The 46381-nt window shown below is 61.5% G+C and carries 43 protein-coding genes and 3 tRNA genes (1 of these 46 running past the window's edge); 8 read left to right on the top strand and 38 right to left on the bottom strand.

The features are described 5' to 3' along the window. The 4 genes from U9R61_RS00460 to U9R61_RS00445 form a co-directional block, all read right to left on the bottom strand. On the bottom strand, window positions 1-91 hold a 91-nt coding region (locus U9R61_RS00460; protein ID WP_322486859.1), incomplete at its 3' end, for a GTP-binding protein. 107 nt (window positions 92-198) lie between these two features. Then, a tRNA-Thr gene (locus U9R61_RS00455) sits at window positions 199-274 on the bottom strand. Between the two features lie 41 nt (window positions 275-315). Next, window positions 316-401: transfer RNA gene (locus U9R61_RS00450), tRNA-Tyr, on the bottom strand. 12 nt (window positions 402-413) lie between these two features. After that, window positions 414-489: transfer RNA gene (locus U9R61_RS00445), tRNA-Thr, on the bottom strand. Between the two features lie 196 nt (window positions 490-685). Between U9R61_RS00445 and U9R61_RS00440 the strand changes: the two genes are divergently transcribed. Next, window positions 686-1003: a hypothetical protein gene (locus tag U9R61_RS00440; RefSeq protein WP_322486857.1), complete on the top strand. Its 318-nt coding sequence runs from the start codon at window positions 686-688 to the stop codon at window positions 1001-1003. On the opposite strand, the gene U9R61_RS00435 is transcribed toward U9R61_RS00440, so the two are convergent. Continuing rightward, window positions 957-1394, bottom strand: coding sequence for a cupin domain-containing protein (locus U9R61_RS00435; RefSeq protein ID WP_322486856.1), 438 nt, complete (start codon window positions 1392-1394; stop codon window positions 957-959). The genes U9R61_RS00440 and U9R61_RS00435 overlap by 47 nt on opposite strands. Window positions 1395-1575: 181 nt before the next feature. On the opposite strand from U9R61_RS00435, the gene U9R61_RS00430 reads away from it, so the two are divergent. The 3 genes from U9R61_RS00430 to U9R61_RS00420 all read left to right on the top strand — a co-directional run bounded on the left by U9R61_RS00430 (window position 1576) and on the right by U9R61_RS00420 (window position 4496). Beyond that, complete coding sequence (locus tag U9R61_RS00430) at window positions 1576-2982, top strand: glucose-6-phosphate isomerase (protein ID WP_322486855.1); 1407 nt, start codon at window positions 1576-1578, stop codon at window positions 2980-2982. 180 nt (window positions 2983-3162) lie between these two features. Beyond that, a complete protein-coding gene (locus U9R61_RS00425) occupies window positions 3163-3549 on the top strand; it encodes a hypothetical protein (RefSeq protein ID WP_322486854.1) in 387 nt (128 codons plus the stop codon). Window positions 3550-3977: 428 nt separating this feature from the next. Continuing rightward, complete coding sequence (locus U9R61_RS00420) at window positions 3978-4496, top strand: adenylyltransferase/cytidyltransferase family protein (RefSeq protein WP_322486853.1); 519 nt, start codon at window positions 3978-3980, stop codon at window positions 4494-4496. Window positions 4497-4568: 72 nt separating this feature from the next. On the opposite strand, the gene U9R61_RS00415 is transcribed toward U9R61_RS00420, so the two are convergent. From U9R61_RS00415 to U9R61_RS00320, 20 genes are all read right to left on the bottom strand, one after another. Then, window positions 4569-7784 carry a DUF6519 domain-containing protein gene (locus U9R61_RS00415; RefSeq protein WP_322486852.1) on the bottom strand — a complete coding sequence of 1072 codons (3216 nt, stop codon included), beginning with the start codon at window positions 7782-7784 and terminating at the stop codon, window positions 4569-4571. Between the two features lie 161 nt (window positions 7785-7945). Continuing rightward, window positions 7946-10114, bottom strand: a complete 2169-nt coding sequence (locus tag U9R61_RS00410; protein WP_322486851.1) for a hypothetical protein — start codon at window positions 10112-10114, stop codon at window positions 7946-7948. Window positions 10115-10208: 94 nt separating this feature from the next. Further along, window positions 10209-12716 (bottom strand): putative baseplate assembly protein, encoded by a 2508-nt coding sequence (locus U9R61_RS00405; protein ID WP_322486850.1) that lies wholly within the window; start codon window positions 12714-12716, stop codon window positions 10209-10211. Next, window positions 12713-15214, bottom strand: a complete 2502-nt coding sequence (locus tag U9R61_RS00400; RefSeq protein WP_322486849.1) for a putative baseplate assembly protein — start codon at window positions 15212-15214, stop codon at window positions 12713-12715. The genes U9R61_RS00405 and U9R61_RS00400 overlap by 4 nt, the downstream gene beginning before the upstream one ends. A 102-nt stretch (window positions 15215-15316) precedes the next feature. After that, window positions 15317-15667, bottom strand: coding sequence for a GPW/gp25 family protein (locus U9R61_RS00395; RefSeq protein ID WP_015940254.1), 351 nt, complete (start codon window positions 15665-15667; stop codon window positions 15317-15319). Beyond that, complete coding sequence (locus U9R61_RS00390) at window positions 15667-15987, bottom strand: hypothetical protein (protein WP_322486848.1); 321 nt, start codon at window positions 15985-15987, stop codon at window positions 15667-15669. Before U9R61_RS00390 ends, U9R61_RS00395 begins: the two co-directional genes overlap by 1 nt. Window positions 15988-16085: 98 nt before the next feature. After that, entirely contained in the window at window positions 16086-16571 is a 486-nt protein-coding gene (locus tag U9R61_RS00385; protein ID WP_322486847.1) for a phage baseplate assembly protein V, read from the bottom strand. Continuing rightward, window positions 16568-17695 (bottom strand): hypothetical protein, encoded by a 1128-nt coding sequence (locus tag U9R61_RS00380; RefSeq protein ID WP_322486846.1) that lies wholly within the window; start codon window positions 17693-17695, stop codon window positions 16568-16570. The genes U9R61_RS00385 and U9R61_RS00380 overlap by 4 nt, the downstream gene beginning before the upstream one ends. A gap of 6 nt (window positions 17696-17701) precedes the next feature. After that, the gene (locus U9R61_RS00375) at window positions 17702-17998 is read right to left on the bottom strand and encodes a hypothetical protein (RefSeq protein WP_322486845.1); all 297 of its coding nucleotides are present in this window, start codon (window positions 17996-17998) and stop codon (window positions 17702-17704) included. 31 nt (window positions 17999-18029) lie between these two features. Next, the gene (locus U9R61_RS00370) at window positions 18030-18662 is read right to left on the bottom strand and encodes a hypothetical protein (RefSeq protein WP_322486844.1); all 633 of its coding nucleotides are present in this window, start codon (window positions 18660-18662) and stop codon (window positions 18030-18032) included. Further along, a complete protein-coding gene (locus tag U9R61_RS00365) occupies window positions 18659-19621 on the bottom strand; it encodes an eCIS core domain-containing protein (RefSeq protein ID WP_322486843.1) in 963 nt (320 codons plus the stop codon). The genes U9R61_RS00370 and U9R61_RS00365 overlap by 4 nt, the downstream gene beginning before the upstream one ends. A 4-nt stretch (window positions 19622-19625) precedes the next feature. Further along, window positions 19626-23930, bottom strand: coding sequence for a DNA/RNA non-specific endonuclease (locus tag U9R61_RS00360; RefSeq protein WP_322486842.1), 4305 nt, complete (start codon window positions 23928-23930; stop codon window positions 19626-19628). Window positions 23931-23992: 62 nt separating this feature from the next. Beyond that, window positions 23993-24247, bottom strand: coding sequence for a hypothetical protein (locus tag U9R61_RS00355; RefSeq protein WP_322486841.1), 255 nt, complete (start codon window positions 24245-24247; stop codon window positions 23993-23995). A 24-nt stretch (window positions 24248-24271) separates the two neighbouring features. After that, window positions 24272-26191 carry an ATP-binding protein gene (locus U9R61_RS00350; RefSeq protein WP_322486840.1) on the bottom strand — a complete coding sequence of 640 codons (1920 nt, stop codon included), beginning with the start codon at window positions 26189-26191 and terminating at the stop codon, window positions 24272-24274. Continuing rightward, the gene (locus U9R61_RS00345) at window positions 26188-27501 is read right to left on the bottom strand and encodes a DUF4255 domain-containing protein (RefSeq protein WP_322486839.1); all 1314 of its coding nucleotides are present in this window, start codon (window positions 27499-27501) and stop codon (window positions 26188-26190) included. The genes U9R61_RS00350 and U9R61_RS00345 overlap by 4 nt, the downstream gene beginning before the upstream one ends. Beyond that, window positions 27498-28283 (bottom strand): hypothetical protein, encoded by a 786-nt coding sequence (locus tag U9R61_RS00340; RefSeq protein WP_322486838.1) that lies wholly within the window; start codon window positions 28281-28283, stop codon window positions 27498-27500. The genes U9R61_RS00345 and U9R61_RS00340 overlap by 4 nt, the downstream gene beginning before the upstream one ends. Then, window positions 28264-28962, bottom strand: a complete 699-nt coding sequence (locus U9R61_RS00335) for a hypothetical protein (RefSeq protein ID WP_322486837.1) — start codon at window positions 28960-28962, stop codon at window positions 28264-28266. The genes U9R61_RS00340 and U9R61_RS00335 overlap by 20 nt, the downstream gene beginning before the upstream one ends. A 68-nt stretch (window positions 28963-29030) precedes the next feature. Next, on the bottom strand, window positions 29031-29555 hold the full coding sequence (locus U9R61_RS00330; RefSeq protein ID WP_066791253.1) for a phage tail protein: 525 nt from the start codon (window positions 29553-29555) through the stop codon (window positions 29031-29033). Between the two features lie 47 nt (window positions 29556-29602). After that, entirely contained in the window at window positions 29603-31150 is a 1548-nt protein-coding gene (locus U9R61_RS00325) for a phage tail sheath family protein (protein WP_322486836.1), read from the bottom strand. 109 nt (window positions 31151-31259) lie between these two features. Beyond that, a complete protein-coding gene (locus U9R61_RS00320; protein WP_322486835.1) occupies window positions 31260-31478 on the bottom strand; it encodes a hypothetical protein in 219 nt (72 codons plus the stop codon). A gap of 1140 nt (window positions 31479-32618) precedes the next feature. On the opposite strand from U9R61_RS00320, the gene U9R61_RS00315 reads away from it, so the two are divergent. The 3 genes from U9R61_RS00315 (at window position 32619) to U9R61_RS00305 (ending at window position 34481) form a co-directional block, all read left to right on the top strand. After that, window positions 32619-33269, top strand: a complete 651-nt coding sequence (locus tag U9R61_RS00315) for an AP2/ERF family transcription factor (RefSeq protein ID WP_322486834.1) — start codon at window positions 32619-32621, stop codon at window positions 33267-33269. Between the two features lie 169 nt (window positions 33270-33438). After that, window positions 33439-34071 (top strand): cupin domain-containing protein, encoded by a 633-nt coding sequence (locus tag U9R61_RS00310; RefSeq protein WP_322486833.1) that lies wholly within the window; start codon window positions 33439-33441, stop codon window positions 34069-34071. A gap of 17 nt (window positions 34072-34088) precedes the next feature. After that, a complete protein-coding gene (locus U9R61_RS00305) occupies window positions 34089-34481 on the top strand; it encodes a hypothetical protein (protein WP_322486832.1) in 393 nt (130 codons plus the stop codon). Between the two features lie 152 nt (window positions 34482-34633). Here U9R61_RS00305 and U9R61_RS00300 read toward each other — a convergent pair whose 3' ends face one another. The 6 genes from U9R61_RS00300 to U9R61_RS00275 form a co-directional block, all read right to left on the bottom strand. Next, window positions 34634-35464, bottom strand: coding sequence for a DUF2085 domain-containing protein (locus U9R61_RS00300; protein WP_322486831.1), 831 nt, complete (start codon window positions 35462-35464; stop codon window positions 34634-34636). Window positions 35465-35479: 15 nt separating this feature from the next. Further along, window positions 35480-35959: a metallophosphoesterase family protein gene (locus U9R61_RS00295; protein WP_322486830.1), complete on the bottom strand. Its 480-nt coding sequence runs from the start codon at window positions 35957-35959 to the stop codon at window positions 35480-35482. A gap of 113 nt (window positions 35960-36072) precedes the next feature. After that, window positions 36073-36507 carry a low molecular weight phosphatase family protein gene (locus U9R61_RS00290; RefSeq protein ID WP_322486829.1) on the bottom strand — a complete coding sequence of 145 codons (435 nt, stop codon included), beginning with the start codon at window positions 36505-36507 and terminating at the stop codon, window positions 36073-36075. Window positions 36508-36606: 99 nt separating this feature from the next. After that, the gene (locus tag U9R61_RS00285) at window positions 36607-37716 is read right to left on the bottom strand and encodes a C45 family peptidase (RefSeq protein WP_322486828.1); all 1110 of its coding nucleotides are present in this window, start codon (window positions 37714-37716) and stop codon (window positions 36607-36609) included. Continuing rightward, entirely contained in the window at window positions 37713-38684 is a 972-nt protein-coding gene (locus U9R61_RS00280) for a GNAT family N-acetyltransferase (protein WP_322486827.1), read from the bottom strand. Before U9R61_RS00280 ends, U9R61_RS00285 begins: the two co-directional genes overlap by 4 nt. A 57-nt stretch (window positions 38685-38741) precedes the next feature. Next, a complete protein-coding gene (locus U9R61_RS00275) occupies window positions 38742-39722 on the bottom strand; it encodes a GNAT family N-acetyltransferase (RefSeq protein ID WP_322486826.1) in 981 nt (326 codons plus the stop codon). Window positions 39723-39890: 168 nt separating this feature from the next. On the opposite strand from U9R61_RS00275, the gene U9R61_RS00270 reads away from it, so the two are divergent. Further along, a complete protein-coding gene (locus U9R61_RS00270) occupies window positions 39891-40574 on the top strand; it encodes an HAD family hydrolase (protein ID WP_322486825.1) in 684 nt (227 codons plus the stop codon). A gap of 120 nt (window positions 40575-40694) precedes the next feature. On the opposite strand, the gene U9R61_RS00265 is transcribed toward U9R61_RS00270, so the two are convergent. The 7 genes from U9R61_RS00265 to U9R61_RS00235 all read right to left on the bottom strand — a co-directional run. Beyond that, window positions 40695-41060, bottom strand: coding sequence for a cytochrome C oxidase subunit IV family protein (locus tag U9R61_RS00265; RefSeq protein WP_322486824.1), 366 nt, complete (start codon window positions 41058-41060; stop codon window positions 40695-40697). 9 nt (window positions 41061-41069) lie between these two features. Beyond that, window positions 41070-41840, bottom strand: a complete 771-nt coding sequence (locus tag U9R61_RS00260; RefSeq protein ID WP_322486823.1) for a cytochrome c oxidase subunit 3 family protein — start codon at window positions 41838-41840, stop codon at window positions 41070-41072. 114 nt (window positions 41841-41954) lie between these two features. Beyond that, window positions 41955-43613 carry a cytochrome c oxidase subunit I gene (ctaD, locus tag U9R61_RS00255; RefSeq protein WP_322486822.1) on the bottom strand — a complete coding sequence of 553 codons (1659 nt, stop codon included), beginning with the start codon at window positions 43611-43613 and terminating at the stop codon, window positions 41955-41957. Between the two features lie 4 nt (window positions 43614-43617). After that, a complete protein-coding gene (gene coxB, locus U9R61_RS00250; protein WP_322486821.1) occupies window positions 43618-44610 on the bottom strand; it encodes a cytochrome c oxidase subunit II in 993 nt (330 codons plus the stop codon). A gap of 45 nt (window positions 44611-44655) precedes the next feature. Beyond that, the gene (locus U9R61_RS00245; protein ID WP_322486820.1) at window positions 44656-45495 is read right to left on the bottom strand and encodes an SCO family protein; all 840 of its coding nucleotides are present in this window, start codon (window positions 45493-45495) and stop codon (window positions 44656-44658) included. A gap of 28 nt (window positions 45496-45523) precedes the next feature. Continuing rightward, a complete protein-coding gene (locus tag U9R61_RS00240; protein ID WP_322486819.1) occupies window positions 45524-45928 on the bottom strand; it encodes a hypothetical protein in 405 nt (134 codons plus the stop codon). A gap of 13 nt (window positions 45929-45941) precedes the next feature. Further along, window positions 45942-46381: the 3' portion of a cytochrome c3 family protein gene (locus U9R61_RS00235; RefSeq protein WP_322486818.1), read on the bottom strand. 223 nt of this gene lie beyond the right edge of the window; only the last 440 of its 663 coding nucleotides appear in the window; the start codon falls outside the window, past its right edge — the gene reads right to left on this strand; it ends in the stop codon at window positions 45942-45944.

Raw genomic sequence — 46381 nt, 5'->3', positions numbered from 1 at the left:
CCGCCGTTAGCGTCGTCTTGCCGTGGTCGACGTGACCGATGGTGCCGACGTTAAGATGCGGTTTCGTCCGCTCGAATTTCTGCTTGGCCATGGATATTTTGCTCCTTAAGACAAGGCGCGAAAAGATGCCGCTCGTGCCAACAAGTCTGGCACGAGCAGCCGGGCGAGCTTCACGCTCAGCTCGCCGCTATAGTCGGCTGGAGCCTACGACGGGACTTGAACCCGTGACCTCGTCTTTACCAAAGACGTGCTCTACCGACTGAGCTACGTAGGCATAAACGAATAGAGTTGTGCTGGAGCTTCTCTATTCGATTTTGGTGGGCCGGGCAGGATTCGAACCTGCGAAGGCGTAAGCCAGCGATTTTACAGACCGCCCCGTTTGGCCACTTCGGTACCGACCCGTCTCGTTGCGATGGAGCCGACGCAGGGACTTGAACCCTGAACCGGCGGTTTACAAAACCGCTGCTCTGCCAATTGAGCTACGCCGGCGCGTACCGACGGCGTCGAGCCATCGCTCAGCGTAGTGCATTCTAGCACAATCTGCGGTTTTATGCAAATCGGATGCAATGTGCGGTTCCGATGCGCTCCTCCAAAGGCAAGACGCCGTGAGCGGGCCATTTGCCGGCCAGCGGCTTGTGCGCTATGATGAGGAGCGCCGATACGCAACGGGCACGGGAGCGAAGCGATGCAATGGCTGCGACGATTGTTTGGGCGGGGGGAAGAGGCCCCTTTTCTGTTGCTGCACGTGCGCTGCGCGCGGTGCGGCGCTGTGGTGCAGACGCGCATTAACCTCTATAACGATGTGTCGGTCGAGTACGATGATCGGGAAGAGCTAGCCGGCTATTGGATCCGCAAGGAGCTGATGGACGACCGCTGTTTCCGGCTGATGACCGCTGAGCTACGGTTTGACCGCCAGCGCCGCTTGATCAGCCAAGAGATCACTGGCGGCCAGATCATTACTGCCGAAGAGTATGCGCAGGCACGGCAAACCCAGCAACGGTGAGGCCGGCCATTACCGCCTCGTCGAGTGCCCACCATGTTGCGGAAGACGATTGCCACTCAGCTTCGGCCTGTCGCTGCAACAGATCGGCGCGCACCGGATGGAAGATGTCGAAGAAGGTTGAGTCCTCTTCCATCACTGCCTCGTGCTCAACCCCACCGGGAATATGGACGATATCGAGCGGGCCGAGTTCGCGCCACTCTTCGCCAACCCGGAAGCGCAAGCGACCGGCCACCACCAACGTCATCTGCTCGTGCGGATGGCTGTGGGCCGGCGCAACCGCCCCCTTGGGCGCATCGATCCGTACCGCCATCAATTCATTGCCGGCAAACGGGCGCACCGTCATCGCGCCGATCATGAAACTCTTGATATCGGCGGTCTGGGCGGTATCCATAGCACCTCTCCTTTCAGGCTGATATGCCCCATCTTACCGTTGCTGCCGGATGAACGCAAGCCGGAGCGGGCCGGCAAGAGATGTTATACTGAGGAGGCGAGGCGGCGTATCCCCTTCGCCAGAGGACACGGCGACGCGGTGTCTGCGAGGGTACGCTTTGACGACAACTAAGGAGAACCGTATGCGCCACGAGGATGCAGGTTGGCGGGAAACGCAACGGATCCGGCTGGACGTGAATAATGTATTCGGGCCGAACGGGCTTACTCCGGCGGAGTTGGAGGCTGAAACAGCGCGGGCAGGCGAGGCGATTGCGGCAGTGCAGAGCCGGCGTGAGGCGTTGGGGTGGCCGCTGTTGCCAGAGCAAGATGTGACGCCGTTTGAGCAATTTGCGGCCGCGCACCGCGACCGGATCGACACGTTTGTGGTGCTGGGCATTGGCGGCTCGGCGTTGGGCAATATCGCGGTGCAGACAGCCATCAACGGGCCGTTTTATAACCTCTTGCCACGCGAACAGCGCGGTTGGCCGCGGTTGCTAGTACTGGATAATTCTGACCCGGAACTCAACGCCGGTGCGCTGCGCATGCTCGATCTGCGGCGGACAATGTTCAACGTGATTAGCAAGAGCGGCACTACCGCCGAGACGATGGCTTCGTTCCTTTACTTCCAGCAGGCACTGGTTGAGGCAGTAGGGGAAGAGAAGCTCGGCGATCATATTGTGCTGACCACCGACCCTAGCAGCGGCTTCTTGCGCCAGATCGGCCAGCGCGAGGGGTGGACGATGTTTGACCTGCCGCCAAAGGTTGGCGGACGCTTTTCGGTGCTGACCTCGGTTGGCTTGCTCTCAGCGGCGATGACCGGGGTCAATCTCCGCGAGCTGCTAGCCGGCGCGGCCTACGGCGGCGAACTGGCAGCCAATCTCGATCCGCTGCGCAACCCAGCGGCGCTCGGCGCGCTGGTCAACTACCTCTGCTTCCGCAAAGGCAAGCCGATTGTGGTCATGATGCCTTACGCCAACCGGCTGCGCGACGTGGCCGACTGGTTTGCCCAATTGTGGGCCGAAAGCTTGGGCAAGGCGATTGACCGGCAAGGTAAGCCGGCACGGGTAGGCCAGACGCCGGTCAAGGCGCTAGGAGCCACCGACCAGCACTCGCAGGTGCAGCTCTATATGGAAGGGCCGTACGACAAGCTGATCAACTTCATCGCGGTCGAAAAGTATGCCGAGGAGGCGCCGATCCCAACCGCTTACGAGGATCTGGAGGGGGTGAGTTACCTTGGTGGGCATACGATGGCCGAGTTGATTCAAGCCGAGCAGCAGGCCACGGCGATTGCGTTGAGCGAGGCCGGCCAGCCGAATATGACCCACATCTTCCCAGAAATCAACGCCTTCACGCTCGGTCAATTCTTGATGTTGATGGAGATGCAGACGGCAATTGCCGGCGAGCTGTACGACATCAATGCCTTTGACCAACCCGGCGTCGAGGCAGGCAAGATCAATACGTATGCGTTGTTAGGCCGGCGCGGGTTTGAAGACCGGCGGGCCGCAATCGCAGCGCGGGCGCAAGCGTTGGATGCGCGGTGGGTGGTGTAACCCTGTACAGCCGCACGGCGTGCGGCTCCATCATGAACGATGGAGCGCTGAACGCCCGTGCGGTTGTGGTGGTTGGCACAGAGCCGCACCGCCGTGCGGCTCTACCGTTGTCCCAAACCACCCACTGTTGTACAGCCGCACGGCGGTGCGGCTCCGCCATCCAATCACAAGGATGTGATTATGTCTACATGGTTCCCGCCCCCCTTATGGGTATCATCGGTGGTCTGCGCCGTGATCGGCCTGATCGGCGGCAGCGCCTTTTGGTGGGCATCACGGTCATGGAGCATCTTCATTGCCGCATTTTTGTGGGCGCTGATCGGGACGGTAGGCACCGTGATCGGGCGCAGCGCCGGCGAGCGGTTGCGCCACGGTGATTGGAAGCATGCCACCCGGCTGGCGCCGGTGCAGACTATCGTGCCTATGATCGGATTTCTGGGTGTCGCCTTACTGGTTGGCGCGCCATTGAATACCGATCAGATTTTGGTCGTGTGTGGGATTGTGCTGGTGCTAGCGGTACTGTTTTGGATCGGGTTGCCGCTCACTTCGCCATTTCGGGAGCGGAAATAAGCTGAACGCAAAGGCGCAATGACCGCAGGGTTGGAAGGATCCTCAGACAGGAGTCCGGCTGAAGCAGGAGCTTGCTGCGGGCGCTGCGCGCCCGCGCACTGACAGGCGTGACCTGTTGTCATTGCGAGCCGCGCTTACGCGCGGCGAAGCAATCCCCTGTGAGCACGGGCGCAACCCGCTGAGGCATGACCTGCGCTCAAGCGGGAGCTTGCTGCGGGCGAGCGATCCCAGCCCGGCTGGAGGCCGCCACTCCCTCGCAATGACAACGGGGGAGGGGAGCTTGCTGCGGGCGCTACGCGCCCGCGCATTGACAGTAGGGGTGCGCCCTGCGTAAGGACAGCAGGGGAGCGCGGGCGGCCCGCCATGATACGATATCATAGCAACGCTATGCCCTATCGCCACCACACATGCACGGAGCGCGGATCATTATGGATCACCAATCACCACCATTACCAATCTACCCGCTTGCCGAATTGGTCGTCTTGCGAGCCGGATGGCGCGCTGCCGGCTTGAGGGTGGTGCTGACGAATGGGGTGTTTGATCTGTTGCATATCGGCCATGTGAACTACCTGACGGCAGCGCGCGAGCTGGGGGATCGGTTGATCGTGGCGATTAACAGCGACGAGTCAACCCAACAGCTTAAGGGGCCGTTGCGCCCGATCGTGCCGGCGGTGGAACGCGCCGCGATCATCGCTACGCTGCGCTGCGTTGACGCAGTAACGATCTTTGCCGAATGCACCGCTGAAACGGTGGTGGCGGCACTCGCGCCTGATGTGTACGTCAAAGGCGGCGATTACGGCCACGGCGCTGCCATCGATGAAGCCCGCTTGCCAGAAGCGCGGATTGCGCGCGCACACGGCGGCGAGGTGCGGTTGCTGCCGTTTCACGATGGCCACGCCACAACCCGATTGATCGAACGAATTGTGGCGCGGTATGGCAGGGGGTAGGGGCGCATGGTCGCGTTGGGAGACGCACGGCCGCCGGTATGTGGTTTGGAGACGCACGGCCGTGCGTCGCTACTAGGTGATTTGGATGAATAGGTTGGCGACCCGTTCGGCAAACCGCGAAATGTCGAACAGACGCCCATGTTGGGCTTGACCCGACCCCTGATTACCAATGAAGGTCGCGGCGTCGGCGAGGCACCAACCCAATGGCGCATTCGCAACGCTAGCAACGTGGGTTATTGACAGCTTCCCACGCGGTGCGGCCATGGCGGTGAATGAATTGGCCTGCGCGATGAGACTCCGGCTGAGGGTGAGATTGGCAACACCCTCGATCACGTTGCCGTCGAGCAACAAGCGCGCACAGACATCGTCGTCGAGGGCAAAGGTTGCTTCGCCGTCTGACCGGCGCACGATCGCTTCCAGCAACGCAAAGCCAATACTCAGACTGACGAGATGATTGCCGCGCAGTTGCACTGTTCCCATATACGCGGCATGGATCGCCATCCGCGATCCGCCCGGTTCGTTGGGTTGTTGATCGAGCCGGAGCAGATTGGCAGCACGTGACGCAACCAGTTCAACCGGGGCAGGCATGCCGTACAGACTGACGATGCCGTCAATGCGATTGTGTTCGAGCACCACAAGATCGTCTTCATCAAGCAAATCGACGATCGCGCCAAGGCTATTTTCATCGACGGCGCGGCGCCGGTGCAGTATGAGTGCGGCGCCGGGGCGCGATTTGACCGCGGCGGCGCGCAGATCGAACAGAATGTCGAGCAGCGCAACGGCACTGGCTTCGGCTTGATTGAGAGCAAATTCCAGCTTGCGGAGTTGGAGCAACTCGGCAAGAGGAGACGACTCGATCATTTCTCCGAGCGGCTCTTGCAACTCGCGGAGCAGGAGCGCGCGTTGATCGAGCGTCAGTTGGGCTAGTTCTCCCGCGGCCTTGACCGCCAGCTCGTACCATTCGGGTGCAAGTACCAACCGCTCATCAGCGAAGAGATCAGCGAGCAGCGGGATTTGGGCTTTGGCGAAGAGATTGCGCAATGGCGGGAAGGTGCGGTCGGACACCGCCGCCGTGAAGGTGTTGCCGCTCAGTCGCACATCATCGCCGCCGGTGATGGCAACGAGGGCACTGCTATCAATGAATTGCTCTTGGTTGAGCCAGCCAGGCAGGGTGAGGCCACTGATTGCGCAATCGGCCATGATCACCCGCAGGCAACGATCAAACGAGAGGGCCACTGTCCCCGCTTCGGGGATGAAGGCAATATCAAGAGCGAGATTGCGCAGCGCTACCGAATCAAACCCGCTTAACTGCAGCGGGCCACCAAAGCGCACACTGGTGGCCGGGCCACAGCCCTTGATTTCAAGCACGAACGGTTCGTTGGCGGGCGCGAGATCGAGTCGGATACTCCCGGCAGCGTGACGGCCGGCGCGCAAGCAGAGGCAGATGCGACGCTCGCCGCGAGCGAGCAACTCTTTGAGAGCCGTTTCAAGATCGGGAAACTCGCCGCCGTCGCCGACGCTTACACAACAGCCGCCGCCACGGGGCCGCTGGCAGAGGATGTCGAGCGCCTCTTGCACAGTGCGGGCATCGGCCAGATCAGAGCACGTACCGGGTTGGTAAGCCACATTGCTGGCGCGGCTGAGGTTGGCGTTGAAGAAGACGCGCGGCAAGACCGGTTCTCCGGCACTATCGAGAAATGGCTTGCCGTCGATCTCGACCAAGAAGGCTTCAACGCGCTGGCTCTGGACGGCGGGGCCGAGTTGCCACTGGCAGGAGTAGATACCGTTTGGACCGGCAGTCACATCAACGCTCTTGCCGGTGGCGCCGCCGGCAGTGAGTTGGCCGGCAGCAGTTTGGGGCACGATCCGAAAGCACACGCGGGCATTGGTGACCGGTTGCTGGCCGTTGGTGACGGCCACTTGCAGCGGTTGGGCGAGCGTCGCGCCGGGCAGCGCCTCTTGACCATCGCCGCCAACGGCATAGAACCGGATCAGCTCAGTCAGGGGCAGAAAGAGCCGGCGGCAATCGCTGCGTTTAGTCCACACGCTGCCATTAAAGTCAAGCAGGGCTAATTTGCAATAGGCATGGTGGATGCCGTGCGGGCGTTGCGACATCGGTACACCGCCGGTACGCGGCCACTCGATATCACCGGTAACAGTGCGGGCCGGAATGAGCCAGTAGTCGCCGGGACGGAACGTACCGTTCTTGAGCCGGATCTGCACCCCTTGTTCGAGTTCGGTCCACGTCGCTGCACCGGTAGTGACAACTAGCTCACCGGTATCAGCAGGCATATCCCAGCGGCGCAGTTTGGGGTTGGGACCGAATGCGCTGTAGGCGATCGTTTGCCCGCCCGGATCGATGGTGACAATATTGTCTTCGACTTGCAGCAACTTGACCAGCAGACCCGGTTCGCCCCGCTTGTCACGCGCATCATCGGTCAGCTCGACCCACTGGTTGGGTGCGAGACCCAATACCTCATCGCGGCCAGTACTGGCGACAATCAAGCGATTGGGATTCAGCGGATCTTGCCCGCTCCAGCCAACTGCCACCGAACCGTTTTCCCGCGACCACTTGAGCGCAATACGGGTGTTCGAGACGATCCGATGCACTTCAACCCGATAGAGCTGGTTTTCTAGCCCGCGATAGCCGGCTTGGGCCGGCACGACGCAGGGATCATTGACGGTTAGGTCGGGTTCGGCGCGAGCTTCGAGCATACCGCTACTGCCGGCCAGCAACGTATCCCACGCCGCGTTTGGCGCGGCGCAGTCGAAGGTTGCGCCGGGATCGCCGGCACGCAACAGCTTGACTTGCGCCATTACCTGCAAACGGGTCGTGGTGTCAGGGCCGCCGAGCGCGACTTCGCGGATAGCAGCATCTTCAAGCGCGGTTACATGCCGTTCCCAGACATCGAGATAGGCGAGATAGACCCCGGCGGGCAGCGTTGCATCGGCAGCCAAGCCGGCCACCTGCGCTAGGGTGGCGACGGGCAGATCAGGTTGAGCGGTGATGGCAACTGTCTGCTCGTTCTCGAGACGGATGCCGGCGACGTAGTAGCGACCGGCAGTGATGTTGAGCGTGCTGCCAGCAACGACGATATCAAAGCCAGCTTGGCCCTGCGGGCCGCCGCAACGCCCGATCAGATCGGTGCGAGCCGCGCGCTCATCGGCGAGATCGATCGCGAGTTGCTCGTTCCAATCGGCATCGAGGGCGACGCGCCCCTGTTGGTTGAGCACGCCGCTGTAGTGCTTCGTGCGGTCGAATGTCCATCGGGTGAAATCACCGCGCATACAAGGCTCCTTTAGAGTAGAGGCGCAAAGCGGGCAAAGGCGCAGAGTATGTGACGCAAAGGCGCAAAGGACGTAGAGTGGTTTGTTGGGTTATGAAGGAAGCCATACTCATACCTTTACGGTTGCATATCGTTGGTGCGAACGAGCTGCGCAGACTGGCGTCACGATGCGAAAAAAACCCCGGCTTCAAGACCCAGCCGCAGATACTCGGCGAGGGCAAGGCGCAAGTTAGCGAGGCGTTGGGTCTGTTGCACGAGATGGAAGACGCCGAGCGCACCGCCGTCTTCAGCACCTTGGGTGATGGCGGCGGGGCACGAGCGAGCCAGTTGCATGTAGGCAGGATGGCCGAACTGGGTGCTGGTGAAGGATGGTGTGACCGAGAGCGTTACGGTGCTGCGTTGGGCGGTGGTGAGAGCAGCGATGGGCCGGTTGCGGGCAACGGCGAAGGCGGCGAGGGCGAGATCGGGTTGGCAGCGGAAGCGGCGCGGCGCTCGCGAGTCGGCGGCAAGAAAGCTGAAGCGGGTGCAACCGATCTGGCGGCGTGCAACCAGTACCCGGCCAAGCATAATGCTTTCAGAGATGAGATCGATTTGGCGCACGCGGACTTCACCGCGCACCGTGCAGTGAATAAAACTGGCCGGCGGTCCGATCCTCTCGCCATTGGAGGCCGCACAGGCGGGCACGGCCGGCGCGAAGGCGTCGAGGATTACATCGCTGGCAATCAGACCATCCGAATCTTCTGCCACATGCACCGCGCCGCTGATGCTCCGGGCCAGTTCGAGGCGCAAATCAGGGTTGGGCGTGGCGGCGTGGATGCTGGGCCGGTTGGGAAACTGGGGGTTGCCGGCAACGTCGAGGCGCCAACCGGGCAGGAGGGTACAGTGGTGGATGGCTAACCGTTCGAGGCTGCCGGCGGCCAGATCGATCCCGCCCTCGATCCAGAAACCATTGAGGGTAAGGGAGGCGCGATCGCCGTTACCGGCAACGCGCAGGCGATCGGTGAGGCGGATGAGCGGGCGCTGGCCATCGGCGGCTTGAATTGCTAGCACCCGGCCGGGAGCCATGGTGATCGCCAGATCTTCGGCGTAGGTGGCGCTGTCGAGCACAGTGATGACGCCGGTGGTCGCAGATGACGCTTGCCACGCCGCAATGGCCGCAGCAAGCGCCGGATGGTCGCCGCCGCCACGTTGGGCAACGGTGAGGGCCAGATCGCCGGGAGCCGCGATGGCGAGCGTGGCGAGGCGGGGATAGGGTCCGCCGCCGATGTCAGCAGCGAAGCCGTAGGTGTAGCTAACCATCAGGTCAGACGGCACAACCCCCGCGGGGAAGGCAAGCCGTCCACGCTGCGGATCAACCGCGACCCGGATCGGCAACGGCTGGTCAGCGTAGGTCTTGCTGGTTGGCGGACGCCGCCAATCACTGAGATCGCAGATCAGGATCTCGGCGGCGGGGATCGGGACAAACTGACCGGTACCGTCGGGGACAGCGATCTGGAAGACGGGACGGGCCGGATCGAGATAGCTGCTCTTGACCGGGCGACCGGCGGCAATGCCGGCACGCACCGCTTCGAGATCGTCGTAGAGAGCGCGGCGGCGCAACGGCAACGGGAGATCGGGTTCGGTCGCAAGCTGGGTAATCACGATCTCGGTGCGGGGGCGATTAAAGAGCGGGATGTCGTTGCCGAGCGGGCTGAAGAAGTAGCGGCCATCGGGCGGGTTACTTACCGGCTGCGGCGAGACGCCTTGCACGGTGTAGGGCTGCAAACGGGATAAAAACAGGCCAAGGTTAGGGATGTTGTAGCGGCCACGGCCAGTTGCGATCCGGCGCACTTCGGCGGTGTGGTTGACGGTTTCGAGCGGGCCGCCGGTCAATTCGAGCGCATTGGCGTTGCGCAACGAGGCGGTAGCCGGGCTATGCAGGCGAACGTGGTTGAGATGCTGGGTAGTTGCCAGCCGCTCGAAATACTCGACGGCGCGGCAAGGCCAGCCGGTGACATCGCGGGCCAACTGTTCGAGCACGGGGGCAGTGCCTTTGCGGCGGCGGTAGCGCAGCGTATTGGCGACATAAGCACGCTGACTGAAATCGGCTACTTCGTGCAACTGACGCAGATGGCGTACCCCAAGCAAATCACCAATATAGGGAACAACCCACTCGGCACAGGTCTCAATGAACCAGTCGTCGTACAAATCACCAATATCGGCTTCGATGCGGGCCAACTCCTCACCGATGATGGTAAGAAGCGCACGTAGTGGCTCGCCGCGCTCGGCATCGCGGGCGCGGTAGAGGGCCGGCAGGAGTTCATACAAACGGTCGCGGGGTGATGGGTTCATAACATTCCTTTGGGGGATATCACCCCCAGCCCTTCTCTCCCACGAGATGAGAGAAGGGACGCTACTGGACCAGTAGCGAAGACCACACTGGCAATCACGGCAGCACCACCTCAACAGCTTGCATCACTAACTCGATCCCGGCGGGATCGATCAGCAGCAATTCGGCTGGGATGATGGCGTGGCCCGTCTGCCGCGCTGGTGAGGCGGCCAACAAGGTGGGATGCGCACCGGTGCGCCCGCTGGTATACGCCAGTTGGTCGAGATCGATGGCGATCACCCCGGCTTGCGACTGCATCACGGCAATCACTTCAGCGGCAGTCACCGGTTGGGCAAAATCGCGCTGAGAGAAGGAGAACGCCGTGAACAGCGCTTGCGCGATGGCGGTTTCTACAGCGGGAGCGAGATAGCGCGCGTCGTAACGGACGGTCGCCTTGAGCCGAAACGTCAGCGGGATGAAACTGGCCAGTTCGACGACCACGGTTGGGTCGCGCACGGCATCGATTGCGTTGCGCAGGCTGGCGAAGAGCGGATCGGATGGCGCGATCGGTTTGCCGCTGGCGCTGGCGAAGGTGAGATGGACAACAAGCTGCTCGCCGCGGCGAAACGCTGATGCCTGCGCCTTGCCGATACCGGCGAAGGCGGCGGCAAAATCGGTAAAATCCTGCAACGAGACAATCCGGTCGAGGGTCAGCACCGTCTGCGGCGCATTGGCGCGTGCGCTCTCCAGTGTTTCCGGATCGGCGGCCCCACTGGCGGGAAGCGGGTTGATCACGCTGCGCACACCGGGCGGGCGGGTCTTGAGCAGGGCAATCGCGCCGGCGCCAACCTCACCCGCTTGACCAATTCCAAACCGGTAGGTCGCGGTCACATTTTCGGCGCCGGTGGGCAAACGCGCGCCGTGGATGCCATCGCCGAACTGCACCGTCGCCGAATGATCATCGTCGAGGCGCACCATATACTGCTCGTGGTGCGGGCCGGCGAGATAGAGCGACAGCGCTTCGCGCCACGCCACGCCATTGACGCGCACGGTCAGTGTCGAGGCAACACCGGAAGGTGTACTGGCCGAAACGTAGGTAAGCGGCGCTTTTTTGAGTTTGAAGCGTTGGTGGGTCTGGCTGCCATCGCCGCTGCCGATCGGGGTTAGGGGTACCGTTTCGCCGTGGGTTGCAGCCACGACATTAGCGTAGATCACCGTCGTAGAACGGATGAGGCGGATCGCGCCCAACCCCTGATCGCGTAGCACGATGGTGGTAAAGCCGGGATTGGGGTAAACCGCCTCGACAAAGACCACCACCGCGGTAGGCTGTTCGTCGCGCTCGTTCACCTTACCGTTGACGATCAACGGCTGGCCCTTGACCAAATCTCGCACCACACCGGCGACCTCGATCCGATTACCAGTGACCGGATCGGGAATTGGCTCTTCGGCCAGCGGCAACGGCTCGCTCTCGGCTAACACCACCGTCTCGCGGCGCTGAAAGCGGGCGATGTTCTCATTCGTGTCAACAGTCAGGCGCGTGACCTGCCCCGAGAGACCAAAATTGGCGACACCCACGGGTTCGTTACCGGTCACGCGGTAGAGTTCGGCGTAGCCGGGAGTAAGCAGCGCCACCCAACTCCCCGGCACGATCGTGGGGTAAGCGGTATCGAGATCGATATGGCGCTGGCTGCCATCGATCGCAAAACCGGGCCATTCGTTGGCCGTGCCGCCATACGCTCGTTTCACCTCTGCCGGCATCAACCGCCAATCAGGCGCGTTGAAGCCGAAACGGCGTGCGCTGCGGCGAAAGGCAAAGGCTTGCGGCTGGGCCGCCGGCAGCATTTGCGGGCGGTCTGAGCCGAGGCCGGGTGCCCATGTGACGACGGTATAACCACCGGCAGCATCAGGAAAGGTCTGTACCGACAACACCCGGCGCAGATCCCAGCGTTCATTGCCGGGATCGCGCTCGCGTTCGGCGCCAACCAGCAGCAGATAATCACCCGCTTGCAAGCGCGTCGCGACGCCAGCCAAATAGAGCGTCGTCACGCCCTTGCTCAGGTCTTGGGGACGAGTGGGGCGCGGACGCAGCGCATTCCACGCCTTGCGGGCAACAAACTCGACGCTAGTCTCGAAAGTCTGCGGCAGTTCACCCTGTTTGGCCGGGATGCTCTGCACTTGGGTCCCGGCAGGGATCACCGTCTGGGCCGGCGAGACGGGCGTGTCGTCGAGGGTAAAAGCAAGGTAGACCGCGGCAGCGACGCCGGGCTTGAGTTCGTAGCCGATCGCGCGGGCCAACTGCAAGACCGAGAAGCGTTCGGTCGCGGTGCGGAGAAAACCCTCGTTGGCGATCCGTTCTTGGTAGAAAGTCAACACATCGGCCAGTGTCGCGGCTGCATCGAGCAAAGCGAGCGACGGATCGGCGGCGTCGCGGGTGGCCAGCGCGGCGAGCGGGCGCTGGCCGGTCGAGCTGGCCTGCTGCGACAAGCGTGCTATCATCCGACGCAAGAACGAGCGGTGTGTACCGAAGCGGTAGCGCACCATAGGTTGGCCAGGAGAGTTCGCATGGGGCGAGGGTAACGACTCGCGCTCGTCGCAACCGCACGGGGATTGTTCGACATTGCTCATGACCCGCCCTCCATGATGAACTCGATCCGGCCATGTTCAGGCCGGTTGGGGTCGTTATCACAGCGGATAATCTCGCGCCGGCCAACATCAAGTTGGCCGTTGGTCAACTCGCCGCGCGGCGGTTTGCCCCAGCGTTGGAAACGCACCCGCGTTCCCGCCGTCTCGATCCAGCGCACACCGGGAATGGCCATCGCGGCGGCAATGATATGGCTGAGGTAGAGCGGTTGGCCAAAGGTGAAGTTGTCGGGGTGAAAAAACTGGCGAGCGCTGAAACGTTCGAGCAGCGCAACCTTGACATTGGCAGCGAAATAGCCAGCCTTGACACAGATCACAAACGCCAGATCGAGCGGCACATAGACCGGCCCGTCAATCTCGATATCTTGCCCAGCCATCCGGTAGCGTTCGAGAAAGGCATGCAGGTCGGCTTCAAACGCCGTATCAACCGGCAAGCCACCACGCCGATCAACGGTAATAAAGATCGTGTACCAGCTTCCCGTCCAGCGCCGAGTAGCCACTGCGCGTTGCACAGCCGGATGACGTTCAGCCATAGCTGCATAGTCGGCAGGAGTCACAGCCCGCTCTTGGCGGCGAAAGGCTTGCGGCGCAGACTGGCGAATCGCCTCAAGCGCCTCCGGCTCGCTGCCGCCGAGGGCCGGCAAGGGGTTACGCACCGCGCGAATACCGCTCTCGTTGGTGACGATGTGGGCTAGCGCATCGGCGCCGATATTGCCGGCAGAGCCACCACCTACCCGATAGTGTGCCACCAACCCTTCGCCGATCACCGGCGCGCGCCCCGTGCGACCATCGCCAAAGCGCAGGAACAGGCGACCGTCGTTCTCCAGTTCGCCGACAAATTCGGTTTGAAAGCGATTGCTACCGAGCAGATCAGGTACTGGCCACCACACCCCAGAGGGACTCGCCAGTTCGACGGCGGGCAGAGTCAGCGCAGGTGCGGCGGCGCTCACCAACCGCGAGGCCGGGGTGGTGCGATCGGCTGGCTCGAATGGCGCGGCAAAGGTCACGTTGGCCCGCGCCAACGCAGGCCGGTAGCGAAGCGGATCGCCAACCGGCGGCAACAACTCGGCGGGGAGGGTCTCGCCGTGATCGGCCAGCACAATATTGCCCAACGCCACACTGGCCGGCTGGCGCGCTGCTCCGCTCTCGTCGCGATCATCGGGCGGCACGAATACCACGGTCAGATCAAGGATGAATGGCAAGACATCTTCTTCCATCCACTCAATCTCGGTCACAGCCACCGGCTGGTTGGATGGCGGATCGGCCAACTGGCCGCCGAGCGGATCGGTCGTCGCGGTGACGCGGGTCAGGCGGACAGCGTGGCGGCGGGTGGGATCGGCATCGGCGCGGTAGCCGGTGATCGGACTGCGCTGCTCGATAAAGGCTAGTACATCGCCGGGATACAAATGCGAGCTAAGATCACCGCGCAGCGTGGCGCGCGTAGTACCGATAGGCAGGCAACAGCCTTCATCACCCCACGTATAGAAGTCGATCAGGTTCAACGCCGGAACAAGGCGTATATCGTGCATTGTCTCGAAGACTAGTGGCTGCTGTTGGCGAGCGAGGGCCAGTTCGGCGGAAGTGGGCAGCAAGCGCGGCGGCGCGCCGCCGACTTTGGTCAGCACGGGGGTACGGGCCGGCAGGGTACATGGCGCATCAACCTGAACCTGCACCCACACCCGCGCATTCGTGCCGTCGTGGGGCGCGTAATCAAGCAAACGCGCGTGGCGGCACAACGACACTCGGCGGCGCGCCGTGCCGAGATAGGCCTCAGTGGCGACCGCGTCTTGATAGTAGCTGAGATAATCGCCGATGTAGGCCAACCCCTCGACAATCGCCACGCCAAGATCGGCTGGATTACGCTCGTGCCAAGCGGGTGAGACGGCAGCTAGCCGGTCAAAGAGCAATTGGCGCAAACTGGCGTAATCGCGAGCCAGATAATTGATCGGCGGTGACTCATCGCGTTCTGGCGGGCAATCGGTAGCCGGAGCGCAATCGAATTCACTGGGACACTCAACTTTGAACGCGAACTCAATATAGCTGAGGATAGGATCAAAGCCGGCAGGCGGACTCGGATCGGTAGGCGAACGGACAAGGCGCAGCGCGTAGGTCGAAAAGTCGCCGGCCTGATCGACTCGCACTACCAAGATGCGATCGGCGGCGGATAACCCATTGTAAAACGTTCGCTCGGCGCTGGTGATGCGCCCGGCGGCAACATCGGCGGGGCTAGCATCAGCGGCGCGCAAAACCCAGCGTACCTTCACGTCGGTGACACGCACACCGCCGGTTAGCTGCACATTGGCCGCGCCGAGACCCCACGGCGCCGGCTTGATCATCTGCACTAGCAGCGTCTGTTGCGGCGGCGCACCGGCAGGCGCGTCGCGATCCAGCACTTCGAGCAGATCGATCCCGTTGAGCGGGATGGCAGACGTGCTCAGCACTTGCGCCCGGCGCGGATTTGCACAGCGGAATTGGATACTCATACTGTTAACCCGTTATTTGATGTTGTTAGCGCCACAGGCGCAGAGAAGACTTGGATAGCAATCGCCAGCGATCCGCTGCCTTCCCTGCGTGAGAAACGCCATTCAGCCGGCCACCTCAACCACCCGGCGCTGCTGAGTACGCTGCACCACATACTGCACCGTCACCCGCAACGTTGCCTCCTCGGACTCGATCGCCACCGCCTCAACCCGGATCACCTCGCCGAGATACTCTTGCAACGCGCCCTGCACCAAGAACTCTAGTGCGGCGGCCAATTCGGGGCTATTCGGCGCAAAGAGCAACTGGCGCACGCCAGCGCCGAAACGAGGCCGGTTCACCCGCTCGCCGGGGGCGGTGAAGAGCAGTTGCTCGATCATCTGGCGAATGTGGGCATCGTCATCGGCGCGCGCCGTGCGACCGCCGCCGTCAATGGCATAAGGAAACGCGATATGCATCATTGCCCCCTGACCCGCATTTGGGTCATCACGATATTGACCGGCGTGCCATTCGGCACACAGGTGGCTTGGCTATCTTGCAACAACACGGGTTGACCGCCGGCGCGCACACGAGTTGCGCCGGTTGTCCATTGAGCGGTCACGCAGGGCATCGGATTCGTGCCGGTCGTGAAGGGACACCCGGCAACCGTATGCGGCACACTGAGCGTCACCACCGCTTGGCCGCCCACTCGCACCCGTGGATTGGGTGCGGTGGCTTGGGCTTGACCACCGTGCGCGCACAGGATGGTCGCGCCAACGTGTAAGAGAAAACCAGGCATGCTGCCACCTCGCCGGTGCTGAAATATCTTCATCCATCCGCCCTCCACTGCGCAAGAGCAGCGAGGGTATGGCTGCCAATCGGTGCGACCACCGATTGTTACGTCACCTCTAACGCGCCGTCGTTGAGCGAAATCTGCGGCCCGGTGAGCTTGATCGAACCGCCTTGGCCGTTCGTGATCTCGATCCCGGTCGCGGTCAGCGCAATCTTGGCCCCGGTCGCCGTCTCAATCGTAATCCCGCCAACCCCCGGCAGTTCGTTGATCGTGATTGTGCCGGCAGCGGTCTTGAGCACCTTCATTTCGGCGACTGCCGGCGAAGCCGGTGCTTCACCAGTTCCCCAGAAACAGCCGCTCCAGATCGGATAGTCGGGATCGCCACCCTCGAACTCAACCCAGACGTTGGCACCGGTGGGTGGGATGAGGAAGAGACCGACACCATTGCCGGCGAAGGGCACGCACGGTATCGCCCAACTAGCCCGGCCCTCACCGAGCACGGCGGGCACGCTCACCTGCACCCGGCCCTGTTGCAGCGGGTCGAGGTTGTTCTCGACCTTACCGCGATATTTCCCGAAAAATTGGCTCATGGCAACACCACCGGCACTGTCGAACCCAACCCTTCACGGGTAAGGGTAAAGCTCTGCTTAAAGCCGTCACGACTGATCTGGTGCTTCACCTGCTTGACGTAGTAAAGACCGTCGTAACTGAAGCCGGCGCCGCGCAAGCCAACCAACCCGCGTGCCTGCAACAGACCGCCGTAACGCGCGGTATCGAGTTCGCCTTCAACGGTCAGCACATCGCTGGAGGCATCGGTCGCGGCTTGGGCTTGGGCTAGCGCCTGCATGGCATTGAGACCCGTGCCGCGGAAGATTGTGCTGCGGGCAAACGAAGCTAGCGCCGGCAGGCTGGCGAGCGGCGGACGGAGACTGGCGAACGAGCGCACCGGGATATTCTGGCCGGTCGTGCGATCCTGCACCTGCCCGGCCAAGGTGGTCGCGGTAAGCGGATCGTGCTGGAAGTTGATCGAGGTCACGTTGGTAGCCTGTCCCATATTGGCCGTCAAGGCACGTTGCGGCACTCCAATGCGCACCGGCGGCCCCCAGTAGGCGGTATTCGTGAGGGGGGCGGGGCCGGGAGCGACGTAGAAGACATACGCAAAGCGTTCGGCCATCTGGCGCAGATAGGCGAGATCGGTCGCTTGTTGCACCGGTGTGCGCTCGATTGGCAGCGGCATATCAACGGTTGGCGGCGGGATAACCAGCGGAATGAGACCATACTGGGCATAGCTGGCAATGATCTTGAGCGCAATAACCGCTTCGGATTGGGCCGTATGCTCAACCGACTTCTCTTCGCGATCCATCGCCACGCTCACATCCTCGCCGGTGATGGTCAACGTCGCCGAACCGGGTTGGTCGCCGGGTTGCAATTGCTGGTTGGTGATCAAACCATCCATCACCACCTGCGGCAACGCGCCAAACCAGACAATCAGGACGATCCGGTTGCCGGTGCGCAGCAGCGGCCCGGCGAGCAAGGCATAATCGAGCAGATCACCACGTTCGCGCCCAAGCTGAAAGACCACTTGAAATCCAGAGCGCCCCTCATCGCGGTGCGTCACCTCGGCGCTGGTAAAAGCAGCGAGCAGCACCGGCGGCGCCGGCGCCGGAATAGTCGGGCCTATCAAGATGGTTAAGCGGGTACTGAGCAGAGTCATCGTATGTTACCCTTCAAAGGTTGGCACCGCCACCCGCAACAACCGGCCAATCTCAGCGGTGAGATCAAACGGATTCAGCGCGTCGTTGGCGTCGCAGATCCGCCAAAACTGTTCGGGATCGCCGAACGCGCGATCTGCGATCAGATCAAGCCGGTCGCCGCCGGTGACTTCGACTTCGGCTAGCAACGGCATCGCCGCGCCGGCGGGCAACAGTCGGCGGCGCAGATAGCCGATCTGGCGGCCATCGGCAGTCGTAAAGGTAGCGGTTGCGATCCGGTAGTAGCGGCTATTGGGATGAAGCATGGCAAGATTCCTTTCTGCGTTGATCCAGCCGTCATAACAGCTTCGCGCCAGCGCCGGCAGCGTCGAGCGAGCCGGTGCGGGCAATGGCCGCCATCGTCTCTTTGACGATCTGGTGGGCGAGGAAGAGATGATAGCCGGGGTTCGCCACCGGCAAGTCGTTGTAGCTGAGCACGCGCAGACCAAGCGAAACGTTGGCCCGGATCGGGTTGAGTTGCGGATCATACGCCTCTTCGGTAATGCTGAACTCGGTGAGGCGCACCGGCAGCACCCGCTTCGGCCCCCAAATAAAGAGGGTGAAGGGTGCTTGCGGCGGGAGAATCTCGATCGTGCCGGCGTTGAGCAGCGCAGTATTGGCGACCACCAGCGCACTCTTGGGATAGATCAGCACCTCGAGCGCCGCCAGTTGCGGATGCAAACCGGTGGTCGCCGCCCCCTGTTCAAGCTGATCGGTCGCGTCGAGTTCGATATCGAGCTTGATCGTCTCAACCGGCGCGCCCTTGATACGCAGCGCATCGGCTCCCTCGCCGCCGGTTTGGGCTTCGAGCGTGCGTGACAATGTATCAGGGTTGTACTGAAACACGATCACCGCCGGCTTGGGGTTGGGCAGATCGAAACTGACCAGCGCACCTTTGAGCAAGCGGGGCGAACGGGGAAACGTAGTCATAGGCTCTCCTCGGCCAACGACGGGCAGTGCAACACTGCGCCGCGAAACGGATCGATCGCATCTTGGGCCGCCTGCGCATCGGCCTGCCATTGCTGTTGCAGCGCGGCGACGCGCTCTTGCGCCTGCTGCATAGCATCGCCGGCATCGCTGCCGGTGACGGTGAAATGCACACTGCGAAAGCGTTGTTCGAGCGTGGCCCGCCATTGCCGGCCAATCCGGCGATGGGCAGCCTCGTGCGCGTCGAGGTCAACGCGCATCGCGTTCCACGCCGCCACCTCTGCGGTGCGGCTAGGGCGTTCGGTCGGGTTCCACTCCGGGCGATCGATCGGGCAATCGACCGTCACGGTTGCCGACGGCATACCGCGTGCAGTGATCCGCACCCGTCCATCGCGCAGCGTCTCGCTCCGGGTTTGCACGCCGCCGTTGAATGCGTAGGTGCAGCGGGTTTCAGCCCAATCTGGCGCATACGGCGAATTGGCGCGCAGCCAATCAACCACCTCGTTGCAGCGCAACGATCCGGGCACACGGTAGCACTGGAGCAGCGGTTGGGCTGGCGCGGGCAACGATCGCAGCGGGCCAAGCGAAGGCGCGCCGGCAGTTGCCCGTTGCTCAGCCTCGGCTTCGAGCGCGGCGACGCTGCGCCCCTGCACACCTTCGGCCTGTTGTACGACATGCGCCAGTTCGTGAGTCAGTAGACGTTGCCCGGCAGCAGTGCGTGGTGCATACTGCCCTGCCCCAAAGAAAATATGCCGCCCAATGGTATACGCCGCCGCGCCGAGCTGAGCGGCCCGTGTCGCCGTAGCTGAATCACAATAGATACGTACACCGCTGAGGTCGTAGCCAAAACGCGGTTCGAGGTGGGCGCGGGTGGCGGGGTCGAGAGGGTGGGCAATGCGACTCGCGCTGGCCCGCAGCGGTTGATCGAGTCGGGGGTGGAGTTGACGAGCAGGTGTAGGCATAGGCCTATCCTCTGAATGATTCTTCATCACGTCGGGGAAAGAGATCGCGTGATCGCTCCGGGTGCTCACCGCCAACTAAACCCTCACGCCGCGCTTGGCCGATGGTAAAAGCCAAACGATGGCGTGGATCGAACGTTTGCTGAAAGATGACTTGATCGCGGCCATCGCTGGTACGGCGACCAACCGTGGCTGTGATTGCTTGGGGGATGCGTTCAAAGACTGGAGCAACGGTAAGTTTCTGCAACGGCGTCAAACCATTAATCTCGGTTTCGCTCAGCAGACGCGCAAACGCATCACCGCCGTAACTAGCATTGACATCGGCATAGATCGCCTCACCGGCATCAACGTGCGTCTGCACTCGTGCTTCAAAGGCGCTAAACCAACTGCGATTCATGCGCGTTTCCATGGGCACTAAGTTACGCCAACTACCATCGCCGCCATAGCGACTGGCAATGAGGTGACCAGCATCAAAACGAGCATTGATGATGACACCTTGGGCTTGCAAATCTGTAATTGCTCGATTGAGCGGCTCTGATACACGGGCTTGATCTTCAGGTGCGCGGTGCGCCTTCTGACCGAGCCAACCATGTGCGCGCCGCGCCCGATCACCTTGCGGGTTGTACTGAATGTGGCCCGGTGTGAAATCACGTGGCACGCTGCTGGCCCAAACCATCACACCCGACAACACCGCAATAAGCTGGTCGAGCTGGCGTTGGATATTCTGCTCTGTTGGCAAACCCGTCCCGCTAACACCTTGCGCTTGCGCTGCGCGGGTAGCTGCCTGAGTTTGCTGCGTTTCGACTGTGGTAGACAGTTGGCGAGCCTGTACAAGCTGCCGGCTAAGATGTGTTTTGTTGGGGCTATCGGGCAACACCTGAATCCGTTGCGCCAAATCGTCGGCGAAACGGTCAAAGTCTTGTTCATCGCTGGCCACTGACATAACTGCTCGCCGGTTGACAATACGCACATAGAGGTGGTGTTGGCCGGCAGCGGTGAAGGGAACTGCCAATGCTCCCGCCTCCCGCACCGGTGCCGTTTCCGCCGCAGCCCGGCGCTCCGCCCTGCCCCCTCTGAACATATTCCGCATCCGGTCGATCAACCGGTCGAGCGCACGATCAACCACCCCGCGCACCCGCTCGATGATCTCGCGTACTTTGGCGCCAACGTTACCCAAACCGAGCAGGCGAGCCAGTAGGTCAATCGCCAGCGGCAGCAGACGAGCCAGTACCTCTTCTACCCGCTGCGCCGTCGGTTGAATGATGCCGTGGGCAATGTCGCTGATCGCATTGACTATCGTTTGCACGACTTCGATGATCCGCGCCAGTTGATCGTGCAGAAAGGTGAAGAGGTTGTAAGCGGCCAGAATGAGATTGACAATCGCACCCACCGGGTTGAACATTGTAGCCAGTCGGGTGATCGCTGCCATCACGATCCGTTCGATCAGAAAACTCTTAATGCTGTCGAGCACCAGATCGCGCAGAGTAGTCAGATCGTCACGGATTCGCTGCCAGAGTGCATCCCAGCCGCCTTCAATCAATGTACGCAAGTAACCGGTGACAAACTCGATAACTTCGACGGACCGTTCGCCAATCAAGCGCACCGCTCGCTCGCGCAGCCGTTCCCACGTCAGCCCAAGGATCTGCTGGATGAGGCTCAGCACTCCCATCAGGTCGAAACGTTCGGGCAGCGTGATCCCCGCCCCGCCAAGCGCGCCGGTGAGCCAGCCGATGATGCCGGCCTGCAAGTGGGCGAGGAAGTTATCGGCGAAGCGGCGCACCCCGTTGAGGAAGGCATCGACCAGATGGCCGACAAACCCGCCCGGATCGTCGAGAATGAGCTGGAAGGTCTCCTGCGCCCGCCCGATGAACTGGTAGAAGGTTGCGGGATCAATCCCGGCCACTTTCAGCACTGCTTCGAGCGCCATGCGCGCGAGCGCCGCCCAATCGCCGGTCAGCACCGCTTGGGCAATGCTGAGCGCCACGTTGATCGCGGCTTGATAGACATTGATAATTGCGTTGAGACCGGCGCGTAGCCCTTCGACCAACGCGGCGATGCCGGCTTTGAGGCCCTCGGCGGCGGCAGTGACCACACGCTGCGCAAAGACGACCGCACTGTCGATGGCGGCATTGAGCCGCGCTGCCAGTTCAGGGAAGATGCTGCCGATGAGGGTATCAACCAGCCCTTTCAGCAGTTCGCCGAACGCGGCGATCAGGCCGTTGACAAAGGCGGCAGCGGCGTCAATGATCCGCATCGCCAGCGCTTTGGCCGCATCGAGGATCGCGTTCACCGCGCGCCGCACAGCGTCGAAGATGGCGCCGATCGCACTGGTGAGGGCAGCGAAGGCGTCGCGCACGAAATTGACCGCCCGATCCCACCAACTCTGCTCTGTGGCTGCGCGTTCGGATCGCTGCCGTTCCGCTTCAGCCTGCCGCTCGCCATTGGCCACCTCGGCGCGGGCATCGCGCTCTGCCGCTTCGTAATGCTGTTCGATCTGCGCTTCATCGGCGCGCACCCGATCGTCGATCGCGCGCCGGCGACTAGTCCGTTCAGTCGTTGCTTGCTGCTCGATATCGGCAACGGCATCGCGCTGCGCCGCCAGCGTCTCTTGCCGCGCATCCTGAATCTGCGCGCGAGCTTCGATCACGCCAGTCCGCTGCTGTTCGTCAGCGCGCGTCGATTGTTCCTGCGCCTCGGCCACCGCCTCGGCCACCGCCTCGGCCCGCTGCTGATCGCGTTCGGCACTCGCTTCATCCGCCTTCATGCGCGCTTCAGCCAGACTAGCTGCCATCGCTACCTGTTGCTGCTGATCGAAGGCAGTCTGCACCTCCGGAGGCAACCCCATTTCAAGGTACGCTTGCGGTTCAGCAGGCATTGCCGGCGCGGCGATCTCCGGTTGGGTCAGTTCACCCACCGGGTACGCTTCAGCGAGCGCAATCGGTTGGGCCTGTTCCGGCCCCGGCCCATTGATCACCGCCTGCGCCGCCTCGTCGCGCATCTGGCGCGACTGCGCAACACCTTCACTGATCTGTTGGTCGAGTTGCGCCGGGTCAGCGCCGCCGGTCAACGGAACCTGCGGCGGTGCGCCGGGAGAGGTCGCTACATTGGTATCGCTGGTTTGCACTGCGCGCAGATGCGTGGCAAGGCTAGCGGCACGATCATCGGCCTCGCCGCTCATCAACCGCGAAACATCGGCAGTGACGCGATCGTTGGCCGTGTAGCGACCGGGATCAGGGGTTGGCGGCAATTCGACCCGCGGCACTGCGTCTGCAACATCGAGATCGAGCGGGCGGGCATCTGGTGCGCCAACGGCCAGCGGCGGCGACGTTTCAACCTGTGTCGTGAGTTGAGCATGTAGATCGGGCAGTCTGGCGCTAAATGCCGTCTGTTCCGCCTTCGCCAGCCGATTCGTCTCACTGCCCAGCGTCGCGGCGTGTTGTGCCTTCACCGTCGGCGGCGCAGCAGCAAAGGCGGCCATGAAGGCTTCCGGTCCTTCGGCAGCGGTAAGCGCCGCTGCAGCCTGCGCTTGTGCAGCTTGTTGCGCAGCGATATCGGCTGCGCTCACGCCGGGAGCCGGCGGCGGCGGCAACTCGAACGGCGGTTGATCTGGTTCGATGGCCGGTGGCGGCAAGCTAGCCAGCGCAGGCTGCGATTCGGGGGTTGGCGGTGCAACGGTTTGCGCCGGCGGGGCCGGGGCCGGTTCGCGTTCGGCGACGCGGCGGAAGGTCGCCGCCGCCGGTTCATCGGTTGGCGGGGCCGGGGTGGTAGCGCGGCGCAAGGCGACGGCTGCCGGCGGCAAGGTCGTGGTCACGGCCAAGGAAGGTGTGAGCAGGGTATCGATCACGCGCTGCGCCTGTGCGGCCAGCGTTATCGCCTCGCGCTCGGCAGGTGCGGTGGCGGGGACAATCGGCGCCTCGTGCTGCACAGCGCCATCCTCCGACCGTCCCGCTACCTCACCCGCAATCGCTGCTTCGGCAGGGTGCGGGCCGATGGCTCGTGTTCCACCCTTCATCTGCAACACATGCACTACCTCGTGCGCGACCAACTCCAGCGGCGGGTGCGGATCGGCGAGGAAGATTGCACCCTGATGGGTGAGCGCCTCGGCATGCAAGAGGGCCAGCGCCGCTTGCGCCGGCGGTCCGGCGTAGACGGCGATCTGATCAAGCCGGCAGCCAAAGCGCGCTGCGAGGGCTTCCCGGTGCGGCAACACAATCGCCGGTTGCGCGGCGGCTTGCGCGAGCAAGGCCGCCACATCGGCAGCGCGAGCCGGTACAGAAGCGCGGGTTGGTTTGCGCACAGTGATGTTGATCATAGCTGTTTGTGTACTGCAGAGAACGCTAGGGCTTGTATGGGAACCTCTCCGTCTCACGACCGCTACTGCCACCCCCGGTAGAGCGCCAACGCGATCTGCTGGCCGATCCGCTCAGGCCGCACCCCCGGCGCTAACCGGAACGCGCCGCTGTCAAGCGTCTCGATTGCGCCGGCGCTGCTCAAGCCCGCCGGTATGCCCTCTTCCGCCAGCAACCGGCTCAACTCCGCGACCAGCGCCGCTCTGACGCGCTCGCGGTCGATGACCCCAAAGCCGATCAAGGCGATTTCCGCAATCTCTATCTCTATCGTAACCGCCATCGCACACCCCATCGGTAGCCGTCGCTAACACCCCCACCCCCGCAATTCTGTCTCGGTCAGCGGTTTGTCCAATTTGGTGTATTCGCTGTGCGCCGCACTCAAGATATGGCGCATCCCGACCGGTTCGCCGGCATCAGCGGCAAGAAAAGCGGCATTCAAGGCGATGCTGCGAATGTTGCCGCCGGCCAGATTCAACTGCGCCAGCCGTACCCAATCCAACCCGGCCAGCGGCGTGGCGGGCGGGAAGACCCGCTGCCAGATGCGCCGGCGTTGCGCCGCATCGGGGAAGGGAAAGTTGATAATAAAGCGAATACGGCGCAAGAAGGCGGTGTCAATCGCTTGCTTCATATTGGTGGTGAGAATAGCCAAACCGCGGTACGCCTCCATCCGCTGCAAGAGGTAGCTCACTTCGAGGTTGGCGTACCGGTCGTGACTATCTTTCACTTCGCTGCGCCGGCCAAACAGCGCATCGGCTTCGTCGAACAACAGAATCGCGCCCCCGCCTTCGGCAGCGTCGAAGATGCGACGTAGATTCTTTTCGGTCTCGCCGATGTATTTGCTCACCACCGCACTTAGGTCGATGCGGTAGAGATCGAGCCGCAACTCGTTGGCTAACACCTCAGCAGCCAACGTCTTGCCGGTGCCGCTTGGCCCCGCAAAGAGAGCGCTAATCCCCAACCCGCGTTCGCCGCGCTGGCCAAAGCCCCACTGCTCGTACACCCGCACCCGTTGGCGCACGTGCGCTACCATTTGGCGCAGCGTTGCCATGTGCTCGTCCGGTAACACCAGATCGTCCCAACCCGCCGCCGTTTCAATCCGCTGGGCCAACCCATCGAGGCGGAGGCGAGCTTGCCCGCGGCAGGCTTCCCACCAATCGGCGGCAGAATCGGTCGTGACCGCCAAGCCGGCAGCGCGGATGGCGTTGGCATTGAGGGTGAACTGGGCCAGCAGCGGTTCAAGTTGGCCGTTGAGGGCCAGACTGCGTTCACCCAGTATTTGTTGCCAGAGCAATCGTTGCTCGGTACGATCGGGTTGCGGCACATCAACCCGCACGATCAGCCGGTCGCCGGACGGCAGCGGATCGGCGCTTGCCAGCAACACCATGCCCTGTACCCGTTCCAGCCACCCAAGCCACGCTCGCGACGTGTCGCCGTCGTCCACCGCGACCAGTGCCAGCGCGCCGCTCAACGCCGCTTCTCGCTCCCACAGGCGGGCCAACAACGCTTGCTCGGCAGGGCCGGCGGGCACATCTTCGGCCCGCAGCAGGTACACTGCCCGCCCCAGTCGCTCGCCAATCGCAGCGGCAAGCGCCTGCCGACTGAACGAATCGCTGCCGCAGATCTGCACCGGCGGCGCAGGTTGCTCTTCCCACAGCGCCGCAATCCGCTCCACGAGTTGCCGATGCGAGGCCGGCAACGCCACTGCCGGCTCGAGCAGGCACACCAGCGGTTGCAAACGCCGGTCAAGCGTCGCCACACCGAGCAGGTAGTGCAGCACCCGCTCGTCGATCCGTAGCGGCGCAGTCGCAAGCGGCTCACTCTCGGCCAGCTCAATCAGTCGCCAGTGGCGAAGCGGCGCCGTCGGCGTCACCGCGCTCCAATGGGCAGCGGGCAGCACCGCCAGCGCCAACCCGATGGTTGGGCGAGAGCGGTACGGATCACCCTGCGCTGTGGCACAGAGCGTTGCTAAACCACTATCGAGTTCCACCCCCGCGCAGAGCAGCAGCAGTTCAGTCTCGAAATCGGTCAAGCCAAAGATGATGCGCACCCGCTCGATCGCCGGCAGTGCGGGCAACGCAGCGCGGGCAGCGGCAAGGGTCTGCCCGGCCTCGCGCAACCCTGCTTCGTCGCGCTCGCCGGCCAAGCGCCGCTTGATCACGTCAAGCGCCGCACTCAGATAACGCTGGTTAGCTGTCACCCAATCGATTGCCGTGGCCGTGCTCATGGGATGATCACCGTTGGCCCGCTAAACCCGCTTCCACTTACGTCAAGTTGACTTTCGGCCCCGTCTACCCGCACCCGCACCAGATAGGTTCCCGCCGGCACGATGTCCGTCGTGAGCGTGAGCGTCGCATCAGTATCGTTGGGTGGAGGCACCGGTGCGCGCGCCGGCAGCGGCAACGCGAACGAGCGCGGTGGCCGGTTGGCCGGCGGCGGCGTCTCGTCGAGCAAGAGCATCACCCGCTGCTGTTTGCCTACCGGCGGCGTGAGGGTAAAGGTGAGGGTGACATTACCGTTGCCATCACGCGGGCCGGCAGTGGCACTGACCATTGGCGACAAGATGAACGCTGCCACGTTTGACTCCACCCCGCGGTGTGGGGTAGGCGGTGTGCCAAGTTGCAATCGGTGAACGACTTGCACTGTCTGTACTCCAGCCCGCAACGTTGTCGGTAAAGGGATAATCATCTGCGTATCAGTAATCTGATCCGGCGGTACCGCCACTTCGGTCTCGCCAAGCCGGATCACGACATCGTTACCGCGCAACTGCTGGCCACGGATCACCAACCGGTAACCGGGCAAGATCGGCTGCTGGAAGCTCACCGGATCGTTTGCGGTGCGTTGTGAGCCGAGTTGGGTGATACGCGGCTGGCTGAGCGGCAGCACATAGAGATTGCGCCGGCGCACCGGCAGCGCCTGCCGGGTAGGCCGCCGGCTCTCGATCAAGACCACCGATGCTTGGTAGGCCACGGTAGGCCGGTACGGTGATTGCATGCTCGCCCAAATCTGTGAGACCTGCTCGAGATTCAATGGTTCAGGTGTAATTTTGATCTGTTCGATCTGATCGGCGAGATCGGCAGCCACTAGACTGGCGCGGGCCGATCCCGGCAACGCAACGCCACTGACCGGCGTAGGTGGAGCCAACGCAATGCGGATAGCATCGCGGGATAGCACCGGCGTCTCATGCAAGAGCTGCATCGCATACCCCAGCAACAGTTCGGCCAGATAGTCTTGGTCGGTGTAGGCAGTCAGCAAATAGTGCAGATCGAGCGCCAGCGGCGGATCACTGATCAGCTCGCCGCGTCCCGAACGCGACGGCAAACCGTGGTTGCGCCAACCTGAGTTGTAGCTCACGTGGTAGAGAAAGAGGTTGAGTTGGCCGCTATTAGGAGTAAAGGCGGCAAGGGCCTGCGCCGGCGCCAAGACGCTCACCGTCACCTCACCGAGCGCGCCGGTGAGGTCGTGGTCGATCAGACCATCTTGCAGCAGATCGCGCAACACGGCAGTGACTGCGGCAATCGCCAGCGCATTGCTCATCGCGTTCCTCCCTCGCGCCGACGCAGATACTCGTCAAGACTGACCCTTGGAGCCTGCAGTTGCGGGCGGGGACGCGATGGCGGTGGCGACGATACGGCACGCACTTCCACCCGCCCGATGTTCACAGTGATACGTGGCGGATGCGGTGGCGCGACCGGTTCGCGCGGCGGCGTCACCGGTTCGCGCGGCATAACCGGCGCCGGCGCTCCCGATTCGCGCGGCGGATCTGATGCGCTGGCCGGCTGAAACGAAATGACAGACGCCGGCGACGCGGCAGCAACGTCCGGCAGCCGCGGTGGATTAACGGCGTTGGCCGGTGCCGGCAACCCGCGCAGATCGACGAAACCTGCCAGACTCGCCGGCGCAGTGCGCTCGCTGTTCACCTCGCTCACGCCAAGATCAGGCGAGATACGTTCCGGCGCAGCAGGCGGGGGCGTCGATGGACGCCGTAGCTCGCTGCCGGTGGTTGGTGGTGGCCCCCACGCCGGCAGCGGAGCTACAGGCAACGGCGGAACTTGCCGGCGTTCAACCGGCGGGATCACGCTGGCCAGCGGTACGGGAGATGGCTCCACCCGCACCGGCGGCGACCCCGGCGTGACCTGATCACCCACCTGCACCGGCGGCGACCCCGGCGTGACCTGATCATCCACCTGCACCGGCAGCACGGCCACCTCACCGCCGAATGGCGTAACCGGCTCGAACCGGACCGGCAATCGCGGTTGCACCGCCCCAGCCAGCTCGCCGAAACTGTACGCCAGCAGGTTAGCCAGCGAATCGTTCATCGTTCACCATCTGCAAATACAAGGCGCGACGTTGCGGGCTCAGCGCCAGAATCTCGCTCTCGCGCCAGCCGTAGGCGCGCGCCAGCGTATGCACATCGCGCAACAACCGCCGCGCCCACCGATCCAATTCTTGCCAGACAAATCCGGCGACATCGAAGGGCGCGGCCCAGGTGTGGCCGCAATCGGGACAAGCCAACTCAATCCGCAGATCGAGCAGCGGATCGGCGTCCGCCATCGCAGTCGCCACCGCCGCCAATGTCTCATCAGACAGCATCGCCGGCGCATCGATCAAACAGCGTTCAATCAGGCAGCGAATGGCAGCCGGGCCGGGTGGCAACCCCAGCAGATCAGCGCTAGCCGGTAGGCGAAAGGCGAGTTGTTGGCCGCCAACGTCAAGCTGTTGCACCACCGTTGCCGGTGCTAACGCGCGCAGAGCTGTCGTCGCCAACGCAAACTCTAACCGGGCGGCACAGGCCGGGCAGACCGCAACACACTCCATCTGCGCGCCAAACAGCCATTCCCGCACCAGCAACAACAAACCATGACGCGCGCCCACCGGCAACTCGGCGACGGCTGTCTCTGGGAACAGCGGCGCCAACAACGCCAATGCCCGCGCGAGCGGCGGTTGCGCCGCGCCTGCTTCCCAAATGTCAAGCAACGTCGCTGCGGAAATGGCCATCTTTCACCTCATGAACGCAACGGCGCCAAATGCGGGATGGGCATTGAATCAGCGCGCCCCTTCCCTGCTTACTGCGGTTCAGTGAAGCTCGGCTCGTCCGGCTCGCCAAGAGCGTAATCGCGTTCCCAACCCTCATTCTCCAGCTTGATGCTCTGGATGGCGACCGCATTGGCGTTGGCGTCAAGCTCAGGCAGAGCCTGATACTCCGATACCCAACAGCGATAGACCCGGTAGGCGATAGCCAATTGGCCGGCCTCGTTGTAGACCTCAATAATGATGTCTTTACGAAAATCCTTCAGCGAGACTTCGGCTCCTAGTCCAGAACCGTAATTCCAGACCTTATTCGCCCACTTCTCAAATTCGGTGTCGTGCGTCACACCCCGCTCAAGCGTGATCGGTTCGTACTTGGTGCGTCCCGGCGACTTGCGCACATTGCTCGCATCGCCGCCCTCCCGATGCTCGACCACCTCGGTAGTACGTTTCAACGCCGACACCTTGCTGATCCCGGCCACGTATCGGCCATCCCACTTGATCCGGAACTTAAAGTTCTTGTAAGGATCGAACCGCTGCGCATTTACGCTAAACTGAGCCATACGCTATTCCCCCTGTACGGGCGCAACGTGTTGTGCCCTCGCTTGCCTTATTCCACCTGCCCAGCCAACTGCTGAATCTTGATAATCACAAACTCAGCCGGCTTGAGCGGCGCAAAACCAACCACGATGTTCACCACACCCATATTGATGTCGGTCTGGGTCGTTGTCTCACGGTCACACTTCACCAGATAGGCTTCGCGCGGCGAACGGCCCTGAAACGCGCCTTGCCGGAAGAGGGTCTGCATAAACGCGCCTACGTTCAGCCGGATCTGAGCCCACAGCGGCTCATCGTTTGGCTCAAACACCACCCATTGCAGACTGCGGTAGAGCGTCTCTTCGATAAACAATGCCAACCGGCGCACCGGGATGTACTTCCATTCCGAAGCCAACTGGTCAGTGCCGCGATAGGTGCGCGCTCCCCAAACCACATTGCCGCTCACCGGGAAGGTGCGCAGACAATTGACGCCAAGCGGGTTGAGTTGGCCCTGTTCCCCATCAGTCAAATTGACCGCCAGCGCTCGCACGCCAAACAGCGTCGCGTCCTGTCCTGCGGGAGCCTTCCACACCCCGCGTTGGGCATCGGTGCGGGCAAAGACGCCGGCCACCGCACCGCAAGGCGCAAACTCTTCCAGCCGGTTCTCGCGCAACGGGTCGGGAATCTGCACTCGCGGAAAATAGATCGCCGCATGATCGTCACGCGCCACTGCTGCGCTAAACGTGCCGATCCCCCCCACCGCCGCAGCGATGCTCCGCCAGTCCGATGGCGCATCGATAATCAAAAACGCACGCTCGTCGCGACAAAAACGCAGCGCCGCCGTCCACACCGATTCGGTGACATCGGTATCACGGGTAAAGGGCGGAATACAGAGCAAATTAAAGAGAGCAGACTTGCGCAACGCATACATGCCGGTCTTTGCATCGAAATCACCTAAATACTGGGTGTGGGTCAATGCGCTCCCATCCGTACCATTCGTTGCCGGCGCAGCATCGGCTACAACTGCTGGCCGCACCGTAGGAAAGGCGCCGGGATGCGGATCAGGCACGCGCAACAACAGCGACTCTTGGGCCAGCACCGTACCGACATAGCGCGGTGCCACCGGATTGATCGACACATTGCGAAACGTCTCGCGTCGCACCGCCTGCACCGGATTCGTCCCCGGAATAATCTCGACGACGGTCAGATTAAACTCATCGGGTTGCAATGGTTCGCGGGTCGCATGGTCAATGCTGATCCGCAAATGGTTACCCCACGCGCCTTCGTTGCTGGCATCCAGCGTCAGATTATCGGTCCCGCTCGCGGGCGAAAGATTGAAACGAGCCGCAGTCGCGCCATTGATCAGGCGCACAATCACGGCATCAGTGCCGCCGTTGAGGACGAAATGCTGCACCGCATAACTCATCGTGCTCGCTTCCCACAACCCGCCAAAGAGCCGCTCGTAATCGCCAAAGTTTTGGATCCGCACCGGATCATGCACCGGCCCGCGCCGCGCCCGCCCGACAAAAGCGGTAATCGACGTCGCCACCCCGGTGATCGTGCGCACACCACTCGGAACCTCCTCAATGTAGACACCCGGATACGACAAAGTGACCGGCATACTGTTGCTCCTTGCGATAGCCCGAAAGGTATTGTTCGTCCGGCGCCATAGATAATGGCAGCGTAACCCGATTGCGAGGAGGTGTCATGCTGCCGTGGGCAATGGCAGTCTACGCTGCATCGCGCCCGATCAGCACCTCAACCGTCACCGGCTGCGCCGTTGGGTTGGAAAAAGTAAAATCGAGATTGGCCGTGCCTAGCCGCGCTACTGCCCCGGTGCCGATCAGCAGATATGGGCCGTCGAGTGTGACTGAGCTACCGCCATCGACGGTATAAGTCAATGGCGGCGTTGCATCATACCGGCTCGCCGAAATTAAGACAAAGCGCACCGTACCGCCGCCCGACGGCGCAGCGAAATTGGCTTGGCCCGGTGTAGCGCCGCTAGCCGCCGCGATCTACACTTGGCCTTTCAAATAAACATCAACCGGCAGCGTCTGAGATTCGGTCTTCCGCGGCCCCCTCCGGGCACAGCCACGCTCAGCGTCCATTGAATACTTTCCGTCATACGCAGCCCTCCTCGCGCACACGTCACAGCGAACCACAAGGCATCGGCGGGCACTACCTGAAAGGTATCAGGCGGATATCAACTTGGCTGAAGCGTGACCGAGAAAAGGAGAAGGAAGGGGAATGGTGAGAGAGTTGTGATCAGCGGCGAGCCTTCTCGGTGGTTAAGATCGCTCTTATATTATAGCAATGCTGTCAAGATATCAAACTTCAGTGCGTGTGCCTTATTGCAAAGAACGTCACCTCAGCGCTTATTTTGCAACCAAGTTGATGTCATTGCGAGCCGCAGAAGGGCCATGCTGCGCATTGCCCGGCGCGGCGAAGCAATCTCCTGCTTTAGCGCAGGTCATGCCTCAGCGGGTTGCTCCCGTGCTCGCAGGAGATTGCTTCGGTCGGGCGGCTCCAGCGCGGCTAGAGGCCGCCACTCCCTCGCAATGACAACAGAGGAGGGGAAATTGCTGCGGGCGCTGCGCTCCCTTGCAATGACATGAAGTGAGCGCCCCTCACCATAACATGGGCGGCGGCGGTCCATCTTCTCAACGTTCAACATCTCGCAATATAAGCTCCTATATGTTACGCCTATAAGCGAAGCTATACCAATTACAATTGTGCAAAGCTACAACTTATATTTCCAAATATTGCCCGATCTCGACCAATCTCGCTTGATCTCACGCCGGCATCGCCCCGTGCGCCCAACAGTTGTTCACCACCTGACAGTTGAACAGGGAACTTTCATCTTACTGGTTTTGTGATAAAAACCACAATTTTATCCGAAATTGTGCATTTTATCACGATCATTTGTTGTCAAATCAGACGCTCTATCCAACCAAATTTGTACTTTTTTGCCCAGTATTACTGTGCAGTCAGTTGACAAAATGTGGTATGATAGAAAGCGGAGGTTTCAACCTTCGAGGCAATCACTAATCGTACAAATGCGACCACGTTTTCAAAAGGAGCAATCAGCAATGCCCCGCCGACACGCTGTCCGGCCGGCTAATCTGCCGGCTATCGAGCCGACAACTGCTGCGGAGGAAGCAACGACGCTGCCCGCAACCGACGATCCGATGGCCGTACTACGCTACGAGCCGCTCCCTGATCTCGACCCGGAACAGGCGCGCCGACTGCTCTCCACCCCTGTCGAGCAGCCTGTGGCCGAGACGAAGAAGCTGCCGGCTCGTCTTCGCCCCAAGACCACCAAGCACAAAGGGATTACCCGCATTGATCACCCAGCTAAGCGCACCTTTGGCTATTTTGTGCGCGTGACGTGGAACAAGCAGCGCCGGAGCAAGTTTTTCTCGGATTCGGTGTATGGCGACCGGCTAGCCGCTTTGGCTGCCGCTATCGAGTGGCGCAACGCCACCGAGCGCGAGCTGGGCAAGCCACGCACCGAGCGGCAAGTGATTGGCGTTTCCCGCACCAGCACCGGCATTGTTGGCGTGCGCCGCACGATCAAGGATGGCCGCGAGGTCTACGAGGCGACGTGGCGCGATGGCAACCGCATCCGCCGCACTTCGTACTCGATCGCCAAGCACGGCGAGCGCCGCGCCCTCGCTCTCGCCCGCCGCGCCCGCGAGAAGTATGAGCGGATGCGCCAGCGCACCCCCACCGGCGACTGATCGCGCGCGTCTTTGTTGATTGCTTCCCAGGCCCCTGCGCTAGTGCAAGGCGCAGGGGTTCTGTTTGCGCTGGCAACGGTTACTAGAACGCAACCAATTTAATGGGTGACTAATCGTAAATTAGTCTTATAATAATGAACAGATCAAGCGCAACCGGAAGGAGAGAGCCGTGCGTTCTGAGGTCGAACGTACCAGTATTACCCACGGCATCGGTGAAGAGGCGAGCGTTGATGTTGGCAATCGTCTGCGCGCTCTGCGCGAGCAGCGCCGGATGTCGATCCGCACACTGGCCGAAGCGAGCGGGTTGGCCGTCAATACGCTCAGCCTGATCGAAAATGGCCGCACCTCACCGAGCGTCAGCACGCTTCAGCGCCTCGCCATGACGCTGCAAGTGCCGATTAGCGCCTTTTTTACGCCTGATGTGCCCCAACAGCGCGTTGTCTTCACCTCTGCTGGTCAGGCGACAGCGACCCTCTTCCCGCACGGCGCGCTCACCGATTTAGCGCCCGGCTTGGTCAACCGTACTCTCGAACCGCTGTTGCTCACCCTCGATCCCGGCGCCGGCAGCGGTCCTGAGTCGATTGTCCATACCGGCCAAGAGTTTGTGTTTGGGTTGAGTGGCAACATCCTTTATACCGTCGCCGATCATACCTACACCATCGGCCCCGGTGATAGCCTGTTGTTCGAGGCGGTGTTGCCCCACCGCTGGCACAATCCTGGCCATGCCCCGGCCCAAGCGTTGTTGGTCTTATGCCCGCTCGAATTACCGCGCAGCGCTCTCGAGCGCCATAGTCGTGTTTAAGCGAAGGAGTTGGTGGTATGCAGATCCGAACCTTGCATCTGAGTGAAGATGGCGTTAGCCGCACTGATGACGCGATCGCCTTGATCCGCCATGCACCCGGCCAGATTACGCTCAACGATCGAGAGGTGTTGGCGATCCGCCCACTCGACCGCTGCACGCTGGCGCTCGAACTGCTCGGCGAAACGCGCTATCTAGCTTCAGCCGATTACTGGCACGCCCTCTTCGGCCAGCGTACTGCCGAAGCGCGCGAAGCTGGCTGTCTGCTCGGCCATCTCGATAGCCTTGCGATCGCCGCCAATCGCGTACTCGAAACGGTCGCCGGCCTCGATCAGCTCCCGCCTGAGGCGCGAGTCGCTCTTGACAATCTACGCACTGCACTAAACGACCTGAAGGTGACGATGCCGCGGTGAAGGTATGCTCAATGAGCCAGTAGTGCGGCTGTGGCTAAGCCGCACTACTGGCTTGTTATGACCCGGTGCGCCTACTCGCCCCCGGCGCGCGGGCCGCTGGCCCGCTCTATCACTGCTCAGTGTGGAGCCGCACAGCCGGCTTTACACGAGGGCTACTCTGGGATCAGTGGCGGCGGCAGCAAGCCTGATACCTCTAACCCGATTTTCCAGCGCGCCAGCACGGCCAGCAACAGCAACGCCACGATAAACCCGGCTAGCGCCGGCAAGGCTAATTGCCGCACGTGCCGCACCCGCCCGCTCAGGCCGGCGAAGGCGCTGATCGGTAGCGCCACAGCAAAGGTCATCACTCCCGTCACCCCAATCACGCTGAGCAAGACCAGCGGCCATGCCAACACCGCTTGGTTGGCGGCGATCGCTGCCACCAAAAGACCCAACGCGCCGATCACGACCCCCAGATCGCGCCAGCTCCCGATGGGCGCTTGCTCGGCAGCCAGCAGATCGGGCGGTAGAAAGGTATGATTGGCGACCAATAACAGCCCTACTGCCAATGCCGCACCAAACCCCAGCCCGGTCACAAGGCGCAGATCGTCGCGCGGCGGGTACGCTGGCGGAAAACCCAGCTCGGCAACGGTTGAATTCAGCCCATCAATTCCCATCACCGCCATCAGGCCAATCAGCGTCAAGCCGATCGGCAACGGCGGCAACCTCCCCGCCCGCATCCTCCCCAATGCTGCCATCACCCCCAACGTCACCATCAGCCCAAGATAGATGCCGCTATCGCGAGCGCAGAGCGGAAACTGTACTCTACTCACGATCAAGTTGTGGCTTTGTGCGCAGATGCCATGCACCGCAAAGAAAAGCTGTCGCTCCCAATCCAATGCCGTTGCAATCGTCGGGAGCAACGCGAACAGGATGATGAAACCAAGCCCTGCAACCGGCCCGCGCCAGCCGATTCTGCGCTGTACTGTTGTGGTTGGAGCCATAACGCCCTCTCACCCTCATCTCTCCAACTCGATAATCGCTACGCTCGCTTGGCCATTGGCCACCGTCAACCGCGCCACCGACAACCCCGCCCCCCGCGGCACACCAGCAGTGCCCGGATTGAGAAAGAGTACCCCATTGTACATTTCGTACAATGGCCGGTGGCTATGGCCGAAAATATAGACCTGCGGTGCCCGGCCATCAGCCGTCTTCGGTAACGATTGCACAAGATGGCGGGGCTGGCCGCCAATGTGGGTCAGATAGATCACAACTCCCTCGCGCTCGATCCAGCGGTGCGCCGGGTAAGCGCGAGTCAGCGTCATTCCCTCATCGGTGTTGCCATGAATGGCCAATACCGGCGCAATGGTCGCGAGCCGGTCGAGAATGGCTTCATGGCCAATATCGCCAGCATGCAAGATCAGCTCAACCCCGGCTAATGCTGTTAGCGCCGCCGGCCCCAGCCGGCCATGCGTATCCGAAACGACGCCGATCTCCATAGGTTCCCTCACGTGTGGTAGCCGGCACACCTTGCGTGCGTCGAGTGCCAGTACGCTCGTCCTCTCGCCTTACGGATAGCGACACGTTGCTGCCCTCTCACAACCGCCCACGCCTAACCCGCAGGTTGCCAACGGCCCAATTCTGCCACTAATTCTGCTACTCCCGCCTCGATCCGGCGAAACGCCTCACCGGCGGGCAAGAAGGGTATGTCGGGTGTTTGCCAGTAACGGATTTGATCCACCCACCCCGGAAAGCGTTGTTGCATCAGCGGGCGATGCTCGCGCTCATCCAAGGCTATCGCCACGGCCGCTCGCCGCAGATCGGGTTCGGTCAAGGTTATTGGTGGCCGGATTTCGGATGGCGGCGGAAAGCCGCGTTGTTGTAATTGCACCAGAACGTTGGGCCAGATCGGCCCCTGATTGGAAGCCGAGAGCCGCAACCCACGCGAATCGGCTTGCCAACCCGGTACGCGCATGGCGTTGAACAGCAGCTCGGCGTAGCGGCTGCGGTAGTAGTTGCCGGTGCAGATAAAGAGAACCGTGCGCATTGGTTGTCCTTGCCTCGTGCAGATGATAGTTTGCGCGAGACTGAGAAAAACAACGCATTGACAATCGTCTATGCCAACTAAATCTGCCTTCTCGCCGCGCTACGATGCCTCCGCCCCAGCCGCCAACCGGTACTGCACATATTCGCGCTCGCATGGCGGCCCCTCAGTAGCATACAACGTTTGAGCCGTCACATCCATGATGATCGAAGCGACCGATTCGTAATATTCATCGGGCGAATCGGCGGGATCAATGTGGAAACAGACCGAATAAGGAAGGCGATCATGGTCGCGCAATGCCGCTTGCACGCGCGCCAGCGATTGCGGACGCGGCGCCAGCAGCGCTTGCAAGCGCGCTTGCCGCCATCGCGAATGCGGCACCCGCTCGATCGCGCGTTCGACAATGTCCAAGGCCGCCGGGTCGTTGAAGTGGTTGGAGTGGATCAGGCAACCGCCGGCACACCCGCTCACGGCCACCGTTTCCGGCGCCGCCTCGATATTGATTACCTGATCGGGTGTTTGAGCAATGAGAAAATTGGCCGAACCGGCCCGCGCTTCCGCCGTGATCACCGCCTGCGCCTCGGCGAGGGTACGCGCGCGCAAGACTTCGTAACAGCGCACGTGAAACGGTCGCCGCAGGCTGGCACAATCGTCAGCCGTACTGCTAAGACCGTTAATCAACAATGCCAACCCCGCCGAGTTCAGACCGATCTTGCCGCCAAAAATGCCGGCTTCGGTAAAGGCCAGCGTGCGCAGGCCGTCAGGTTCAACCGTCGCCACAATCGCGCCGCGCACGCCGGTGATCCAATCCCAGTTTTCGCCTGCCAGCAGATGGCCATCGCTTGTCGCAGAGGGCAAGAGGGCAAACGCCGTACATCCGTCAGGCTTGGCGGGCGGACGATCATACTCGCGGAAATATTGGTAAAACAGTTCGTAGCGCACATTCAACGCCGCAATCGCCGCCAGCTCTATCCCCGCGCCGTCGGCAATTCCACGCATCCCGGCGGCATACTCCGGGTTTTGCCCGGCAATCGCGTCCGCATACCGCAGAGCGCGCCGCCAAACTTCATCGAGCGACATGCGCAATTCGCGCTCGAAGCGCGCGGTATAAATACGCAGGTTGGCAGCAATTGCCTCGCGCAAGACCCGCCCGTGCTGCCAACCCTGTGTGTAAGCATCGCCTGCTAACTCAACCAACGGCAACCCGTTCACGTCACCTCCTTGACCTGTTCACGCCGGCGCAGCACGATCCACACCGGCCCGCGTTGAAAGCCTAACCGTTGATTAATCTGCCACATCGGCTGATTGGTGCTGTCGTTGTCGGTACGGATCCCAGTCACACCCATCGCTTGGGCATACGCAATCGTACACAACTTCAGCGCCAGCGCAATCCCACGCCCGCGATAGTCGCGCCGCACTGCTGTAAAGCCCACTTCCAGATCGGTCTCATTATCGATCGTTTCGAGGGTGCTTATCCCGACCACCTGCCTATCAGCTATCGCCGCAAAACTGCCTTCCCACACCGCGCCATTGCAAGGCTGGTAGAGTTTGAGCCACTGCTCGTAGGCGGGAATGGCTACTGGAAAGGCTGACGGTACGTCGCGGGTGGTTTGCTGTTCAAATGCGTACAACTTGCGCCAGAAGCCGGCATCGGTAGCGGCGAGAACAGCAAAGCTGCGGATGTCAATCTGCTGCGCTGTCACCCGCTCGATCGCGCCGCTGAAGAGAGTGGGATCAAAGCTCGCCACCTCAAGGCGCGAGAGCCACACCCGCCGGTCTTCCTGAAAACCGCGCCGCACCGCAAAGGCAAACCCGGCCTGCCAATCTCCGCGCACTTTTGCCAACACGTGGCGCGGTTGCAACGGCTGCCACGCCTGCTGCACATGCTGCCAGAGCGTCGCGCCCAATCCGCGTCCTTGATACGCCGGATGCACGTAGACCAACGTTTCAATATGGTACGGATCGGCACACCACGTCGGCTGATAATATTCGGCATAACCTGCCGCAACGCCATCAATTTCGCCAATCGCCCGGTAGAGGGCCAATTGCGGGTTGTGCAACTCATCGCGAATCCGCCACTCCGCCGCATTGAGCGGTGCATCTGGCACGAGCGCGCCGTACACCGTCGCCATCGCATGATAATCGGTTTCATCCCGCCGAAAGGGTCGAATCGTCATCATAAACAAATATTACCCCTCCTCGGAGGGACAGTGCGCTGCACTGTCCCTCCGTTTCCCTTACCCCACATCCTTCACGAATTCGATCCACGCCGGTTGCTTCACGAACCCCAACGCTTCGTTAATGCTCAACATAGCCCGGTTGGTGGTCGCGTTATAGGTGCGCACCTCGCGGTAGCCGGCGGCTTTGGCGAAGTTCAACGCATGCACCTTCAGCGCTAGCGCCAACCCGCGCCGCCGATAATGCCGTCGCGTAGCGGTAATGCCAGTCATCAACACATCCGGCTCAGCATGCTTCCAGAGCTGGCTCACCGCCGCGATCTCATCCCTGTCGAGCGCCAAGAAATAGCCTTCCGGGTAGAGGTGCGGATTATCAAACACCGTCCGTTCCCACGTTGCCCTATCAACCGGCGTGAACGGTTCGGGTTGCGGCACATCGGCCCGCATCTCGATCATCGCCTCGTAGAGGCGCTGGCGGGCATCAGGCAGGTGTGCCAGCCACTCGTTGAGGTTGCATATCGTAAACCCTTGCGTAACGGCGCGCGCCGACGCCTCGGCAAACCGAGCCGGGTCAAACGTGCGCAGGTCAAGCCGCGACTCCCACGTGCGCATCTCTTCACGAAAGCCGCGATCGGTGAGAAAGCGCACGCTGCGCGCCTGATCTTCGCGGCAGTTGCTCCGCACCTGCAATGGCTGATGCCGTTCGGTCAGCTCGCGCATCAGTTCATCATAACAATAGCTGCCAAGCCCCCGCCCTTGCGATTCAGGCAGCACCGCGATGCTGATAAAGAATTTGCGCGGGTGGTACATCCACGTGGCATGAAAATACTCAGCCGCCGCCACCACCGTCTCGCCCACCTCTGCCAGCCAACGCGCTATCACGGAATGGGCAGGACGGATCGCATCCCAATGTTGAATCTCTTCCGCTGTTTCGTGGCTATCAGGAAAAGCTGCCTGAGCAATCGCCGCCAGCGCAGCGTAATCGGCTGCCGAACCAGCGAACGGTCTCAGACGCACCGCTTCTGCAATATTACTGAGCATATCCAGTCCTCCGGGGTAAAGCTGCGCCATATTCATCGTAACCGATCCAGCCGGCGCCTGCCATCAGCCCAGAGGCGCAATTGCTCCCACCAACACCATGGTATGATAATACGGAGAGCCGCACGGCCGTGCGGCTCTAACCTATGGTTCACCAACAAGGATCTATGCATGCCCATTCGCGCCCTGATCTTCGATTTCGATGGCCTAATGGTCGATACCGAAACCCCAGCCTTGCAGAGCTGGCAAGAACTATATGCCGAATACGGCGTTACCCTGAATGTTCACGATTGGGCGGCGACGCTAGGGGCAAATGCCGGTTTTGACGCCCATGCCCATCTGGTCAGCCTGCTCCGTGAGCGCGACCCCTTAGTGGCCGAGCGCGTCATCACTGAACGCGAAGCGATTCTGGCCCGCCGGCAAGCGCGCAAAGATGCGCTTAGCGCCGATCAGCCGCTCTTGCCCGGCGTCGCCGAGTTACTGGCCGAAGCGCGCGCCGCCGGCCTGCCATGCGCTGTCGCCAGTAGCAGCAGCCGGCGTTGGGTTGAAGGCTGGCTGCGGCGGCTCGATGTGTACCACGCCTTTGCCACGGTTGTAACCGCCGATGATGTGGTCGCTACCAAACCGGCGCCCGATCTGTTTCTGACCGCCGCGGCCCGGCTTGACCTGCCGCCCGCCGCCTGTCTCGTGCTGGAAGACTCGCCGAACGGCATCCGCGCCGCCCGCGCGGCCGGCTGCCCGGTGGTCGCCATCCCCGGCGCAATTTCGGGGCAGGTTCCCTTACCGCCCGCCGATCTCACCCTGCCGAGCCTCGCTCATACCAGCCTTGCTGCGCTGCGGCAACGGTTTGGGTAGATAGCGGGCCGAGAGCGGGTTGTCAGAGAGATAGTAAGGGCGGGTTTCAAACCCACCGTTACATCTGACCTGACACCCGCCCTGACTACTCGATATAGCGTCGCGTCGATCCCGCTCTGCCTACGACAGCGGCCCGGCTTGCGGCGGCCAGCCGCGGGCCACATAATCACCCATTGTAATCACAAACAGAATGATCAACCAGACAAACGCGCCGGCAGCGTAGACTTGCGTCATCCGGCTGCTGATCTTGACATGCATAAAGTAGAGCACAATCAAGACCGTCTTGGCAATCGCGATCGACATTGCAATCGTTACCGCCAGCCATCCCGGTATCTCAAGCAGGTTTTTCTCAACCCACCACGCGGCGACAGTCAACACCATCAACACCATCAGCGCCGCAAAGACGCGGTAATAGGTTCCCCGCGAAATATGGGTATGCTTATCGCCGTGGTGATGCGCATGAGCATGTGTGTGCTGTTCGGCCATCGCGCCCTCCTAAACCAGATAGAACAGTGGGAAGAGAAAGACCCAGATGATGTCGATCAAGTGCCAATAGAGACCGCCAATCTCAACCGGCGTGAAGTAGGTTGGCGAGAAGCGATCACGCAAGGTCATCACCAAGATCGTTGTCATCACCCCCAGACCGATGATCATGTGGATCGCGTGCAAGCCGGTTGCGCTGAAGTAGAGCAAGAAAAAGAGCTGGTGGCCCGATTGCGCCATCGTCTTTGCCACACCGTGCCCGCTGCTCGCCGCGCCGTGCTCATCAGGGAACATAAACCCGCGGCCCGGCACCAAACACTCGTGGCTCTCATGCAGGTCGCTGCCAGTAATCCAGCCAATCGGATCCTTCGCGCCGGCGCAGTGCGCAAATTTCTCACCATATTCATAGGCCTTAATGCCAAGGAAGGTAAGACCTAGCACGATAGTGAGCACCAGCATCGTGATCAGGCGCCGCTTCTTCCCCTCTTCAGCGGCATTCACCGCCAGCGCCACCGTCAACGAACTCACCAGCAGCACCACTGTATTGACGGTCGCAAGCGGCGTATTGAGCAGCGCCGCCGATTCTTCCCACGCCTCCGGGAAGGCCCAGCGGTAAGCGATGTAGGCCATAAAGATGCCGCCGAAGAGCATGATTTCGGTGACGAGGAAGGCCCACATGCCCAGCGTAGCCGCCTCTTTCTGCTGCTCCGGCGTCTCGAACTGGTGTTGCAGTTCGGGGCCGTGCATATGCGCATGCGCTTCTTCGTGTGTAATGGTTGCCAACGCTCTCTCCTCTGCGTCCAATTGCGATGTATGTTCTCTGACCAATTGACAAATGGATGCGAATACGGAGCGACGTGTTAGCGTCACGTCGCTCCACTTCATCGCCGGCCTGATTTACAGCGGCGAACCGGGCCGCCACGCCGCCGCGTCGCGCTCAGCCGCTTCCGGCGGATAGGCATACGCTTCTTCGGTCACAATCGGCGTCTTGTCGAAATTGAACGTCGGCGGCGGCGAGGAGGTCTTCCATTCAAGACCGGTCGCGCCCCACGGATTATCACCGGCAATCGCCCCCTTGCGCAACGAGATGCCAAGATAGATCAGCGGCACGATGAAGCCGATCGCCAAAATGCTCGCTCCGGCGGTGCTCATCACGTGCAAGATCTGGAACTCTGGCGGATAGACGTGATAGCGGCGCGGCATGCCCAGATAGCCAAGGATGAACTGCGGGAAGAAGGTCATGTTAAAGCCAACGAAAATGATCAGGGCCGCGATGCTGCCCCAAATCTCGTTGTACATGCGACCGGTCATCTTGGGCCACCAGAAATGGATGCCACCCAAATAGGCCATAATCGTGCCACCAACCATCACATAGTGGAAGTGGGCCACCACAAAGTAGGTATCGGTCACGTGCAGATCAACCGCCGTCACGCCAAGGAAGATGCCGGTCAGCCCGCCGATCACGAACAGACCGATAAAGCCAAGCGCGTAGAGCATCGGCGTACGATAGCTGATCGAACCCTTGTAGAGCGTCGCCGTCCAGTTAAACACCTTAATCGCCGACGGGATCGCCACCAGCATCGTAATGAACGAGAAGACCAAGCCGGCGTAGACCGACTGGCTGCTGACGAACATGTGGTGGCCCCAGACGAGGAAGCCCAGAATAGCGATCGCAATGCTCGAGAAGGCGATAAACTCGTAGCCGAAAATGCGCTTGCGCGAGAAGGTGCTGATCAGTTCGCTAATCACACCCATTGCCGGCAAGATCATAATATAGACCGCCGGGTGCGAATAGAACCAGAAGAGATGCTGGAAGAGCAGCGGGTCACCGCCGAGCGCCGGATCGTAAATCCCCACACCCCACAACCGCTCCACCACAACCAGCAACAGCGCAATGCCCAACACCGGCGTCGCCAGAATCTGGATGATGCTGGTCGCGTAGTTAGCCCAAATAAAGAGCGGCAGGCGAAACCACGTCAAGCCGGGGGCGCGCATCTTGTGGATGGTGACGATAAAGTTCAAACCGGTCAGAATAGACGAAAAGCCCATAATGAATGCGCCAGTGATCGTCATCACCACATTCGAGTTAGAGTAGGTCGAGCTAAACGGCGTGTAGAACGTCCAGCCGGTATCGACGCCGCCAAAGACGGCGGCGATCAGGGCAAACAGGCCACCGATCATATAGAGATACCAGCTCAGCAGGTTCAGGCGCGGGAAGGCCAGATCACGCGCGCCGAGCATCAGCGGCACCAGAAAGTTACCCAACACCGCCGGGATCGACGGGATCAGGAAGAAGAAGACCATGATCACGCCGTGCAAGGTGAAAGCCCGGTTGTAGACATCGGACGACATCAGATCGCCCTGCGGCGTAATCAACTCGACTCGCACCAGCGTCGCGGCCAACCCGCCGAGCAAGAAGAAGAAGTTGATCGACAACAGATAGAGGATCGCGATCCGCTTGTGATCGACCGTCAACAACCACGACTTCAACCAATCGGCGAAGGTGCGCGAGTTGTCGCGAATATAGCTGCTCTGTGGAAGCGAAAGCGTGCTCATAGGCTCAGTTCCCCGTGTCGGCAAGCGACTTAATGTAGGCGATCAGTTGGTTGAGCTGGTCTTCGGTAATCTGCCCCTGATACAACGGCATCACTGCGGCATAGCCGGCTACTACCTTCGCATTCGGATTGAGGATCGACTCGCGCAGATAATTCTCATCAGCCACCACCGTCGAACCGTCGGCCATCTTTTCGGTCGCGCCATAGAGACCTTGTAAGCTCGGCCCGACGCCGCCGCCAGCCATCGCGTGGCAGCCAAGACAGCCGAGGCTGGTGAACAGACGCGCGCCGGCAGCCGCCATCGGATCGCCGATCGTCGGCGCAACCACCGGCTGGCCGGTATCGATCGTACCGTCAGGTAACACCACCGGGCCGGGGGTCGCCAACCAACTCTCGTAGTCGGCCAGCGACAACGCTACCACTCGTCCGATCATCAGCGAGTGCTCAGTACCGCAATACTCGGCGCAGAAGAGGTGATACTCGCCGGGTTTGGTGGCCTCAAACCACATGATTGTATAGCGACCGGGCAGCACATCTTGCTTAACGCGGAAGGCCGGCACATAGAAGCTATGAATAACATCTTGCGACGTCATGATCAACTTCACTGGCTGGCCAACCGGGACATGCAATTCGTTATTTTCCCGCTTGCCATTCGGATGTTGCACGTGCCACATCCACTGCTTACCGATCACGTACACGTCAAGCGTGCGGGTTGGCGGCGTGCGTATCTGCACATAGAGAAACGCGCCCCAGAAGAAGACCACCATCACCAAGCCCAGTGGGATCAGCGTCCACGTCAACTCTAGTTTCAAATTGGAGTCAACCGGATTGCTGCGATTAACCTTCTGGCTGCGATGATAGCGAACGATCAGATAGAGAATGACAAACGGCAGCACCCCGGCGAAGATCAGGCTCAGGGTCACCAGAAAGAAGTAGAGTTGGTCAACCTGTGTCGCAAAGGTTGACGCCTGATCAGGAAACAACGGAAAATCGCGCATACCTCGTCCTATCTGGGGGCGAAACCGCCCCGGTCGCTACTGCCACTAAGCCGGCGCCGCCTCACGCGGCGGCGGCAGATTGCCGCCGGGAGTCGAGCGGCTTAACATGACAATCATCGTGATAATCCCAATAACCGTGAGCGCCCCGGCAATGCGCAAGATCGTCATAATCGCCGGCGTATAGCTGCCGGAAGCGGGGTCATACTGGTAGCAGAGCAGCAAGAACTGGTCAATCGGATTGCCCACCTTGCCGGCTGAAGCCTCAACGATGCCTAACCGCACGTCCGACACGTTAAACTCAATCCCAAAGAAATAGCGCGCGGTTTTGCCTTCCGGCGTCAGCACCACCATCCCGGCAGCGTGGGCATATTGATCGATCGTTTCGTCGTAGAAGTACTTAAAACCGATCGCGTCTGCTACCCGCCGGATCTGCTCTTCGCCGCCGGTCAGAAAGTGCCAGCCGTTCTCAGCGCCGGGCCGGGCATAACGCTGCATCGTCAACGCTTTCACATTTGCCGCCAACATCGGCGTCTCAAGCGGGTCGATACTAATATTCACCACCTGAAAATCGCGTCCCGCCGTAAGCGTTACCTGTTGCAGCGCCGCCAACACCCCCTCGCGCACAAACGAGCAGAGCATGGGGCATTCGTAGTAGTTCATCACCAGAATGACCGGCTGGCCAGCGGTAAAGAATTGGCCGAGCCGCACCTCAGCCCCCTGCTCGTCAACGAACATGGCATCAAGCGGCACCTGCGACCCCATCCGCTGCTCAAAGCCGACGTTATCGGATGGGTTCGTCTTGCCGCCCTGCGCCAACACCGTTGCCGGCGCTACCAGCAGCACAGCGAGCCACCCAATGAGCACGAACAAAAACCAGTGTCTCATACTTCCTGCTCTCTAGTGATGCAGCGGGTTATTTCACCGCATCCAAGCCATGTTCGAGCAAGAGTTCCATTGCCCGCTCGATCGGAATATGCGCCCGTCCAGCCCGCTCATTCACCCAACCATAACTTTCGAGCCGCTCGGTTGCTTCGGCAATGATCCGATCACCGTCAACCCGTGGATTTTGCTCAAGCCGTGGCGCTGGCGGCAATTGCAATTGCGTCACCTCGTCATTCGAGAGGGTATTGCTCTGATCGGCTACCGGCCCCACCCAAACCACCAACAACACCATCGCCAGCACAAACGCCAACACCATGGTGCCGGCAACCATGACGATCCCCCAAATCACCGGCTGGACGCGCGCGTCGCTGACTTCGTGATTGAGGGCCAAACTCTCAGCAGAAGGGCCTTCACTCTGCGCATGCGCGTGACTCATGATCAACACTCCTCTAGCGGTGGCACACGAAGCAGTTGGTCAACCGGCCATCAGTCGGAATTTGGTACTCTGCCACCAAGCGCTGCCGCTCGGCTAACGATAGCGAGTTGACATCCCACTCCATATTGAAGACCTCTTCACGCGGGCGAATGTAATCTTCCGGCGCGCGATGGCAGCCCAAGCACCATCCCATATAGAGCGGTTGGGCCTTGGCAGCTAACTGTTGCTGGTCAATCCGGCCATGGCACGAACTACAGCCGATCCCTTTAGCTACATGCACCGAATGGTTGAAATAGACAAAATCGGGCAGATCGTAAATCCGGTTCCACACCACCGGCTCACCGGTCTGGTAGCTATCGCGCACCACTGCGAGCAACGGGCTGGTCGTCCACACCTGTGAGTGGCACGACATACAGGTCTCGGTCGCCGGGAAACCGGCCGTTGCCGCCTTCT

The organism is Chloroflexus sp. (assembly GCF_034431535.1).
GTDB lineage: Bacteria > Chloroflexota > Chloroflexia > Chloroflexales > Chloroflexaceae > Chloroflexus.
This window is presented reverse-complemented; position numbering and strand designations above follow the sequence as displayed.

What these genes read in the sequence shown, in the direction of transcription:
- U9R61_RS00440 (WP_322486857.1), top strand. Translation starts at nt 686, where the DNA reads ATGCAATGGCTGCGACGATTGTTTGGGCGGGGGGAAGAGGCCCCTTTT.
- U9R61_RS00435 (WP_322486856.1), bottom strand. Translation starts at nt 1,394, where the DNA reads ATGGATACCGCCCAGACCGCCGATATCAAGAGTTTCATGATCGGCGCG.
- U9R61_RS00430 (WP_322486855.1), top strand. Translation starts at nt 1,576, where the DNA reads ATGCGCCACGAGGATGCAGGTTGGCGGGAAACGCAACGGATCCGGCTG.
- U9R61_RS00425 (WP_322486854.1), top strand. Translation starts at nt 3,163, where the DNA reads ATGTCTACATGGTTCCCGCCCCCCTTATGGGTATCATCGGTGGTCTGC.
- U9R61_RS00420 (WP_322486853.1), top strand. Translation starts at nt 3,978, where the DNA reads ATGGATCACCAATCACCACCATTACCAATCTACCCGCTTGCCGAATTG.
- U9R61_RS00415 (WP_322486852.1), bottom strand. Translation starts at nt 7,784, where the DNA reads ATGCGCGGTGATTTCACCCGATGGACATTCGACCGCACGAAGCACTAC.
- U9R61_RS00410 (WP_322486851.1), bottom strand. Translation starts at nt 10,114, where the DNA reads ATGAACCCATCACCCCGCGACCGTTTGTATGAACTCCTGCCGGCCCTC.
- U9R61_RS00405 (WP_322486850.1), bottom strand. Translation starts at nt 12,716, where the DNA reads ATGAGCAATGTCGAACAATCCCCGTGCGGTTGCGACGAGCGCGAGTCG.
- U9R61_RS00400 (WP_322486849.1), bottom strand. Translation starts at nt 15,214, where the DNA reads ATGAGTATCCAATTCCGCTGTGCAAATCCGCGCCGGGCGCAAGTGCTG.
- U9R61_RS00395 (WP_015940254.1), bottom strand. Translation starts at nt 15,667, where the DNA reads ATGCATATCGCGTTTCCTTATGCCATTGACGGCGGCGGTCGCACGGCG.
- U9R61_RS00390 (WP_322486848.1), bottom strand. Translation starts at nt 15,987, where the DNA reads ATGCCTGGTTTTCTCTTACACGTTGGCGCGACCATCCTGTGCGCGCAC.
- U9R61_RS00385 (WP_322486847.1), bottom strand. Translation starts at nt 16,571, where the DNA reads ATGAGCCAATTTTTCGGGAAATATCGCGGTAAGGTCGAGAACAACCTC.
- U9R61_RS00380 (WP_322486846.1), bottom strand. Translation starts at nt 17,695, where the DNA reads ATGACTCTGCTCAGTACCCGCTTAACCATCTTGATAGGCCCGACTATT.
- U9R61_RS00375 (WP_322486845.1), bottom strand. Translation starts at nt 17,998, where the DNA reads ATGCTTCATCCCAATAGCCGCTACTACCGGATCGCAACCGCTACCTTT.
- U9R61_RS00370 (WP_322486844.1), bottom strand. Translation starts at nt 18,662, where the DNA reads ATGACTACGTTTCCCCGTTCGCCCCGCTTGCTCAAAGGTGCGCTGGTC.
- U9R61_RS00365 (WP_322486843.1), bottom strand. Translation starts at nt 19,621, where the DNA reads ATGCCTACACCTGCTCGTCAACTCCACCCCCGACTCGATCAACCGCTG.
- U9R61_RS00360 (WP_322486842.1), bottom strand. Translation starts at nt 23,930, where the DNA reads ATGATCAACATCACTGTGCGCAAACCAACCCGCGCTTCTGTACCGGCT.
- U9R61_RS00355 (WP_322486841.1), bottom strand. Translation starts at nt 24,247, where the DNA reads ATGGCGGTTACGATAGAGATAGAGATTGCGGAAATCGCCTTGATCGGC.
- U9R61_RS00350 (WP_322486840.1), bottom strand. Translation starts at nt 26,191, where the DNA reads ATGAGCACGGCCACGGCAATCGATTGGGTGACAGCTAACCAGCGTTAT.
- U9R61_RS00345 (WP_322486839.1), bottom strand. Translation starts at nt 27,501, where the DNA reads ATGAGCAATGCGCTGGCGATTGCCGCAGTCACTGCCGTGTTGCGCGAT.
- U9R61_RS00340 (WP_322486838.1), bottom strand. Translation starts at nt 28,283, where the DNA reads ATGAACGATTCGCTGGCTAACCTGCTGGCGTACAGTTTCGGCGAGCTG.
- U9R61_RS00335 (WP_322486837.1), bottom strand. Translation starts at nt 28,962, where the DNA reads ATGGCCATTTCCGCAGCGACGTTGCTTGACATTTGGGAAGCAGGCGCG.
- U9R61_RS00330 (WP_066791253.1), bottom strand. Translation starts at nt 29,555, where the DNA reads ATGGCTCAGTTTAGCGTAAATGCGCAGCGGTTCGATCCTTACAAGAAC.
- U9R61_RS00325 (WP_322486836.1), bottom strand. Translation starts at nt 31,150, where the DNA reads ATGCCGGTCACTTTGTCGTATCCGGGTGTCTACATTGAGGAGGTTCCG.
- U9R61_RS00315 (WP_322486834.1), top strand. Translation starts at nt 32,619, where the DNA reads ATGCCCCGCCGACACGCTGTCCGGCCGGCTAATCTGCCGGCTATCGAG.
- U9R61_RS00305 (WP_322486832.1), top strand. Translation starts at nt 34,089, where the DNA reads ATGCAGATCCGAACCTTGCATCTGAGTGAAGATGGCGTTAGCCGCACT.
- U9R61_RS00300 (WP_322486831.1), bottom strand. Translation starts at nt 35,464, where the DNA reads ATGGCTCCAACCACAACAGTACAGCGCAGAATCGGCTGGCGCGGGCCG.
- U9R61_RS00295 (WP_322486830.1), bottom strand. Translation starts at nt 35,959, where the DNA reads ATGGAGATCGGCGTCGTTTCGGATACGCATGGCCGGCTGGGGCCGGCG.
- U9R61_RS00290 (WP_322486829.1), bottom strand. Translation starts at nt 36,507, where the DNA reads ATGCGCACGGTTCTCTTTATCTGCACCGGCAACTACTACCGCAGCCGC.
- U9R61_RS00280 (WP_322486827.1), bottom strand. Translation starts at nt 38,684, where the DNA reads ATGATGACGATTCGACCCTTTCGGCGGGATGAAACCGATTATCATGCG.
- U9R61_RS00275 (WP_322486826.1), bottom strand. Translation starts at nt 39,722, where the DNA reads ATGCTCAGTAATATTGCAGAAGCGGTGCGTCTGAGACCGTTCGCTGGT.
- U9R61_RS00270 (WP_322486825.1), top strand. Translation starts at nt 39,891, where the DNA reads ATGCCCATTCGCGCCCTGATCTTCGATTTCGATGGCCTAATGGTCGAT.
- U9R61_RS00265 (WP_322486824.1), bottom strand. Translation starts at nt 41,060, where the DNA reads ATGGCCGAACAGCACACACATGCTCATGCGCATCACCACGGCGATAAG.
- ctaD (WP_322486822.1), bottom strand. Translation starts at nt 43,613, where the DNA reads ATGAGCACGCTTTCGCTTCCACAGAGCAGCTATATTCGCGACAACTCG.
- coxB (WP_322486821.1), bottom strand. Translation starts at nt 44,610, where the DNA reads ATGCGCGATTTTCCGTTGTTTCCTGATCAGGCGTCAACCTTTGCGACA.
- U9R61_RS00245 (WP_322486820.1), bottom strand. Translation starts at nt 45,495, where the DNA reads ATGAGACACTGGTTTTTGTTCGTGCTCATTGGGTGGCTCGCTGTGCTG.
- U9R61_RS00240 (WP_322486819.1), bottom strand. Translation starts at nt 45,928, where the DNA reads ATGAGTCACGCGCATGCGCAGAGTGAAGGCCCTTCTGCTGAGAGTTTG.